Origin of the sequence: Bradyrhizobium sp. Ghvi (assembly GCF_900115265.1) — a bacterium.
Taxonomy (GTDB): Bacteria; Pseudomonadota; Alphaproteobacteria; order Rhizobiales; family Xanthobacteraceae; genus Bradyrhizobium.
This window is the reverse complement of the sequence record NZ_FOVU01000004.1, coordinates 740,997-798,667: the sequence shown is the minus strand read 5'-3', so window position 1 is coordinate 798,667 and position 57,671 is coordinate 740,997. Positions and strand designations below refer to the sequence as shown.

Annotated in this window: 43 protein-coding genes (1 of these 43 only partly in view); 26 read left to right on the top strand and 17 right to left on the bottom strand. The window is 63.9% G+C overall.

Annotation, left to right across the window (positions count from 1 at the left end; all coding sequences use genetic code 11):
* Positions 1–3,739, bottom strand: the 5' portion of a protein-coding gene (locus tag BM374_RS19375) for a YhdP family protein (RefSeq protein WP_177248413.1). 68 nt of this gene lie to the left of the window's left edge; 3,739 of the gene's 3,807 nt are visible here — the first part of the coding sequence; its start codon is at positions 3,737–3,739; its stop codon lies beyond the left edge, outside the window.
* A 195-nt stretch (positions 3,740–3,934) separates the two neighbouring features.
* Here BM374_RS19375 and BM374_RS19370 point away from each other — a divergent pair, with 195 nt between their 5' ends.
* A complete protein-coding gene (locus BM374_RS19370) occupies positions 3,935–4,636 on the top strand; it encodes a peroxiredoxin (RefSeq protein WP_092294886.1) in 702 nt (233 codons plus the stop codon).
* A gap of 111 nt (positions 4,637–4,747) precedes the next feature.
* A complete protein-coding gene (locus BM374_RS19365) occupies positions 4,748–6,106 on the top strand; it encodes a M23 family metallopeptidase (protein ID WP_177248400.1) in 1,359 nt (452 codons plus the stop codon).
* Positions 6,107–6,113: 7 nt separating this feature from the next.
* On the opposite strand, the gene BM374_RS19360 is transcribed toward BM374_RS19365, so the two are convergent.
* From BM374_RS19360 to BM374_RS19335, 6 genes are all read right to left on the bottom strand, one after another.
* On the bottom strand, positions 6,114–7,349 hold the full coding sequence (locus BM374_RS19360) for an ABC transporter substrate-binding protein (protein WP_092294882.1): 1,236 nt from the start codon (positions 7,347–7,349) through the stop codon (positions 6,114–6,116).
* A 115-nt stretch (positions 7,350–7,464) separates the two neighbouring features.
* Positions 7,465–8,334, bottom strand: coding sequence for a DMT family transporter (locus BM374_RS19355; protein ID WP_092294879.1), 870 nt, complete (start codon positions 8,332–8,334; stop codon positions 7,465–7,467).
* Between the two features lie 14 nt (positions 8,335–8,348).
* Complete coding sequence (locus tag BM374_RS19350) at positions 8,349–9,230, bottom strand: NAD(P)-dependent oxidoreductase (protein ID WP_092294877.1); 882 nt, start codon at positions 9,228–9,230, stop codon at positions 8,349–8,351.
* A gap of 1 nt (position 9,231) precedes the next feature.
* Positions 9,232–10,363 (bottom strand): peptide chain release factor 2 gene (gene prfB / locus BM374_RS19345; protein WP_143270217.1). Its coding sequence is split into 2 segments (ribosomal slippage): positions 9,232–10,293 and positions 10,295–10,363, totalling 1,131 coding nucleotides; the frame shifts between segments, so codons are not numbered across the junction.
* 111 nt (positions 10,364–10,474) lie between these two features.
* Entirely contained in the window at positions 10,475–12,982 is a 2,508-nt protein-coding gene (locus tag BM374_RS19340; protein WP_092294873.1) for a penicillin-binding protein 1A, read from the bottom strand.
* A gap of 227 nt (positions 12,983–13,209) precedes the next feature.
* Positions 13,210–14,505 carry an N-acetylmuramoyl-L-alanine amidase gene (locus BM374_RS19335; RefSeq protein WP_092294871.1) on the bottom strand — a complete coding sequence of 432 codons (1,296 nt, stop codon included), beginning with the start codon at positions 14,503–14,505 and terminating at the stop codon, positions 13,210–13,212.
* Positions 14,506–15,206: 701 nt separating this feature from the next.
* Between BM374_RS19335 and BM374_RS19330 the strand changes: the two genes are divergently transcribed.
* Positions 15,207–18,317, top strand: a complete 3,111-nt coding sequence (locus tag BM374_RS19330; RefSeq protein ID WP_092294869.1) for an Rne/Rng family ribonuclease — start codon at positions 15,207–15,209, stop codon at positions 18,315–18,317.
* A gap of 66 nt (positions 18,318–18,383) precedes the next feature.
* Here BM374_RS19330 and BM374_RS19325 read toward each other — a convergent pair whose 3' ends face one another.
* Complete coding sequence (locus BM374_RS19325; RefSeq protein ID WP_092294867.1) at positions 18,384–19,064, bottom strand: helix-turn-helix domain-containing protein; 681 nt, start codon at positions 19,062–19,064, stop codon at positions 18,384–18,386.
* A 210-nt stretch (positions 19,065–19,274) separates the two neighbouring features.
* Here BM374_RS19325 and BM374_RS19320 point away from each other — a divergent pair, with 210 nt between their 5' ends.
* From BM374_RS19320 to BM374_RS19310, 3 genes are read left to right on the top strand one after another with little or no spacing between them, the layout of a single operon-like run.
* The gene (locus tag BM374_RS19320; RefSeq protein ID WP_092294865.1) at positions 19,275–20,771 is read left to right on the top strand and encodes an amidase; all 1,497 of its coding nucleotides are present in this window, start codon (positions 19,275–19,277) and stop codon (positions 20,769–20,771) included.
* Between the two features lie 59 nt (positions 20,772–20,830).
* On the top strand, positions 20,831–22,045 hold the full coding sequence (locus BM374_RS19315; RefSeq protein ID WP_092294863.1) for an MFS transporter: 1,215 nt from the start codon (positions 20,831–20,833) through the stop codon (positions 22,043–22,045).
* A 15-nt stretch (positions 22,046–22,060) separates the two neighbouring features.
* On the top strand, positions 22,061–23,293 hold the full coding sequence (locus BM374_RS19310; RefSeq protein ID WP_092294861.1) for an NAD(P)/FAD-dependent oxidoreductase: 1,233 nt from the start codon (positions 22,061–22,063) through the stop codon (positions 23,291–23,293).
* Here the strand turns inward: BM374_RS19310 and BM374_RS19305 are convergent, their stop codons facing one another.
* Entirely contained in the window at positions 23,294–24,130 is an 837-nt protein-coding gene (locus tag BM374_RS19305) for a helix-turn-helix transcriptional regulator (RefSeq protein ID WP_092294859.1), read from the bottom strand.
* A 91-nt stretch (positions 24,131–24,221) separates the two neighbouring features.
* Between BM374_RS19305 and BM374_RS19300 the strand changes: the two genes are divergently transcribed.
* The gene (locus BM374_RS19300) at positions 24,222–25,106 is read left to right on the top strand and encodes an SDR family oxidoreductase (RefSeq protein ID WP_092294857.1); all 885 of its coding nucleotides are present in this window, start codon (positions 24,222–24,224) and stop codon (positions 25,104–25,106) included.
* Between the two features lie 26 nt (positions 25,107–25,132).
* Here the strand turns inward: BM374_RS19300 and BM374_RS19295 are convergent, their stop codons facing one another.
* From BM374_RS19295 to BM374_RS19285, 3 genes are all read right to left on the bottom strand, one after another.
* Positions 25,133–26,467 (bottom strand): dicarboxylate/amino acid:cation symporter, encoded by a 1,335-nt coding sequence (locus BM374_RS19295; RefSeq protein WP_092294855.1) that lies wholly within the window; start codon positions 26,465–26,467, stop codon positions 25,133–25,135.
* Between the two features lie 83 nt (positions 26,468–26,550).
* Positions 26,551–27,108, bottom strand: coding sequence for a biotin transporter BioY (locus BM374_RS19290; RefSeq protein ID WP_092294853.1), 558 nt, complete (start codon positions 27,106–27,108; stop codon positions 26,551–26,553).
* Positions 27,109–27,198: 90 nt separating this feature from the next.
* Positions 27,199–28,386, bottom strand: coding sequence for a pyridoxal phosphate-dependent aminotransferase (locus BM374_RS19285; protein WP_092294851.1), 1,188 nt, complete (start codon positions 28,384–28,386; stop codon positions 27,199–27,201).
* 174 nt (positions 28,387–28,560) lie between these two features.
* Between BM374_RS19285 and BM374_RS19280 the strand changes: the two genes are divergently transcribed.
* From BM374_RS19280 to aat, 10 genes are all read left to right on the top strand, one after another.
* Positions 28,561–29,964, top strand: a complete 1,404-nt coding sequence (locus BM374_RS19280; protein ID WP_092294849.1) for a M48 family metalloprotease — start codon at positions 28,561–28,563, stop codon at positions 29,962–29,964.
* 89 nt (positions 29,965–30,053) lie between these two features.
* The gene (locus tag BM374_RS19275) at positions 30,054–30,821 is read left to right on the top strand and encodes a DsbA family protein (RefSeq protein WP_092294847.1); all 768 of its coding nucleotides are present in this window, start codon (positions 30,054–30,056) and stop codon (positions 30,819–30,821) included.
* A 223-nt stretch (positions 30,822–31,044) separates the two neighbouring features.
* Positions 31,045–31,899 (top strand): DUF1236 domain-containing protein, encoded by an 855-nt coding sequence (locus BM374_RS19270; RefSeq protein ID WP_092294845.1) that lies wholly within the window; start codon positions 31,045–31,047, stop codon positions 31,897–31,899.
* Positions 31,900–32,123: 224 nt separating this feature from the next.
* On the top strand, positions 32,124–32,579 hold the full coding sequence (aroQ, locus tag BM374_RS19265) for a type II 3-dehydroquinate dehydratase (RefSeq protein ID WP_092294843.1): 456 nt from the start codon (positions 32,124–32,126) through the stop codon (positions 32,577–32,579).
* 37 nt (positions 32,580–32,616) lie between these two features.
* Positions 32,617–33,108, top strand: a complete 492-nt coding sequence (gene accB, locus BM374_RS19260; RefSeq protein ID WP_092294841.1) for an acetyl-CoA carboxylase biotin carboxyl carrier protein — start codon at positions 32,617–32,619, stop codon at positions 33,106–33,108.
* Between the two features lie 31 nt (positions 33,109–33,139).
* A complete protein-coding gene (accC, locus tag BM374_RS19255; RefSeq protein ID WP_092294839.1) occupies positions 33,140–34,498 on the top strand; it encodes an acetyl-CoA carboxylase biotin carboxylase subunit in 1,359 nt (452 codons plus the stop codon).
* A 105-nt stretch (positions 34,499–34,603) separates the two neighbouring features.
* Entirely contained in the window at positions 34,604–36,130 is a 1,527-nt protein-coding gene (locus BM374_RS19250) for a sensor histidine kinase (RefSeq protein ID WP_092294837.1), read from the top strand.
* Positions 36,127–36,567, top strand: a complete 441-nt coding sequence (locus tag BM374_RS19245; RefSeq protein ID WP_092294835.1) for a response regulator — start codon at positions 36,127–36,129, stop codon at positions 36,565–36,567. The genes BM374_RS19250 and BM374_RS19245 overlap by 4 nt, the downstream gene beginning before the upstream one ends.
* Positions 36,564–37,667 carry a sensor histidine kinase gene (locus BM374_RS19240; RefSeq protein ID WP_092294833.1) on the top strand — a complete coding sequence of 368 codons (1,104 nt, stop codon included), beginning with the start codon at positions 36,564–36,566 and terminating at the stop codon, positions 37,665–37,667. The genes BM374_RS19245 and BM374_RS19240 overlap by 4 nt, the downstream gene beginning before the upstream one ends.
* Positions 37,668–37,727: 60 nt before the next feature.
* Positions 37,728–38,408, top strand: a complete 681-nt coding sequence (aat, locus tag BM374_RS19235; RefSeq protein WP_092294831.1) for a leucyl/phenylalanyl-tRNA--protein transferase — start codon at positions 37,728–37,730, stop codon at positions 38,406–38,408.
* A gap of 37 nt (positions 38,409–38,445) precedes the next feature.
* Here aat and BM374_RS19230 read toward each other — a convergent pair whose 3' ends face one another.
* Complete coding sequence (locus BM374_RS19230; RefSeq protein WP_177248399.1) at positions 38,446–39,483, bottom strand: DUF2155 domain-containing protein; 1,038 nt, start codon at positions 39,481–39,483, stop codon at positions 38,446–38,448.
* Positions 39,484–39,684: 201 nt separating this feature from the next.
* Between BM374_RS19230 and BM374_RS19225 the strand changes: the two genes are divergently transcribed.
* The gene (locus BM374_RS19225; protein WP_092294827.1) at positions 39,685–40,698 is read left to right on the top strand and encodes a Na+-dependent transporter; all 1,014 of its coding nucleotides are present in this window, start codon (positions 39,685–39,687) and stop codon (positions 40,696–40,698) included.
* Between the two features lie 42 nt (positions 40,699–40,740).
* On the opposite strand, the gene BM374_RS19220 is transcribed toward BM374_RS19225, so the two are convergent.
* A complete protein-coding gene (locus BM374_RS19220; RefSeq protein ID WP_092294825.1) occupies positions 40,741–41,643 on the bottom strand; it encodes a LysR family transcriptional regulator in 903 nt (300 codons plus the stop codon).
* A gap of 100 nt (positions 41,644–41,743) precedes the next feature.
* On the opposite strand from BM374_RS19220, the gene bla reads away from it, so the two are divergent.
* Positions 41,744–42,628 carry a class A beta-lactamase gene (gene bla, locus BM374_RS19215; protein ID WP_092294823.1) on the top strand — a complete coding sequence of 295 codons (885 nt, stop codon included), beginning with the start codon at positions 41,744–41,746 and terminating at the stop codon, positions 42,626–42,628.
* A 15-nt stretch (positions 42,629–42,643) separates the two neighbouring features.
* Here the strand turns inward: bla and BM374_RS19210 are convergent, their stop codons facing one another.
* Complete coding sequence (locus BM374_RS19210) at positions 42,644–43,582, bottom strand: GlxA family transcriptional regulator (protein ID WP_092295064.1); 939 nt, start codon at positions 43,580–43,582, stop codon at positions 42,644–42,646.
* Between the two features lie 91 nt (positions 43,583–43,673).
* Here BM374_RS19210 and BM374_RS19205 point away from each other — a divergent pair, with 91 nt between their 5' ends.
* Positions 43,674–44,360 (top strand): DJ-1/PfpI family protein, encoded by a 687-nt coding sequence (locus tag BM374_RS19205; RefSeq protein ID WP_092294821.1) that lies wholly within the window; start codon positions 43,674–43,676, stop codon positions 44,358–44,360.
* A 331-nt stretch (positions 44,361–44,691) separates the two neighbouring features.
* Here the strand turns inward: BM374_RS19205 and BM374_RS19200 are convergent, their stop codons facing one another.
* Positions 44,692–45,099, bottom strand: a complete 408-nt coding sequence (locus BM374_RS19200; protein WP_092229143.1) for an NADH:ubiquinone oxidoreductase subunit NDUFA12 — start codon at positions 45,097–45,099, stop codon at positions 44,692–44,694.
* A gap of 212 nt (positions 45,100–45,311) precedes the next feature.
* Here BM374_RS19200 and BM374_RS19195 point away from each other — a divergent pair, with 212 nt between their 5' ends.
* From BM374_RS19195 to BM374_RS19185, 3 genes are all read left to right on the top strand, one after another.
* A complete protein-coding gene (locus BM374_RS19195) occupies positions 45,312–45,968 on the top strand; it encodes a BA14K family protein (protein ID WP_092294819.1) in 657 nt (218 codons plus the stop codon).
* 369 nt (positions 45,969–46,337) lie between these two features.
* Complete coding sequence (locus tag BM374_RS19190) at positions 46,338–46,757, top strand: response regulator (RefSeq protein WP_092294817.1); 420 nt, start codon at positions 46,338–46,340, stop codon at positions 46,755–46,757.
* Positions 46,754–49,030 (top strand): CHASE3 domain-containing protein, encoded by a 2,277-nt coding sequence (locus BM374_RS19185; RefSeq protein WP_092294815.1) that lies wholly within the window; start codon positions 46,754–46,756, stop codon positions 49,028–49,030. The genes BM374_RS19190 and BM374_RS19185 overlap by 4 nt, the downstream gene beginning before the upstream one ends.
* Here the strand turns inward: BM374_RS19185 and BM374_RS19180 are convergent.
* Positions 48,996–49,892: a DMT family transporter gene (locus BM374_RS19180; protein WP_092294813.1), complete on the bottom strand. Its 897-nt coding sequence runs from the start codon at positions 49,890–49,892 to the stop codon at positions 48,996–48,998. The two genes, BM374_RS19185 and BM374_RS19180, sit on opposite strands and share 35 nt — an antisense overlap.
* A 764-nt stretch (positions 49,893–50,656) precedes the next feature.
* On the opposite strand from BM374_RS19180, the gene BM374_RS19175 reads away from it, so the two are divergent.
* From BM374_RS19175 to BM374_RS19165, 3 genes are all read left to right on the top strand, one after another.
* Entirely contained in the window at positions 50,657–54,427 is a 3,771-nt protein-coding gene (locus BM374_RS19175) for a vitamin B12-dependent ribonucleotide reductase (protein WP_092294811.1), read from the top strand.
* Positions 54,428–55,156: 729 nt separating this feature from the next.
* The gene (locus BM374_RS19170; RefSeq protein WP_092294809.1) at positions 55,157–56,512 is read left to right on the top strand and encodes a reverse transcriptase domain-containing protein; all 1,356 of its coding nucleotides are present in this window, start codon (positions 55,157–55,159) and stop codon (positions 56,510–56,512) included.
* 74 nt (positions 56,513–56,586) lie between these two features.
* Positions 56,587–57,645 carry a PIN domain-containing protein gene (locus BM374_RS19165; RefSeq protein ID WP_092294807.1) on the top strand — a complete coding sequence of 353 codons (1,059 nt, stop codon included), beginning with the start codon at positions 56,587–56,589 and terminating at the stop codon, positions 57,643–57,645.
* Positions 57,646–57,671: the final 26 nt, after the last annotated feature.

The window sequence follows — 57,671 nt, the reverse complement described above, 5'->3', positions numbered from 1 at the left end:
GCGAGGACGGCAGCTCATCGATCGGCGTATTCTGTTTGCCGGTGTTGAACTCCATGATCTTCCGGGTCACACCGGGAAATATCGCCGAGATCGGATTGACGCGCATCACGGGCGCGGCCGGTGTGCCGACGACCTCGTAGGTCACGCCGATCAGTCCCTCCTTGTCGCCAGCCCCCAGGAACAACCCGAGCACCGGAATCTGTCCGAACATGTTGTTCAACCCGTACATCGGCACAAAGGTACCGCTCATGCACACCTGATTGCCGGGATAGTCGATCGAGCCCTCGATCGTGGCGCCGATCATTGGGCCCTTGACCACGCCATCGCGGACCGTCAGTGCGCCGTTCTGACGGATGAACTCGGCGCGGAGCGCGCTGAAGGCGACGCCATTCCCGGTACCGTTCGGAGCGCCCGCTGCAACGCGCTCGAGCTGGGCCTCGCCCTTCACCGTGAAATCGCGCACGTTGATGAGACCCTCGCGAGCCATGTTCGGCTCGGATGTCGGCGGCTCCATCGCCACTACCATCTGGCCGCCGACCGCCTTGGTATAGGTGTCGGTGAACTTCAGCAGCGATCCGGCATCATTGGTCTGGAGATAGATCACCTCGCGGCTGCCCTGCGCGCGTCCGCCGCGCAGATCGGCCGCCACCGGCGTATTCTGGCCGATCCTGCCGCTCAGCGTGAACGCCTTGATGGCGCCGCTTCGCTTCGACATCTTGGCGTCGACGCTGCGCATCGCCTCGCCGTTGAAACCCATGACCGTACCGAGCTTCACGTCGATGTCGAAATCGACGTTCTTCAGCTTGCTCTTGCTGTCGTCCTTGGAATTGCCTGAGATCGCCGACTTCAGGAAACCCCGGCCGTCGAACACGTCACCACGCATGATGCCACGGACCACGCCGTCCTGACCGCGCTCGACCTTCAACGACGTCTTGTCGCCGTCTGACGGCGCATAGGTCGGGAAGTTCGCGTTCATGAGGTCGCCGTTCGGATCGACTTCGAGCGAGCCCTTGATCGAGGCCCCGCCGCCCTCGATGACGATGTCCTCGAGCCGCGTCGATTGTGCTGTCGGCACCACCTTGAATGTCGCCTTGCTCGACTTGCCCGGTAGCTTGACCCAACCGGGAAGGATGTTGTCGAACTTGACCGATGTCAGGTCTGCCTCGATGCCGAGCTTCGTCGTCGCGTCAGGACCGCCGGCAATCTTGCCCGAAACCTTGATCGGGACCGATCCGCTGACGGCGGGGCCGAGATCGAAGCCAAGGCGCGCTCGGCTGGCATCATCCAGCGTCGCCTGAAGCTTGACGTCCGCATCGCCATCGGTGGCCTTACGGTAGTCGAGCGAGGCCGCCTGCCCGTTGATCTTCACGTCGCCCTTGACTTGGTAACCCTGGTTGTTGGCAACGATCTTGAGGTTGTTGGACTCGAGCTTCTGGTTCATCACCAGCTTGTCGGCGGCAAAGCCGTTGAGGTCGGCGGTCACGGCGTAGACGGTGTCCGCCTTGGTCAGCTCGCCCTTGACCGGCAGGCCGAGCTGGATGTTGGCCGTGAACGTGCCCTTGCTGGTGTTGGGATCGACCACGGTCGACGACAGATCGCTCAACCGATCATTGGACAGCATTTCGGCCGCCGCAGGCACCGGACCTTCGACATGGAATCGAGTCCGCGACGGTGACGGCTTGGGCGCCATATCAGGCACCTCGAAGGTGAAGTCCGAGATCGTGATCTTGCGACCCGCCGGCGTGTCGGCAATGCCTTGGGCGATATTCACCGTGGCCGTTCGTCCGGTCACGTGCGCCTTGAGGTCAGCGTCGTGCACGACAGGCATGCCGTCCACGGGGCGGACCGCGACGCCGCTCGCTACGATGTTGACCGACAGGCCGTCATCGGGAATCGGCGGCCCCTTGCGCGGCAGGTTACGGGTCGGCGAGTTGATGCCGACCTCAATGCGCTGGAGCGTGCCGCGCTCGATCCGCTCGATCACCCATTGACGCAATTCCGGCACGACCAGTGTCGGCCACATCCGCTTCAGCGCGGAGGCCGACATCGGCGTCCCCGCAAAGCCGAGCGTCAGGCGCGGCTCGCCGGAATAGTCGATTGCGCCCGTGCCAGCGACGCCGATCTCGCCATTGCTGATATCCGCCTGCGTCAACAGCAGGCGCTTGTGATCGGTGTCGAAGCGGAAGCCAATCGCGATGCGGTTGAACACCAGCGGCGGCTCGTTGTCGATGCCGCCGAGCAGGATCGAACCGCCGCTGAAGCCAAGCTGCCAGTCATTGATGGTGCCGTTCGGCGGCTCGAGATGAGCCAGCAGCGTCAGGCGATTGGCGCCCGAGAGGATCTTGAATGGTGCGACCAGTACCCGCCGTCCCGCATCCCATTCGACATTGATTTCGGCCGAGTCGATCGCCATCGGATAATCGGGCGTATCGGTGTCGATGATGTTGCCCGCGCCGACCGTGATCTTGCCGCGGAAGAACGTTGGCACGCCGTCGCGGCCGAGTTCGCCCTTGAGTTCGCCGGTCAGGGGCAGGTCAGCAGTATAGGTCAGGTCCTTCACCCGCATCGCCAAGAGGATGTTGGAGGTCGAGACCTTGTCGGCGCGGATATCGACCGAACGCACGCCATTCTCGGCAGGTCCGATCGTGGCGCGCAGCGACCACGGATGGGCGCCCTCCTCCCCGAGACTGAGCGTCACGCCACCATGGCTCGGCCGACGCAGGCCGAGCGTGATGTTCTCAAACGTCCATTTGCTGCCGCGCTGCTGGTCGTCGACGATCAGATTGCCGTTCTTGAGACCGATCTCGTTGAGGTTCTGGCCGTCGAGGCCGGTCATGCTCAGGCTGTCGAGCCAGTCGAGCCCCTGAAGGATTCCGCTCTGCGCGACGGGCTGAGGTACAGCCTGAGGCACGTCTGGGGTTGCAGGCGCCATGCCGAAAGGCGGCGGCGGCACGCCGTTACGCGGGAACGTCGGCGGCAGGCCCGCGTCCCTCTTGGATGCGACGCCGGTGGCGAGCGGCTTCGCCGTGTCACCGGCAGACACCGTGACGGTCCCGTCAGGTGCGATCCGGATCGCGAGCTCGGCATCGACGAGGTTGAGGCTTTCGGCGCGCAGATGCCCGGTGAGAAGTGCTACCCCCGACAGCCTCACCTCGGCCTTCGGCGCGCTGGCCACGATGGCATGGTCGTGATCGCGAACGATGATGTCACGGATGCGCACGGCAATTCGAATTCGTCCGGCGCGCTCGATCTGGGTACCGCCGACCTCCACGGTGTTGCCGTGGCCGATATTGTCCTCGATTGCGGCCGCGAGCCAGGGCGTTGCCATGTCGAGATTGATGGGACCGGCACCGAGCCGCCACCACAGCGCTCCAAAGCAACCGACGAAGATGACAATCAAGGCGCCGAGGACGATGGACATCCGCCGAAGCCAGCGTCCGCCCGGCAGCGCCCTCCGAAACGCCGAGAAGCCGTCACCGACGCGGAAGCGCGAATTGGAACGCGACAGCAGGCGGCGTGCACGATGGCCCGCCTCCTCCTGATCCTGATCCCAGTCGGCCTCATCCCAATCCGGCTGCTCGTGATGGCCGCCGTGCCGATCGAAATCCCTGATGTGATCCTGGGGGGACCTATTCCTTGCCATTGCCTCTCGATACAGGCGCCCGTCGTACGATTGAGCGCCGCCGGGACCGCAGCCGTCGACAGGGATCGACGCTCCCCGCCCCGGCGTTGCCGCCATACCTCTGATGTTCCTGCTGTTCGTCATTTCGCCCCGGGAGCGCGTTCAACGAGCAGTGGGGTGGTGCGTGGAATTCCTTGTAACCATACTCCGTCGCCGCCAAACTTGCCCAGCCGCGGGCACGAATCCGGCACACCGGATGAGAGCTGCAATACCGCTTCGGTTGACCCGCCGAAAGCGACGAAAGGAAGGCGTATGTCCAAGAAATCCCGAAAGAAATCGTCCAAAACGCCCTCCGGCAGTCCGGTCGCTCAAACGAAGCCCCTGAAAATACGGGCATCGACTCAAACCCGCATCGCGAAATCACAGCCGGCGTCGGCGGGCAAATCAGGCAAGCCGGACGCGCGGACAGCATTGCATAAGGCCGCACCGAAACGGTTAAAATCTTCTGAAAAGGCTACCAAGCCCGCCGTCTCGGCATCGGGCGCCAAACCCGCCTTGGCCGAGGGTCAGAAGGCCCCGGCTTTCCGCCTGCCCCGGGATGGCGGCCGTGTGGTCACCCTGTCGGATTATGCCGGCCAGAAGCTGGTCCTGTTCTTCTACCCCCGTGCCGACACGCCGGGCTGCACACGTGAGGCGATCGACTTCACCCGGCTCAAGGATGCGTTCGCCTCTGCCGGCACCGCCGTACTCGGCATCTCGGCCGACCCGCTAAAGGCCCAGGAAAAGTTCCGCGACAAGCATAGCCTCGGCATCCCCCTGATCTCGGATGAAGCCCATGAGATGCTGGAGGCGTATGGCGCCTGGGGCGAAAAATCCATGTATGGCAGGAGCTTCCTTGGGATTCTTCGCACGACGGTGCTGATTGGGAGCAACGGCAAAGTGGCCAAGGTCTGGCGCAATGTCCGGGTCGATGGCCATGCCGACGAGGTGCTGGAAGCTGCAAGAAGTCTTTAACCAGCCCGTTAAAATCGAGCGTTCCCGTTTCCTGAAAATTAACCATGACTGGCCCAGATTGCCGCGGCAATTAGGCCGCAAGGAACCGTTCCGACCGGCGCGGGAGTGCCGATGTCGAAAAGTTCTGCCCAACATTCGCAGTACCCCCAGCATCACTCCCACGACCGCGGACGCGTTTTCCATCACCGTCCGGCTGCAGCGGCATCGGCGATTCCACTCCCCGATAGCGACCACGCCTACACCATCCAACATCACGGCAAGCAGGTTCGCCTCGGGCCGGTGGTGTTCTGGATCGTGGTTGGCACCGTCGTTCTGCTCGGCCTGTGGTCGGCGGCGACGGCCACCTATTTCGCTTTCCGCGACGACGTCCTGACCCGGCTGATCGCGCGCCAGGCCGAGATGCAGTACGCCTATGAGGACCGCATCGCCGAGCTGCGCGCCAAGGTCGACCGCGCAACGAGCCGGCAGTTGCTCGACCAGGAGCAGTTCGACCAGAAGCTCGACCAGATCATGAAGCGCCAGACGGCGCTGGAGTCCCGGGCGACGGCGCTCGGCGCCATGCCTGATATCACCGGGTCAATTCCCCGCGCCGCGCCGCAGCGGAGCGATGCAGGTCAGGCGACGCAGAACACGCCCAAACCGTCGCCGATCAGCGACACCGTGATTTTCGTGGCGCCGCCCGATCGCGAAGCGCGGCTCGAATCGCGTGCGCCGGCTGTGATGACCCCACCGGTCAATCAATTCGCCAAGAACCAGGGTTTTGACAATGTCCTGGTCCGGCTGACGAACTCGCTCGATCAGGTTGAGCGCCGCCAGGTTGCGGCGCTCAATGCCGTCGAGGAAGGCATGGATTCGCGGATGCGGCGGATGCGCAGCGTGGTCAGCGACCTCGGCCTGAACCTCGCCAGTCTCGAAGCCGCCGTGCCGCGCGGCGGGATGGGCGGTCCGTTCGTGCCGGTGAAGCTCACCGCGAATGCGGGGCCGTTCGAGAAGCAGCTCTATCGCATCAATGTCACCCGCGCCGAGATGGACCGGCTCAACCGCACGCTGGCGCAGGTGCCCTATCGCAAACCTGTCGTCGGCGAGGTCGAGTTCACTTCGGGGTTCGGCGTTCGCAGCGATCCCTTCCTCGGCCGGCCGGCGATGCATACCGGTCTCGACTTCCGCGCCGCGACCGGCGATCCCGCACGCGTCACGGCCAACGGCAAGGTGGTCTCGGCCGGCTGGTCCGGTGGCTATGGCCGCATGGTCGAGGTCGATCACGGCAACGGATTGTCGACGCGCTACGGCCATCTCTCCGAAATCAACGTCAAGGTCGGCGAGATCGTGAAGATCGGCCAGGTGATCGGCCTCGTCGGCTCGACCGGCCGCTCGACCGGCCCCCATCTGCATTACGAAACCCGCATCGATGGCGAAGCCGTCGACCCGCAGAAGTTCTTGCGCGCCGGCGTGCGTCTGAGCGCAGGCTGAGCCTGCACTACTGGCTGCGTTCGTGGCCGACCTCGCCGGTGATCACGTCGCCGAACAGCTCCCAGGCCTGTCCGTTGAAGCGCATCAGCTGCATCTGCTCGATTGGAAAATAATCGTCCGGCGAGGTGTTGACCATGATGCCGGGCAGCATCAGGTCGGTGTGGAAGTTCTTCAGGTTAGCGGCCTGTTTCATGACGTTGTCGCGCGTGAGATTATCGCCGCACTGCTTCAAGACCTGCGCCATCGCTTCGGCTTGCACATAGCCATAGAGATTGTTGGCATTGGCCTTGTCCCCATCGGGATAGTATTTGTCCATAAAGGCGCGCCATGCGATCACCGCCGGATCCTTGTCCCAGGTCGGATCGGTCGGGTCCTTCAGATACGCGGTCGAGATGATACCCTTGGAATAGTCGAGCCCAGCCGGCTTGAGCACCGACGCAATGGACGTCGCGGTGTTGGCCAGGAAGAATTTCGGCTTCCAGCCGAGCTCACCCACTTTGCGGATCGCCTGTGCCGAGCCCTTCGGCGCAGCCCATGAGAAGAAGATGTCGGCTCCGGAATCGTGCAAAGCGACGATCTGCGAGTCGATCGAGGGATCGCTGACCTCATAGGACTTGTCGGCGATGATCATGCCCGCCTTGTCGCCGAGGCCGTCCCTCAGGCCCTTGAACTGGTCCTTCCCGGCATCGTCGTTCTGCCAGAACACCGCGATCTTGCCGTCAGGGAAATTGTCGCGAATGTACTTTGCGTAGATCCGCCCCTCGCTCTGGTAATTCGGCTGGAAACCCATGGTCCAGGGAAAGTTCTTGGGATCGCCGAACTTGGTGCCGCCGGAGGCGACGAAGAGCTGAGGCACTTTCTTGGCGTTCATGTATTTCATGATCGCCGAGTTCGAGGGCGTGCCGAGCGACTGGAAGATCAACAGCACCTCGTCGCTCTCGACCAGCTTGCGCGCCTGCTCGATCGCCTTCGGCGGCGAATAGGCATCGTCATAGCTGACGAAGTTGATCTTGCGGCCGTTGATGCCGCCCTGGTCGTTGATCATCTTGAAGAATGCGGCCTCGGTTTTGCCGATCACGCCGTAGGACGACGCCGGCCCGCTATAGGGCATGATGTTGCCGATCTTGATTTCGCTGTCGCTGGCGCCGGGGTCGTACTTCTTCTGCGCCAGAACCGGTGTCGTGACGAGCACGCCGGCGGCGAGCATGGCGAGGGCAGCAAGTTTCTTGCGACGACCCGGCATTGGTCTCTCCCTATGTTTGTCGTTCTTATTTTGACGAGAGTGTCGCGCGGCCGCCGGTCGCTGGCAAGCGGCAGGATTTTCCGCGAAGTGAAACAGAACCGACGCAGGCTTAAGATCACCCGCGCGACTTGGCTTCTCCGACGATGTCGGCAATCACTGCCCCGATCACCAGAGCAGCGCCAATCAGCGCATGCACGGCCGGCACCTCGCCGAATCCCACCCAAATCCAGAACGCCATCAGCGGGGTCTCCAGCGTCGCGATCAGCGAGGCTTGCCCTGAGGGCAAGAGGCGCGAGCCGAGCATGTAGAAAGTCAGGCCGAGCGCGACCTGGAGGCAGCCGAACATCGCGAGGATCGCGAGGTCGTGGCCGCCGACATGGGCGACGTCGTGGGCGAGCGGCAGGCTGACGAGGCTTCCGATGAAGTTTGAGAGCGCCGCCGCCGCCACCATCGACGTTGCTCTGTGGCGCCGGACCACGACCGTCATGGCCGAGATCGCGAGCACCATGAGGCAGCTCAGCGCGACACCACTGATATCGGCTCCGGCCCTAATACCGCCGACGGTGATGACGACACCGGCAAGCGCGACGAGGCTCGCGATCAGCGTGCGCCGTGTCGCGGCTTCACCGAGCCACAACCAAGCCAGCGCTGCCGCGACGAACGGCTGCGTCGCAATCAGCACCGCGACATTCATCACCTTGGTCATCTGCAGCGCGGGGATGAACGAGATCATGCCGATGGCTGACAATGATGCGACGAGCAGGCCGCCGCGTCCGGGCACCGCCAATTGCCGCAGCGCGCCCGGCCCCTGCATCAGGACGAGAAGCACCGAGATCGAGCTACCGCCGAACAGGCCGCGCCAGAACAGGATGGTCCAGGGATCGAATGGCAGAAGCCTGGTAAAGAACGGCGCCGTGCTCCAGGCAATCGCCGCCGCGGCAACGAGGGCTATGCCGAGACCGCGTTCCGATCGAGGCTGCCCCATGTCGAACTTCCCCGCTAGGACGGCTTCTTCGGCCGCGACACCAGCTCGATCATCCGGCCTTCGTCCTCGTCGGGCATCGCGGCCTTGGCCTGCGCGTAAGCATCGACGGCGGCGCGCGAGACCAGCGGCTTCTCCGCCAGCAGGCTCTCCGCGAGCCTCACGGCATAGGCAGCATCCTTGTGCCGGAGCGCGGCGGTGAAGGTCGCGCCGCTGAAATCGCGGGCGACCATGCGCTTGGAGTGCCGCAGCACCTGCGGACTTGCGGCAACGCCGGTCTGGATGGACTCCAGCACCAGCTTCATGTCGAGCCCGGCCTGCTCCGCGATGGCGAGGCCCTCGGCGAGACCTGCAATCTGGATTGCGCCCAAAAGGTTGTTGATGAGCTTGTAGACCGTGCCGGAGCCGACCGCGCCGAAATGGCGGATGGTCGAGCCGATCGGTTCGAGGAACGGCCGTGCGCGTTCGAGGTCGGCCGCATCCGCGCCAGCGAGCAGCGTCAGCTTCCCGGCGGCGGCTGCATCCGGCAATCCCGTGACGGGGCAATCGATGTAGATCAGGCCGCGTGCATTGAGCTCGCGGCCCATCTCGCGGGCATGTTCATAGGAGACGGTCGAGCATTCGATCGCAATCGTGCCTGATTTCGCCGTCTTGGCCGCTCCTTTGAGACCGAGCCAGACCGCGCGCGAAGCCTCGTCATCGGCGACCATGGTCACGACGGCGTCGGCATCGATCGCGGCATCCTCAGGCGACGTCGCCCATGTCGCGCCGCGCGCGATCAGGTCTTCCGCTTTCGCCTTGCTGCGATTCCACAGCGTCACCGTAAAGCCGGCATCGAGATATCGGCCAGCCATGCCATGGCCCATCCGCCCCAATCCGATGAAGGCGACGCGGGGCATGCTACTCCACGTCCTCGACGTCACCGGCGGTGGTGCCGAAGGCGCGCTGCGCCAGGGTCGCCGCCATGAACTCGTCGAGCTCGCCATTGAGCACCCCCGATGTGTCGGAGGTCTGCACGCCCGTGCGCAGGTCCTTCACCATCTGGTAGGGCTGCAGCACGTAGGAGCGGATCTGGTGGCCCCAGCCGATATCGGTCTTGGCGGCCTGGTCGGCGGCAGCCTTTTCCTCGCGCTTTTTCAGTTCGATCTCGTACAGGCGCGCGCGCAGCATGTCCCAGGCCTGCGCCCGGTTCTTGTGCTGGGAGCGGCCGGCCTGGCAGACAACAGCGACGCCGGTCGGGATGTGCGTCAGGCGCACCGCGGATTCGGTCTTGTTGACGTGCTGACCACCGGCACCGCCCGACCGCATGGTGTCGGTGCGGACGTCGGATTCCTTGATGTCGATCTTGATGCTGTCGTCGATAACCGGGAAGACCTGCACGCTGGAGAACGAGGTGTGGCGCCGGGCGTTGGAATCGAACGGCGAGATGCGCACGAGGCGGTGCACACCCGCTTCGGTCTTCAGCCAGCCATAGGCGTTATGGCCGGAGACCTGGATGGTCGCAGACTTGATGCCGGCTTCTTCGCCTTCGGACTCTTCGAGGAATTCGACCTTGAAACCGTGCGTTTCCGCCCAGCGCGTGTACATGCGGAGCAGCATCTGCGCCCAGTCCTGGCTCTCGGTGCCGCCGGCGCCGGCATGGACCTCGAGATAGGAATCGAAGCGGTCGGCTTCGCCCGATAGCAATGCCTCGAGCTCGCGCCGCGCCACTTCCTTCTTCAGGTTCTTCAGCGCAGCTTCAGCCTCGGCCACGACACCAGTATCGCCCTCGGCCTCGCCGAGCTCGATCATGCCGATGTCGTCTTCGAGCTCCTGCTCGACCTTCCCGATGCCCGACAGCGAATCCTCCAGCGAGGTCCGCTCCTGCATCAGCTTCTGGGCCTTCTGGGGATCGTTCCAGAGGTTGGGATCTTCTGCGAGCTTGTTCAACTCAGCGAGGCGCGCCGTCGATTTCTCGACGTCAAAGATGCCTCCTCAGCAGCCCGACTGACTGCTTGATCTCTTCTACCAACCGTTCGATTTCGGCGCGCATGTCGTTCTCTGATCTCGCGGAATCCCGCATTCGATTGAGAGTGGGGATGTAGCGGCGGCGGCTTCAAAGCGCAACCGCCGGAACTTCAAGCCAGTGCTGTTATCCCAGAGCCTAGTACAGCCCGCCGGTGCCCGGCCGCATGAAGAAGCCGGAATCCGGCGCCTGCGTCGGCGGCGGCATGCCGCCTCGTCCGTCGGCGTCGGCAACGCCGATGACCGAGTAATTATCCGGCGGCGCCGTGCCCGGCTTGAAGGCTTCGAGGATCGTTCCACCGGTCTCGCCCGGCCCGGCCCGCATGCCAGTTTTGGCGACGACGCGGATCAGCTTGATGCCGGCCGGCACCTTGAACGGAACAGCGGGCTTGTCGGCGAGTGCGAGCTTGAGGAAATCGCGCGCGATGGGCGCCGCCAGATGGCCGCCGGTCGCAGCATTGCCTCTGCCGAGCGGACGGGGCTTGTCGTAGCCCATATATATGGCGACGGCGATGTCAGGCGAGAAGCCGACGAACCAGGCGTCCTTGGCTTCGTTGGTGGTCCCGGTTTTGCCGGCGATCGGCTTGCCGACTTCCCTCACCACGGTCGCGGTACCGGCCTGGACCACGCCTTCCATCAGCTCGGTGATCTGATAGGCGGTCATGGAATCCAACACCTGCTCGCGGCGGTCGATCAGTTGCGGCTCGGGCTGGTTCTTCCAGCCGCCCGGCGCGTCGCAGCCGCGGCATTCGCGCTGGTCGTGCTTGAAGATGGTGTGGCCGTAGCGGTCCTGGATACGGTCGATCAAGGTCGGCTTCACCCGGCGCCCGCCATTGGCGAGCATCGAATAGGCCGTGACCATGCGCATCGCCGTGGTTTCGCCGGCGCCAAGTGCGTAGGAGAGATAGTTCGGCAGCTCGTCATAGACGCCGAAGCGGCGCGCATATTCGCCGATCAGCGGCATGCCGATGTCCTGCGCGAGGCGCACCGTCACCGTGTTGAGCGACTGCCGGAGCGCGTTCCGCAGCGTCACCGGGCCCTGATATTTGTTCGCCGAGAAGTTCTCGGGCCGCCACACGCCCGCGCCCTGGCCCTGATCGATTTCGATCGGCGCATCGAGCACGACGGTCGACGGCGTATAGCCGTTGTCGAGCGCGGCCGAATAGACGATCGGCTTGAACGACGAGCCGGGCTGCCGGTAAGCCTGCGTGGCGCGGTTGAACTGGCTCTGGTCGAACGAGAAGCCACCGACCATCGCGAGCACGCGGCCGGTCCAGGGGTCCATCACCACCATCGCGCCCGACACCTCGGGAATCTGGCGCAGCCGGTACTGACCTTCGACCGGTTGTCCCTCCTTGGTGTAGAGCGGGTCGGCATAGATCACGTCGCCGGGCTGCAGCACCTGTGCCACCGATGTCGGCGTCTTGCCCTTGGCATTGCCTTGGGCCGCCCTTGCCCAGCGTACGCCGTCGAGCGTGACGAGACCGGTCTCGCGCTGCTTACTGACGGCGCCGCCGAGCTCGCGGTTCGGCTGGAAGCCAATGCGCGCCGACTGGTCGCTGGTCTCCAACACCACCGCCATGCGCCAGGGCGAGATGTCGGAAAGCGACTTGATCTCGGCCAGCTTCACGCCCCAGTCGCCCGAAATATCGAGCTTGCTGATGGCCCCGCGATAACCCTGCTGCTCGTCATAGTTCACGAGGCCCGCGACCATGGTCTTACGCGCCATGACCTGGATCTTCGGATCGAGCGTGGTCCGGACCGAGAGACCGCCCTCATACAGCTTCTTCTCGCCATAGCGTTCGAAGATGTCGCGGCGCACTTCCTCCGCGAAATATTCGCCGGCGAAGGTATGAGCACCATTGGAACGGTTGGTAACGACCAGCGGCTCCTTGCGCGCCTTGTCGGCATCGGCCTGCTTGATCCAGCCGTTCTCCTGGAGGCGATCGATCACATAGTTGCGGCGCTCGACGGCGCGATCGCGGTTGCGCACCGGATGCAGCGTTGCCGGCATCTTCGGCAGTGCCGCCAGATAGGCGGCCTCCGCCACGGTGAGCTCGTTCACCGACTTGTCGAAATAGACCAGCGAGGCGGCGGCGATGCCGTAGGCGCCGAGGCCGAGATAGATCTCGTTCAGATACAGCTCGAGAATCTTGTCCTTCGAATAGGTCTTCTCAATGCGCATCGCGAGCAAGGCTTCCTTGATCTTGCGCGCGAACGAGACCTCGTTGGTCAGGAGGAAGTTCTTGGCCACCTGCTGGGTGATCGTGGACGCACCCTGCGGACGGCGGTTGGAGCCGTAGTTCTGCAAGTAGAGCAGGCCCGCGCGGGCCATGCCGGTGTAGTCGATGCCGCCATGCTCGTAGAAATTCTTGTCTTCGGCGGCGAGGAACGCATTGATCACGAGCTTGGGCACTGCCTGGATCGGCAAATACAGCCGCCGCTCCTTGGCGTATTCGCCGAGCAGCGAGCCGTCGACCGCGTGCACGCGGGTCATCACCGGCGGTTCGTAATCCTGAAGCTGAGAGTAATCGGGCAAGTCCTTGGAGAAATGCCAGATCAGGCCTGCCACGGCGCCGACACCGACAAGGAACACCACCGTTCCCGCGGCGAACAGGAAGCCCATGAACCGCACAAGCAAGCGCATTATGTATTTATCCGTTCAATCCCAGGATCAGCCCAAGGCGCCCAAACCAGAAAAAGAGGCGCCGTCCTCACGTCGCGAATTCACCGGCCTACCCAATACCATCAAAGCCGGACCGAAAGACGCTTGCCGAACGGGATTCTCGTCGATTCCGGAACCCCCTGCGCCGTTTTTATAAGGCGCCCGCTGTGGCCAAACTAGGGCTTAGCAGCTGATACGGCATTCCCTACTCAATTCCCAGGTCCCGCCGTCGCCATTCGCTTGGCCAGGAACGTGTCGATTGCCTGGGCCATCGAGCCCACAGCCTTGGACCGCCAGCCCTCTGAGACGAGGTGCTCGAGATCACCCTTGTTGGAGACGTAGCCGATCTCGACGAGGACTGAGGGCACGTCGGGGGCCTTCAGCACCCTGAACCCGGCCGACTTCAGGGGATGCTTGTGCATCCGCACGGTCGACTTCATTTCGCCCATCAGCAGATGAGCAAAACGGTTTGAAAAGGTGCGGGTTTCCCGTTGCGTCAGGTCGATCAAGATGTCGGCCACATCGGTCGGCTCCTCCGACAGATTAAAGCCGGCAATGGCGTCGGCGCGGTTTTCGGCGTCGGCCAGGCGCTGGGCCTCAGCGTCGGAGGCCTTGTCCGAGAGCGTATAGATGGTAGCGCCCTGCGCGTCGCCCTCGGCCTTCGGCAGCGCGTCGGCATGGATGGAGATGAACAGCGCGGCGTTCAGATTGCGGGCGACCTTGGCGCGGTCGTTGAGCGGAATGAAGGTATCGTCGTCCCGGGTCATGACCACCCGGTATTTGCCGGCCTTTTCCAGCCGGTCGCGCAGCGCGAGCCCAAAGGCCAAAACCAGGTTCTTCTCGCTCTCTCCGCTCGACTGGGTACCGTTGTCTATACCACCATGGCCGGGATCGATCACGACGACCGGACGGCCGTCGGACGGGGCCCCCGCCTTTGACCCCGGTTCAGGCGGAACAGGAATCGTTGCCGGCGGCACTGCCGCAATCGTCGGGCGCAATTCGGGGCGTTTCTCCGGCGCGGGCGTCTGCGCGAAGGCCGCGCGATCGACCTCCTCCAGCTCAAGCACCAGCCGGGCCGGCTGACCGTTCGCCGCCTCGAGCACATAGGAATTCGTGATCTTGGCCGGCCCGGTGAGATCGAACACGATTCGGGAACCACCGGGCATCACCAGCCCATAGCGAAAGGCTTTGACCAGCCCTCGCCCGGCTCCGGTGCCGGGTGCCAGTTGAAAATTCACCTGGGGAACGTCGACCACGACCCGATAGGGATCGGCGAGGGTTGCGGTGCGGAAGCTGATGGATTGGTCGAGGTCGAGAATGAAGCGGGTCTGCTTGCCGTCACCGGCCAGGCGCGCGGCCGTGGCAACCGGAAAATTCGCCGTCGCAACAGAGGGCTGTGAGGGACTCTCGGCCGCGTTCAGACGCGAGGAATCGGCACACGGCAGTGCCGTGGCGCATAGAAGCGCAAATCCCAGCAGAACCCGTTGATTTGTGCGGCTCGCCACCGAATCCGTGCCTCCGAGCAGCCTCTTTAACGCAATAGAACCACAGGGTTAATCGATCCTTAATGACGGACGCGCGAAACTCTCCGACTGTGACCGGCGTGCGACGCTCCCTTGCACCGATGGCCCATTCCTCGTATGTACGGAATGCTGACGGCCAATGATTTCCGGTTGTGTCGCATTCAGCCTCCCGGTGCAGCGCCGGAGCTCCCAAGGTTTGGGAATTCCAGCGTTTTTCTGTTCCCCCACGGCCAGCGCGGTGCGCGGCAGCAAGGCGGAACGGAGCAAGCGCCGGCGGCGGACGGTTTCCGGTTACCACACTGTTTCCGGGACGGTTTTGACAGCGACGCGGCCAGTTACCCACCCTCTTAATCCCAAGGGGGCGGTTTTCGATCCAGGGCGAGCGCACACGCGCCATGCCTGGCCAGCAGCAACTGATTAGGGGCGGCCCCGCCGTCCATTGTTTCATACGGGCCGACGCTTGATGCGCCAGACTGCGCCGACGAATTCTGAAGGATCATTCGCGATGCTGCGGAGTGAACATCCCGCACGCCGCTTTGGCCCTGAAGCTTCCGGTCCGGCAAGGCGCGAGAGACGGCGTTTCGGCCTTCCCCTCACCCCCGAATCAGGTGGACCGTCGCGTCACCCGGTAGCGCTCTTCGCGCCCACGGTCGATCGTGCCCGCCGCCGCCAAGAGTTAAGACATGCCCAACAAGATGTTGATCGATGCCACCCACCCGGAAGAGACCCGGGTCGTCGTGGTCCGCGGCAATCGCGTCGAAGAGTTTGACTTCGAGACCGCACAACGCAAGCAACTACGCGGGAACATCTACCTCGCCAAGGTCACCAGGGTCGAACCCTCGCTCCAAGCCGCCTTCGTTGAATATGGCGGCAACCGCCACGGCTTCCTCGCCTTCAGCGAAATCCATCCCGACTACTACCAGATCCCGGTCGCCGACCGGCAGGCGCTGATCGAGGCCGAGGAACAGGCCCATCGCGAAGCCGAGGAAGAGAGCGAGAACCGATCCCATGGTCGCCGCCGTTCGCGCCATCGCAACGCCCGCCGCCGCGGCCCTGGCGAGCGCGTACGCAGCGACATCGTCGAGGGTCTGGACGCGGGCGCCGATCCGGCCGCCCAGCCGGTCGAGGATCACCTCCTGCCCGAGAACGCCGAGGGCGTGCCGCACGAGGGCGAGCATCCGCGCGCCGACGCGGAGCATGACGGCGACCACCATCACGACCACGATGACCATGACCACGACGATCACGGGCATGACGATCATGAGCACGATGATCATGAGCACGATGATCATCCTCACGCCCGCGACGACGAGCATGCGCACGATCATGATGACCATGGTCACGAGCACGATCATCACGACCATGATCATGCCGACGAGACGCCCGCGCCCGTCGCTGCGATCGGCGCCGAGCCCGCGGTTGCAGCCGAGACCATTGCAGAACCTCAGGAGTCCCCAGCGGTCGAGGCACACGGCGAGGCTTTTGCCGAGGTCGTGACATCAGTCGCCGAGCCCGCCGACGCGGTTTATGCCGCCGGCGAAGCGGTCGAAGCGCCGCATGGCGAGACTGCGGACACTGCCGGCGAAGACGAGGATGACGAGGACGGCGAGGAAGCCGAAGAGGAAGTCGTCGAATCCGTCGGCGGTGACGACGTGTTGGAGGAAGTGCCGGAGCGCACCTTCCGGCCGCGCCGCCAGTACAAGATCCAGGAAGTCATCAAGCGCCGCCAGGTGATGCTGGTGCAGGTGGTCAAGGAAGAGCGGGGCAACAAGGGCGCTGCGCTGACGACCTATCTGTCGCTCGCCGGCCGCTACGCCGTGTTGATGCCGAACACCGCACGCGGCGGTGGCATCAGCCGCAAGATCACCTCGGCCCAGGATCGCTCGCGCCTGAAGGAAGTGGTGCAGGATCTCGACGTGCCCGAGGGCATGGGCATCATCCTGCGCACCGCGGGTGCCGCCCGCACCAAGCCGGAGATCAAGCGCGATTTCGAGTACCTGATCCGGATGTGGGAGACGGTGCGCGACCTCACGCTGAAGTCGCAAGCGCCGACGCTGGTCTACGAGGAGGGCTCGTTGATCAAGCGTTCGCTGCGCGACCTCTACAACAAGGAGATCGACGAGATCCAGGTCGCCGGCGAAGCCGGCTACCGCGAGGCACGCGATTTCATGAAGATGCTGATGCCCGCCAACGTGAGCGCGGTGAAGCAGTATCGCGACGGCCAGCCGCTGTTCTCGCGCATGGGCGTCGAGAGCCAGCTCGACGCGATGTTCTCGCCGACCGTGCAGTTGCGCTCGGGCGGTTATATCGTGATCAACCAGACCGAGGCGCTGGTCTCGATCGACGTCAACTCGGGACGGTCGACCCGCGAGCACCATATCGAGGACACCGCGCTCAAAACCAATCTGGAAGCGGCCGAAGAGGTCGCCCGCCAGCTCCGCCTGCGCGACCTCGCCGGCCTGATCGTCATCGACTTCATCGACATGGACGAGAAGCGCAACAACCGTGCGGTCGAGCGCAAGCTGTCCGATTGCCTCAGGCAGGATCGCGCGCGCATCCAGGTCGGCCGCATCTCGCATTTCGGCCTGCTCGAGATGTCGCGCCAGCGCATCCGCGCCAGCGTGCTGGAATCTTCGACCGATCCCTGTCCGCATTGCGGCGGCACCGGCCATGTCCGCTCGGTGTCCTCGGTGGCACTCCAGCTGCTGCGCGGCCTCGAAGAGATCCTGATGAAGGGCGCGACCCACAATCTCGTGGTCCGCACCCGCACCGACGTCGCGCTCTATGTGCTGAACCACAAGCGCGGCCATTTGCGCGACCTCGAGAACGGTTTCAAGGTCACACTCTCGGTCATCGCCGATCAATCCATCAGCGGCCCGCAAGCCTACGTCATCGATCGCGGCGAGCAGGTTCACACGCTGGAAGCCGCCAAGGCGCTGCTCGCAGCGCAAGCTGCCGCAAGCCCGCCGCCGCTGCCCGAAGAGGCCTATGACGACGAGGACGGTTTCGACCTTGAGACCGAATCCGAAGTCGAGACCGACGAGACTGAAGGTCTCGGCGAGGAGCAGGCGTCGGGCGAAGCCGCGTCCGAAGGGGACGGACAGCGCCGCAAGCGCCGCCGTCGTCGGCGCGGCCGCGGCGGTCAACGCGACGGCGAGCTTCGTGAGGACAGCGCGCCGACGCTGCCGGAGGCGGCCATGGTCGCTGGCGAAGGCGACGAGGATGCCGAGTCCGAGCAGGACGGCGAGGAAGGCGAGGAACAGGCCGCTCGTGGCGAGCAGCAGGGCGGCGAGCGCCGGCGCCGGCGTGGTCGCAGGGGTGGGCGTCGTCGGCGCGGTGGCAGTGAAGAAGGCCTCGCCGGATCCATCGGTGATGAGCTCGGCGGCAGCAACCCACCGTCGGAAGCAACCGACGCAGTGGCCGACTTCGACGGCTCGTCTGGCAGCGAATCCGTTCCGTCGATTGCGCATTCGGAGCACGCGCCCCCGGTTGAAACGCCTCAGCCCGAGCCTCAGGCACCCATTCAAACGCCGGTCCAGCCTGTGCCCGTTGCTGTCGCGGAAGAAGAGCCCGCGGCCGATGAAAAGGCCACACGCCGTCGTTCGACCGTTCGTGAGAAGGTGAGCTTCCTGACGAGCAGCCCGAGCGAGCCGGCGCCCCCGGTTGCAGCTGCGCCTGAACCCGTTGCACCGCCCGCGCCTACGCCTGAACCCGCGCCGGAAGCGGCAGCCGAGACGCCGGCAGCGCCGCGTCGCGCCGGCTGGTGGTCGCGCCGGTTCGGCGGCGGCGAATAAGGCAAACGCCCAAATGAAAACGCCCGGCAAAAGCCGGGCGTTTTTCGTTTCATGCCTCGCCGGATCCTACGGCGGCATCTCGTCGTCACCGAGCGGCGCCACGTCGCGGGATGCGATCTGGCGAAGCTGGTCGTAGAGATCGGGCGCCTCGCTGGTGCAGAGACAGACACCCTTGGCGGATGCTGCCTCGCCGGCGTTGAGATAGGCGTGGCCCATGGTGCTGTCGAGATAGATGCCGTCGCCCTCGCCGAGGATCTCCGGCGCGTAAAATTCGGTGTGAACCGCGACGCGCCCGCTCGTCACAAGGAAGTACTCTTCGCCGGCGTGGCGCAGCAGCGGCCCAAATTCATCCAGCGAGCGCGCGCGGACCTCGGCCACGATCGGCACCATGCGTTTGCCGATCAGATCGGTGCACTGATAGGTGTAGGTGTAGAATTTCGTATTGATCAGCTGGCCCTGCCCGGCCCGGCTGATGCTCCGCCGCGCGGTGACCGGCCGGCCCTGCGCGGGCGCCGCGACCGCTGGATTGAACAGCTCCGCGATTTCCATCTTCAGACCCGAAGTGAGCTGAAGCAGCTTGTCGTATGTAAGCGACATCAGGCCGTTCTCGACCTTCGAGAGGGTCGACAGCGCCATGCCCGTGCGCTCCGCGACCTGCTTGAGCGTCAGGCCACGCGCCTGGCGCGCGGCCTTGAGACATTGGCCAAGCTGGGAGTTGGCTCCTTCGGGCGTAGTTGCTTCGCTCATGCAGCAATCCTACCATGATCTCTGAAAAATTGTTGATGTATCCACCTCGTCTTTTCGGCAAAGACTGCTCGCAAGCACCTCTTGGAAAGAGCTTTTCGGAGTTCGAGAGCCAAGATTTGTGCAAGAAACGCCTCGTTTGACGAATATTTGGTGCGGCAGCTTCACTTTCCGATATGCTAAATCGTTTTCATAATCTGAAAGGGACTGGCGTTGTCCGAGCTTTGTGACACCGATGCCGTTGAGCTGCGCCGCCTGCTGGACGCGCGGGCGATCTCGCCTGTCGAACTGCTCGATGCCTGCCTGTCACGCATCACCGCCACCAATGCCGCCGTCAACGCCGTCGTGACACTCGACGAGCCCGGAGCACGCGCTGCCGCGAAGGAGGCGGAAGCCGCGATTCTGCGCGGAGGGGACCATGGCGCGCTGCACGGGCTCCCCGTCCTGATCAAGGATACGCAGGATACCGCCGGCTTGCGCTCCACCTACGGCAGCCCCCTGTTGCGCGACAATGTACCGGCCGCCGACCAGGGCTCGGTCGCCCGGTTGCGCGCGGCCGGAGCCATCATCTTCGGCAAGACGAACACGCCGGAATGGGCCGCGGGCGGTAACACCCGCAATCCCGTATTCGGCGCGACCGGCAATCCGTTCGATCCCATGCGATCGGCGGCCGGGTCGTCCGGTGGCTCGGCGGCCGCGCTCGCTTGCGGCATGGCTCCGCTTGCCTCGGGCTCGGACACCGGAGGATCTCTGCGCAATCCCGCGGGCTATGCCGGCATCGTCGGCATGCGTCCCTCCTATGGCCTCATTGCGAGCGAGAAGCGCGCCTTCGGCTGGTCCAACCTGTCGACCGACGGACCGATGGCACGCAACGTCGCCGATACCGCATTGATGCTGTCGGTGATGGCGAGCGACGATGCCCGCGATCCGCTCGCCTACACGCTGCCAAGCGAGCCCTTGCGCGGACGCGCCGAGCGCTGGGCCGCACCGCGCCCCGCGGTGCTCGGCAAGCTCCGTCTCGCTTTCACCGAGGACTTCGGCTTTGCGCCGACCGAGCAGGCCATTCGCCGCGTCTTTCGCGATCGCGTAGCGAGGCTCGCGCCACTGTTCGCCGAATGCCGCGAGGCGACGCCCGACTGTAGTGGCGCCGATGATGCCTTCGCCGTGCTGCGCGCCGGCCTGTTCCTGGCGATGCACGGCAGGAACTACAAAGAACGGCCCGAGATGCTCGGCCCCAATGTCCGCGCCAATGTCGAGGAAGGCCTCAGCTACACGCTCGAAGACCACGCCCGCGCCGCGGCGACGCAGACGCGGATCTATCGCGCCTACCAGAGCTTCTTCGCGAACCACGACGTGCTGATCAGCCCGACAATCACGCTCAGCCCGCGGCCGTGGTCGGAACTCTATCCCGCCGAGATCGACGGCGTGCCAACAAAATCTTACTTCCACTGGCTTGCCCTCGCCTACGCCGTGACGCTGCCAGGGCATCCCGCGATCAGCATTCCGTTCGGCCGCGACGAAGCCGGCCTGCCCTTTGGCCTCCAGATCGTCGGACCGCGCGGCGGCGACGCGATCGTGCTCTCGGTCGCGGCGAGTCTCGAGGCAGCATTCGCGGACGATGCACAGATGTGCCGGCCTGTGCCCGACCTCGCGCGGCTTGCCGCAGCGCAGCCGCTGTCATCGGCACCCGGCTTCCTCACCTGGGAATAGAACCTCGAAATAAACCAAGCAGGCATGACCGCCGGCTCGCCGGCATCTCGGAGATCAGCATGGCCGAATTGTCGAACCGAAAGACCGGAATCATCGCCTTCGTCCTGCTTTATGTCGCCTACTGCATCTCCTACATCGACCGCGCGGCGATCTCGCTGGCGCTGGCGCAGATCGGCAAGGATTTCAATCTCCAGGCCGCGGACCTCGGCATTGTCATCAGCGCCTTCTTTCTCGGCTACGCCGCAATGCAGGTGCCGGGCGGATGGCTGTCCGATCGCTTCGGTTCGAAATATGTGGTGATCGTCACGATCGTGATGTGGTCGATTTTCACGGCGTTCACGAGCCTTGCATGGTCGCTGACCTCGCTGGTCGCGATCCGCTTCATCTTCGGCGTCGCCGAGGGCGGATTTCCGCCGGCGAGCATCCGCGCCATCGCGGAGTTGTTCAAGAAGGACAGCCGGCCAAAAATGTCGGCGCTGCTGCTGTCGTCCAACTATGCCGGCAGCATGATCGCGCCGCTGATCATGGCGCCGCTGATCCTCTGGCTGGGCTGGCGCCATGCCTTCAATACCATCGGCATCGCCGGCATCGTGTTCGCGGTGGTTTATTTCGTCTTCGTTCCACATCTCGCGCGTATCGGCGTCGGCCCCGTGACGGCGAAGCCCCGTGCGCCGATGCGCGAACTGGTCAAGAATCCGCTGCTGTGGCAGTTGATGGTGGTTTGGTTCGGCCTGAGCTGCGTCAACAAGGGTCTGGATTCCTGGATGCCGCTCTATCTACTTCAGCAGCGCGGACTGGATCTGAAGACCGTTGGCATCGTGGCGCCGATCCCGTTCGTGATGGCGACGATCGCGACCGCGATCGGCGGCTGGGTCATGACCACGTTCTTTGCCGAGCGCGAAAAATATCTGCTGATCGGCAGCTCCGCGTTAACAGGCATCTTCCTCTACGCCATGTACAAGGCCGAGACGATCACCACACTGATCATCTATCAATCCGTGGTCTACTTCTTCAAATCCTTCGTGCTGGCCTCGGTGATTGCCCTGCCGACGAAGCTGCTGCGCGACGACCAGATCGGATCGGGCATCGGCATGGTCAATCTCGGCGGCCAGAGCGCGGGCTTCGTCGCACCCGCCGTCATGGGCTTCATTGTGACCGGAACCGGATCATTTGACGCCGCCTTCGGCTTCCTGGTCGCGATGACCGCGATGTCGGTCATCGTCGCCACGACCATTAACACGGCGCAGCGCAGGCTCACGCTAGAGCCCGCCTGACAGGAGAATAGTCCGATGAAAAGCGCAATCATTCTCGGCGGCGGCATGGTAGGCGTCAGCGCTGCCTTGCATCTGCGGCAGCGCGGCTGGACCGTTGCGCTGGTCGACCGCAGGGAGCCGGGCCGCGAGACCAGCTACGGCAACGCCGGGATGATCCAGGCGGAAGCGGTACGGCCCTTTCCGATGCCGCGCGATCTCCCCTCGCTCCTGAACATCGCGACCGGCCGCACCAACGACGTGCGCTACAACCTTTCGTCGCTGCATCGCCACGTCGAGCCCCTGCTCCGCTATTGGTGGCACTCGGCGCCGAAGCGGCATCGCGAGGCGATCGAGGCCTGGGCCCGTCTGATCGCCTACGCGACGCCCGAGCACGACATCCTCATCCGCGAGGCCCATGCCGACAATCTGATTCGCCGCGCCGGCTATCGGGTGCTGCATCGTGATGCCGCCTCCTTCGACCAGGCGATCAAGACGGCAGAGGAAGATCGCCGCGAGTTCGGCGTGAATTTTCGCGTGCTCTCCGGCAGCGAGCTGACCAAGGTCGAGCCCATCCTGCGCGACGACCTTCCCGGCGCGATCCACTGGCTCGACACCTGGACCGTGTCCGACCCCGGCGCCCTCGTCACCGCCTATGCCGATCTGTTCGAACGATCGGGCGGCAGCATCGTGCTCGGCGATGCTCAATCGCTGCAGCAGACCTCGACCGGATGGTCGGTCAAAACGGACAATGGCCGTATCGACGCCGCCAACGCCGTCGTTACGCTCGGACCATGGTCGCCGGATCTGTTGCACAAGTTCGGCTACCGGATTCCGCTGGTGCGCAAGCGTGGCTATCACATGCATTACAGCGGCGGCGCCTCGCTCGATCTGCCGCTGGTCGACAGGGGCGGCGGCTACGCCATGGGTCCGATGGCCAAGGGCATCCGCATCACCACAGGCGCCGAGCTGACGGGACCGGATGCGCTGGCAACGCCGGTGCAGCTCGCCAACGCCGAAGCCTCCGCGCGCGAGCTGATCGATCTCGGCAAACGCGCCGAACCGGAGCCGTGGTTCGGCACCCGTCCCTGCACGCCCGACATGGTGCCGGTGCTGGGCCGTGCCCCGCATCACCCCGGCCTCTGGATGAATTTCGGCCACGGCCACCAGGGCTTCACGCTCGGCCCTGCTACCGGACGATTGCTCGCGGAGATGATGAACGGCGAAACGCCGTCGATCGATCCGACGCCGTACCGGCCGGAGCGGTTCTAGCTAGCGCTCAGCTTTTGCGGCGAGGACAGCTCTGATGCGCCGGGCGTCCTCCGGCGTCGCCGGATTGTAGACCACCATGCCAAGATCGGGCCGGCCGTCGACCGCGAAGGCCGAATATTCGAATGCGATCGGGCCGAGCACGGGATGGCGCAGATGCTTGACGCCCTCGCCATGGGAGCGGACGTCGTTGTCGGCCCACAGCTTCGCGAACTCTGGACTGAGGCGACAAAGCTCGTCGACCAATTCGGCGACATGCGAGACCGCGCCGGCGCGCGCCGCGTCCGCCCGAAAGGCCGCAACGACGAAGCGGGCCACGCTGTTCCAATCATATTGCGCGGCCCGCACACGCGGCTCGCAGAAGATCAGCCGCAGGATATTGCGCCGCTCCGGCGGCAGTTTCGAATAGTCGGTCAGCACGATCGTGGCGGCACGATTCCACGCGACGACATCCCACGTCATGGTCCTGATGATGGCAGGGCTGGTCTCGAGCGCGTCGAGCACGCGCTGGAGTCGCGGCGAGACGCCTTCGCTCACCTGGTAACGGACCTCGGGCGGACGGCCGAGACCGATCAGAAACAGATGCTCGCGCTCCACGTCAGTCAGCATCAGCGCGTGGGCGATCCGGTCGAGCACGTCGGCCGAGGGCGCGCCGCCCCGCCCCTGCTCCAGCCAAGTGTACCAGGTCGGGCTGATATTGGCCCGCTGCGCCACCTCCTCGCGCCGGAGTCCCGGCGTGCGCCTGCGGCTGCCGCCAAAGCCGAACGCGGCTGCGTCAAGCCGCGTTCTGCGGTCCTTCAAATAGGTCCCGAGCAGGTTCTCGCTGACGGTCGCACCCATCCTGTTAGCCGTTATACCCTGATAAGCTCACTACTTTACCTGGATAATTCTAGCGCAGATGGTCGTCTCCACCAACTCTGGAGAATTGCCCATGCGTGTCTTCGTCACTGGCGCCACCGGCTTCGTCGGCTCTGCCGTCGTTCGGGAGCTGATCGCGGCCGGCCACCGCGTGCTCGGACTTGCCCGTTCCGAAGCAGGCGCTGCATCACTCGCTGCCATGGGGGCCGAGGTTCATCGCGGCTCGCTCGAGGACCATGCTTCCTTGCGCAGCGGCGCGGCCGCTTCCGATGGCGTGCTGCATCTCGGCTTCAATCACGACTTCTCGAAATTCCTGGACAATTGCGAGCTCGACCGCCGCGCCATTCTCGCGCTTGGCGAGGAGCTGAAAGGCTCCGACCGTCCGTTGATCGTCACAGGCGGCGTCGCGCTGCTCGCGCCCGGACGCCTTGCGACCGAGGATGACCCGTCCGCGCGCCGCTTTCCGCGCGTATCTGAAGCCGTCGCAGAGGACCTGGCTGCGCAGGGCCTGCGCACGGCGGTGGTGCGTTTGCCGCCTTCCACCCACGGTGAAGGCGACCATGGCTTCGTCCCCATCCTGATCAACATCGCGCGCGAGAAAGGCGTGTCGGCCTACGTCGGCGACGGGATGAACCGCTGGCCTGCCGGACACCGCTTCGATGCCGCGCGGGTCTATCGGCTGGCGCTCGAGCAAGGCGCAACTGCCCCGCGCTATCATGCCATCGCCGAGGAAGGGGTGCCGTTCAAGGCCATTGCCGAGGTGCTCGGCAGAAGGCTCGGCGTGCCCGTGGTCTCGAAATCACCGGAGGAAGCGGCCGATCATTTCGGCTGGTTCACGCAATTTACCGGCATCGACGTGCCGACATCGAGCGCGAAGACCCGCGCCCTGCTCGGCTGGACGCCGAAAGAAATCGGGCTGATCGAGGATCTCGACCAGCCCTATTACTTCAAGGTCTAGGGCGCATCACGCCGTCAGCTGGCAGATCAGTCCGTCGTGATTGCCGTTTCCATGTCCGTCGGATCGATCTGTCGGCTCAGCCGCGCGTTGAGCTTGTCACGATCGAGCTCGCCCTCCCACCATGCGACGATCACGCAGGCAACGCCGTTGCCGCAGAGGTTGGTCAGGGCGCGGCACTCGCTCATGAACTTGTCGATGCCGAGCACGATCGCCATGCCCGGCACGAGCCGCGGATCGACCACGGCAAGCGTTGCCGCCAGCGTGATGAAGCCTGCGCCGGTGATGCCGGAGGCGCCCTTCGAGGTCAGCATTGCCACGACCAGGATGGTGAGCTGCTGGCCGAAAGTGAGATCGAAACCAAGCGCCTGGGCGATGAAGAGCGTCGCCAGCGTCATGTAGATATTGGTGCCGTCGAGGTTGAACGAATAGCCCGTGGGCACCACGAGGCCGACCACCGATTTGGAGCAGCCGAGCCGCTCCAGCTTCTCCATCAAGGACGGCAGCGCACTTTCGGAGGACGAGGTGCCGAGCACGATCAGCAGCTCATCCTTGATGTAGGCCAGGAACTTGAAGATCGAGAAACCGGCGAGGCGCGCGATGATGCCGAGCACCACGAGCACGAACAGCGCCGCGGTGAGGTAGAACGTCGCGATCAGGCCGATCAAATTGAGGATCGCACCGGTGCCGAACTTGCCGATGGTGAAGGCCATCGCGCCGAAGGCGCCGAGGGGCGCCGCGCGCATCACGATCGAGATCACGCCGAACACGGCGTGCGCGGCATCATCGATGAAGCTGCGGATGGTGTGGCCGCGCTCGCCGAGTCCCATGATGGCGAATCCGAACAGCACCGAGAACAGCAGCACCTGAAGGATCTCGCCTTGTGCGAATGCTCCGACGACGGTGTCCGGAATGATGTGCAGGATGAAGTCGACGCTCTTCTGGCCTTCGGCTTGCTTGGCATAGTTGGCGACAGCCTGCGCATTGGCCGCCGCACTGCCGAAGCCCGCGCCGGGCTTCACGACATTGCCGATGATGAGGCCGATGACGAGCGCGAAGGTGGATACGATCTCGAAATAGACCAGCGCCTTGACGCCGATGCGTCCGACCTTCTTGGCATCCTGGATGTGGGCGATGCCGGAGACCACGGTGCAGAAGATGATCGGGGCGATCACCATCTTGATCAGCTTGATGAAGCCGTCGCCGAGCGCCTTGATCCAGTCGTTGGTGGCAACGGACGGCCAGAACGAGCCGACGATCGCACCGAGCACGATGGCGATCAGCACCTGGACGTAGAGAATTTTATACCATGGCTTGGCCGCAGCGGGTGCGGCGGCCGCCCCGGCCATCGTTGTCGTTGTCATTGTTTCACTCCCCCTCAAAACTCAGAGCCAGCCAAGATCAACTTGGCCGGCTCTGTCAATTGGAACATTCCGTGCGGTGAAATCTAGCCGCGGCGGCCAACGATCCGGCGCATCGCCGGCATCAGGGCGGCGCCGAGCGCGTTCTTGATGACGGAGGCCGCGATGAACGGTGCGACGCCAACCGCCCAGGCCTTGGTTCCACCAAGGCCGATGCCGTAGGCCAGCCAGCCGAAGCCGGCGATGAAAATGACGACATGGCCGCCCGCCATGGCCGTGAACAGCAGCACGACGTTGCGATCCCAACCGCGCTCGGCCAGCCAGCCGGTGATGAAAGCAGCCGCCACGAAGCCGTAGAGATAGCCAGCGGTCGGGCCGACCAGCGGTGCAATTCCACCGACAGGTCCGGCAAAGACCGGCAGCCCCATCGCGCCCTCGGCGAGGTAGGCGATCATGGTTGCGCTGCCAAGACGCCAGCCATAGGCCGCGCCGATCGTCAGCACGACCAGCGTCTGCAACGTCATGGGCACATAAGGCAGCGGCAGGTTCACCTTGGCTGATAGCGCCATCAATGCGGAGCCGAGCGCGATCAGCACGAACGCGCGCAACGCGCCGACGGCTTCCCCCGGCCGGGTCGGCCACATCACTGCAGCAAGAGGAGAACGCGATGTGGCGGCAGACTGGACGATTGGGTCAGACAAGATGCACTCCGGAAGGCTGGCGAAAACTGGCGGCTATTTAAGCCAGTGAGCGATCCGGTCAACTGCCTCCCGCATCTCCGCGGCCGATCGCGCATAGGAGAATCGGATGAACGAGCGGCCATGGATCGGGTCGAAATCGACACCCGGCGTTGCCGCAACCTGGGCCTTCTCCAGCATCTGTTTGGCGAAATCGAAACTGTCGGCGGTGAAATCCGAGACATCGGCATAGAGATAAAATGCACCGTCCGCAGGCAGGAACTTGTTGAGGCCTGCCTTCGGCAACCCCTCGATCAGAATGCGCCGGTTCTCCTGATAGCCGTGCTTGATCTCCTCCATCTCGGCCGCACCTTCGAAGGCGGCCTCTGCCGCGATCTGCGACAGCGACGGCACGGAGATGGAGAGGTTCTGTTGCAGCCGTTCGATCGGCCGCACCAGGATCTCAGGCACCACCATCCATCCGACGCGCCAGCCCGTCATGCAAAAATACTTCGAGAAGGAGTTGATCACGAGGGCGTGCTCGGACAGCGCCGCCGCCGTCACAGCCGGAAACGCGTAGTCGAGCCCGTGATAGATCTCGTCGGAGATGAAACGAATGCCCGCATCTTCCGCAGCTGTGATGAGGCCGGCGAGCGCTTCGCGGGACATCATCGTTCCCGTCGGATTGGCCGGGCTGCCGACCAGCACGCCCTTCAGCGGCGCCTTGCGGTGGGCGGCGAGCAGCGCTTCGCCGGTCAGCGCGTGGCGCGTCTCATTGGTGGTCTCGATCAGCACCGGCTCGCAGCCGAGCGCGGTGAGGATGTGACGGTATGGCGGATAGCCCGGCACCGTGACAGCGACGCGATCGCCCGGCTCGAACATCGACAGGAACGCCAGGATGAAACCGCCAGAGGAGCCCGTGGTCACCACGATCCTGTCAGGGCTGACGCTGCAGCCATAGGCATCGCGATAATGCCGCGCGATGCGCTCGCGCAAGGAGGGAATGCCGAGCGCCGAGGTGTAGTCGATCCGGCTCACAGCAAGCGCCGCCTGCGCCGCCGCAATGGCGGTCTTCGGTGCCCCGGTTGCGGGTTGGCCGACCTCCATGTGAATGACATGGCCGCCGGCCGCCTCGATTCGGGCCGCAGCCGCCATCACGTCCATCACCATGAACGGGGGAACATCACTGCGGCGGGAGGGCTCGAGCCACTGCCCAACCCGGTTCCTCAATGTCGCATCGTGCATCGATTTCTGCTATTTCGCTGGCGGACCGGTCCGTACGGTCCGGAAAACAGGGCGCTTGCGCCCCAGACTGGCCGCATTATACGGCTCATAAGGGCATATCGCTTATCCGGTCCGCCGCCAATCGCCAAAACCAATCACAACACTGCTCCAAGCCCGTTTGACCCAGACCGTTCGATGTCGCTCCAGATCGCATTGCGCAAGAAGGCCTCCGCGCTGACCACCCTCGTCACCGCAGCGGCGATGGTGCTGTCACCTTTCTCCACGGCGCGGGCGCAGGAAGGCAAAGGGCCGCCGATCCTGCGCGACACCGAAACCGAGCAGCTCTTGCGCGAATATACGCGCCCGATCTTGCGCGTGGCCGGCCTGGAGAAGCAGAACATCCAGATGGTCATCATCAACGACAGCTCGTTCAACGCGTTCGTCGCCGATGGCCGCCGCATCTTCGTCAATTACGGCGCGATCCTCCAATCGGAGACGCCGAACCAGTTGATCGGTGTGCTCGCGCACGAGACCGGGCATCTGGCCGGTGGCCACCTATCCAAGCTGCGCGAGCAACTCGCTAATGCCCAGACCCAGATGATCATCGCCATGCTGCTTGGCGCAGGCGCGATCGCGGCGGGTGCCAGCCGCGGCTCAGGCAGCGGCAATAACGGGCTGGCCAATGCCGGCGCGGCGGCGATCGCCGGTCCCCAGGAGATGATCCGCCGTTCGCTGCTCTCCTACCAGCGCCAGCAGGAGGAGAACGCCGACCGTGCCGGCGTGAAATTCCTGACCGCGACCCAGCAATCGCCGAAGGGCATGTACGAAACCTTCAAGCGCTTCACCAGCGAAAGCCTGTTCGCGTCGCGCGGCGCCGATCCCTATCTCCAATCGCACCCGATGCCCGCCGAGCGCGTCGCCGCGCTCCAGCAATTCGCCAGCACCAGTCCGTATTGGGACAAGAAGGACGATCCCGCGCTCCAGCTCCGCCACGACATGGTGCGCGCCAAGATCTCCGCCTTCATGGAGCGGCCGGAGACGGTGTATCGCCGTTATCCTCTCACCAACGACAGTCTGCCGGCGCGCTATGCCCGCGCCATCAGCACCTATCTGCACGGCGATTTGCGCAGCGCGCTGACTCAGATCGACGCCCTGATCGCGGTGCAGCCCAACAATCCGTATTTCTACGAGGTTCGCGGCCAGGCTCTGCTCGAGAGCGGCAAGCCGGCCGAGGCGATCGCCCCCTTGCGCAAGGCGGTCGCACTCTCGAACAATGCGGCCCTCATCGAGATGTTACTTGGGCAGGCTCTGGTTGGAACCGATAATAAGGCCTACACGGACGACGCCATCAGGATTCTTCGTGCCGCGGTGGCGCGCGAGCCCGAGGCGCCGATCGGCTACACCCAGCTCGCCATGGCCTATGGCCGGAAGGGAGACTATGCCGAGGCGGATCTCGCCTCCGCCCAGGCCGCGTATCTGCGCGGCGACAACAAGACCGCTCGCGAGCTCGCCACGCGCGCGAAAACCCGATTCGCCGTCGGCACGCCCGGATGGGTCAAGGCCGACGACATCGTGGCGTCGAAACCGCCGCGCAACTAGATCACGACATTCGCCGCTTTGACGTCACGACACCTGCTTAAGTCCGCCGCGACGTTTTTTGAAACTTGCTCTGGATAGAGGATTTGCCAATGCCTTCGCTGCGCCTGTTCGCCCCCGCGCTGTTTGCGCTCGCCATCTTCGGCGCAACGGGACCGGCTTCGGCCGAGAGCTTCTCGGATGCCCAGCGCACCGACATCGAGGCGATCATCAAGAACTACCTCGTCACCCATCCCGAGGTGCTCGAGGAAGCCATGACCGAGCTCAGCAAGCGTCAGGCTGATGCGGAAGCGAAGAAGCACGAAGACAGCGTCGCGCAGAACTCGGATGCGATCTTCAACTCGCCGCGACAGGTCGTGCTCGGCAACAAGGACGGCGACGTTACCTTCGTCGAGTTCTTCGATTACAATTGCGGCTACTGCAAGCGCGCGATGAGCGACATGCTCGACCTCTTGAAGTCCGATCCCAAGCTGAAGGTCGTGCTGAAGGAGTTTCCGGTGCTCAGCCAGGGCTCGGTCGAGGCCGCCCAGGTCGCAGTCGCCGTGCGCATGCAGGATCCCTCCGGCAAGAAATATCTCGACTTCCACCAGAGGCTGCTCGGCGGCCGTGGCGCGGCCGACAAGGCGCGCGCGCTCCAGGCGGCCAAGGAAGCCGGGCTCGACGTCGCCAAGATCGAGAAGGATATCGCGAGCCCCGAGGTCCGCGCCACCATCGAGGAAAACTTCAAGCTCGCCGAAGCGATGGGCATGAACGGCACGCCAAGCTACGTGATCGGCAAGCAAATCGTGGTCGGCGCGGTCGGCCTCGACGGCCTGAAGGAAAAGATCGGCGTTGCGCGCTGCGGCAAAGCGACCTGTTAAGAAGGCGTCCTGCTGATCGCGCGTTTTGCAACTCACGCTCGCAACGAGGCCGGCTGAAAAGCCGGCCTTTTTCGTTGGCCAAAACTGGCGCGAATCCGGCGCGCGCGTTCACCGCGCGTTTAAGAAACAAATGCCGGGGAACAGCAGATGTTCCGGAACAACTCAAATCTCCTTTCGTTGGTGGCGCGGGCAATGACGCAAAGAAACACGTGAGGAGAATACGATGTTGAACCGCTTTATGATCTCGGTTGCCGCACTCGCGCTCGTGGCGGGCACAGGTCTGGCGAACGCGCAAGGCACGATGAAGAACGAGAGCGGCGGCGCCGGCGCGCAGCCGATGCAGCACTCGCAGTCCTCGGGCGGCGCCGCCGAGCGCGGCGGCTCGATGGGCAAGGAATCCACCCATGAGAAGGGCACCGTGGGTCAGGCCGGCGGCTCCAGCACCATGAAGTCCGGAACTTCGGCCGAGGAGAAGTCGGGCGCGATGAAGGACGAGCGTTCCGGCCGCGAGATGAACAAGAACGCGGCCGAGGAGAAGTCCGGCGCCACCAAGGGCCAGCGCACCGATGAACGCGCGCAGGGTCAGCAGGACAAGTCCAAGAGCATGAGCCAGGACACCAGCAAGTCCGGCGCCAAGGACCAGAAGGACATGAAGGCTGAGGGCAGCAAGAGCGGCGCCCCGACCAACAATGCCGAAAACCAGAAGGGCACCGAGACGCGCACCAACCAGAATGCGCAGGGCCAAGCCGGAACCAGCACCAACCAGAGTGCGCAGGGTCAGACCAACACGAACACGACCGTCGGTCAGGCCGGCGCCGGCGCCAAGCTCTCGACTGAGCAACGCACCCAGATCACCTCGGTGATCCGCGAGGAGCACGTGCGTCCGGTGACCAACGTGAACTTCTCGATCTCGGTCGGTACCCGTATTCCGCGCGAGGGCATCGAGCTGCACGCCTTGCCATCCCGGGTCGTGACGATCTATCCGGAATGGCGGACCTACAAGTACGTCCTGGTCAAGGACGAGATCGTGATCATCAATCCGGACACATACGAGATTGTTGCGGTCCTAAACGTCTAAGGCCGACAACGGTCACCTCAGGGGCGGGCAGCGATGCCCGCCCCTTTGCGTTGGGCCGGCAGCCATGATTTGGACTGGTTAACAAGCAATTTCCGTAGCTTCCGCACAGGTTTTTGCACACCGGATGAGGTACCTGAAGCCTTCCCGGAGGCCCTTCAAGGCTTCCCCTCACGCGCTTTGTTACCTATAACTCCGCCACGCCGAAACACCTTTCCGGGACAGGAATGGCCGAACCCGAAACGATCCTCGTTTTAAACGGACCGAACCTCAACATGCTGGGGACGCGCGAGCCCGAGAAGTATGGCCATGCGACGCTGGCTGACGTCGAGGCGCTGTGCCGGGACACGGCGGCGACTTTCGCCCTCAAGGCCGACTGCCGGCAGTCCAACCGTGAAGGTGAGCTGATCGATTTCATCCACGAGGCTCACGCCCGCAAGATGAAGGGCATCATCATCAACGCCGGCAGCTATTCGCACACCTCGATCGCCCTGCACGACGCGCTGCTCGCCGCGCAGATCCCGACGGTCGAAGTGCACGTGACCAACATCCACGCCCGCGAGAGCTTCCGTCATCACTCCTACACCGCGCGCGCGGCGTTCGCCTCGCTCTGCGGTTTCGGCATCGAGGGCTACCGCCTCGCCATCCTGGGCCTTGCCGCCAAGCTCAAGCCCAAAGCCTGACGCTCTCTCTTCACCCAGAACATTCGGATCAAAGAACATGGCGCGCCAGCCAGACGACAAAGCAGCCGCAAAGTTTTCCAGCGACGATTCCGCGCTCGTCCGCGAGCTCGCTCTGCTGCTCGACGAGACCAGCCTCACCGAGATCGAGATCGAGCGTGCCGGCCTACGCCTGCGCGTTGCCCGCAACGTCAGCGTCGCCGCGACCATGCCGATGCCGGTTGCAACCTCAGCTCCCGCGCTCGTTGCAGCGCCCGCCGCAGCAGCCGCCGCGACCACCGCAGACGTCTCCAAGCATCCGGGCGCGGTGACCTCGCCGATGGTCGGCACCGCCTATTGGGCGCCGGAGCCTGGCGCCAAGCCGTTCATCGACGTCGGCGCGAAGGTCTCGGTCGGCCAGACCCTCCTGATCATCGAAGCGATGAAGACCATGAACCAAATCCCCTCGCCGCGCGCAGGAACGGTAACGCAGATCCTGGTCGAAGACGGCCAGCCGGTCGAGTTCGGCGAGCCGCTGGTCATCATTGAATAAGCGAGTGGCGAATTTCGCCCGCTGAGGCAACATGTTCGACAAGATCCTCATAGCCAATCGCGGCGAGATCGCCCTTCGCATCCTGCGCGCCTGCAAGGAGCTCGGCATCGCGACCGTCGCCGTGCACTCCACCGCCGACGCCGACGCCATGCACGTGCGCCTGTCGGACGAGAGCGTCTGCATCGGACCGCCGCCGTCCAAGGACAGCTATCTCAACATTCCGGCGCTGCTCGCGGCCTGCGAGATCACCGGCGCCGATGCCGTGCATCCCGGCTACGGCTTCCTGTCGGAGAACGCACGCTTCGCCGAGATCCTCAGCGAGCACAATCTGCAATTCATCGGCCCCAAGGCCGAGCACATCCGCCTGATGGGCGACAAGATCGAGGCCAAGAAGACCGCCAAGCGGCTCGGCATCCCCGTGGTGCCCGGCTCGGACGGCGCGGTCGGCCCCAATGACGACGCGATGGCGATCGCGAAGAAGATCGGCTTCCCCGTGCTGGTAAAGGCGGCTGCCGGCGGCGGCGGCCGCGGCATGAAAGTCGCCCAAAGCGAGGCGGATCTCCAGCTGGCGCTATCGACGGCGGCCAACGAGGCGAAGTCGGCCTTCGGCGACGCCTCCGTCTATCTGGAAAAATACCTCCAGAAGCCGCGCCATATCGAGATCCAGATCCTCGGCGACGGCCGCGGCGGCGCAATCCATCTCGGCGAGCGCGACTGCTCGCTTCAGCGCCGCCACCAGAAGGTCTGGGAGGAAGGCCCCTCGCCCGTGCTGGCCGCCGCTGCGCGCGCCAAGATCGGCGAGACCTGCGCGAACGCGATGCGCGAGATGAAATATCTCGGCGTCGGCACCATCGAATTCCTCTACGAGGATGGCGAGTTCTATTTCATCGAGATGAACACGCGCATCCAGGTCGAGCATCCCGTCACCGAGAGCATCACCGACATCGACCTCGTGCTGGAGCAGATCCGCATCGCTGCCGGTGGCGAATTGCCGGCGAAGCAGAACGAGGTTCAGATCATCGGGCACGCGATCGAGTGCCGCATCAATGCGGAGAACCCGCAGACCTTCCGTCCCTCGCCCGGCCGCATCCAGCAATATCACCCGCCCGGCGGCCTCGGCGTGCGCATCGATTCGGCGGTCTATCAGGGCTACCAGATCCCACCCTATTACGATTCCCTGGTGGGTAAGCTGATCGTCCACGGCAAGACCCGCGCCGAGTGCTTGATGCGGCTGCGCCGGGCACTGGACGAGATGGTGGTCGAGGGCATCGAGACCACGCTGCCGCTGTTTCGCGATCTGGTGCGCCAGGACGATATCATCGACGGCGATTACCACATCCACTGGCTGGAGCAGTATCTGGCCGGCAAGGCGGAACCGGCCTCGAAATAATCGCCTCGCCAGCGGAACTCCTTGGCCCCAATCGCGTTTTGCACGGTGGGGACAGTTCCAAGGGGGCATTTTGAACTCCACTCAGCCTGACAGCGCGAGCCCGTCGTGACGGCCGAGTTGCAGCCGCGGCGTATATTTTGGCAGATCCTGCTGCTTTCAGCGGGCCTGCTGGTGCTGACGGTGATCAGCGCGGGCTCGGTATACCTTGTCAACAAGGCGCGGGACGACAGTAAATGGGTTGTCCATACAATCGAGACGGAAAACCAGATCAATGCGCTCCTTCTGGAAATCCGACGGGCCGAAAGCAGCGCCCGGGGCTTTCTCCTGACGGGGGGACCGGATTTCCAATCGGATCACGAGAAGGCGGTCGCGGCGATCGTCCCGGCGCTCGACAAGCTTACGCGCCAGATCGGCGACAATCCGGCGCAACGCGAGAACATCGAGAAACTGAGCGCGGCGATCGAGACTCGGCTTGACCAGTTCTCGCGCGAGATGAATTTCATCAAGCAAAACGAACCCGACCAGGCCAAGGCACTCGTCCGCGAGGCCGCCGCCGGTGATACCACGACCACGATCAGCAACCTGGCCAACGCGATGATCCGCGAGGAGGAGCGGCTGTTCCGGATCCGCTCCGAGAACTCCGACCGCAGCCAGACGCTGTCCGCGTCGATGACCGGCATCGGCTCGGGCTTCGTCGTGCTGCTGGCCCTGATCTCGATCTGGCTGGTGCGGCGCTCATCCCTCGCTCGCGACGAGGCTGAAGCTCGCCTGCGCGATACCAACGTCAACTTGGAGGCCGTGGTCGACGAACGTACGGCAGACCTGCGCGAAGCCAACGACGAGATCCAGCGCTTTGCCTATATCGTAAGCCACGATCTGCGCTCGCCGCTCGTCAACATCATGGGCTTCACCAGCGAACTCGAAGAGCTCGGCGGCGACATCTTCCGCCGCATCGGCAGCCTCACCCACGTATCGGCCGACGGGCCCTCCCTGGTGCCCGGCGCCCCCGGCGAGATCGCGCTGGAAGATGCCGACCAGCAATTGTCGGCGGATTTTTCCGAGGCGCTCGGCTTCATCAAGTCTTCGATCGCGAAGATGGACCGCTTGATCTCAGCGATCCTCAACCTCACCCGCGAAGGCCGACGCGAATTTCAGCCGGAGAAGATCAAGACCCGCGCCTTCGTCGAAGCCATCGTGTCGACGGTGGCGCACCAAGCCGTCGAGGCCCAGGCCGAGATCCATGTCGAGGCGCTGCCTGATATCGTCAGCGATCGGCTTGCGCTGGAGCAGATCTTCTCCAATCTGATCGATAACGCGATCAAGTATCTCAAGAGCGGGGTAGCCGGCGAAATCAGAATTCGCGGGCGCACCAAGCTCGGCTACGCTATCTTCGAAATCAGCGATAACGGCCGCGGCATCGATCCGAAGGACCATCAGCGGATTTTCGAGCTGTTCCGCCGTGCGGGAACCCAGGACAAACCTGGCCAGGGCATCGGTCTTGCCCATGTGCGTGCACTCGTGCGCCGCCTTGGCGGCACGATGTCGGTATCGTCGGAACTGAACGCGGGCAGCACCTTCACGATCACGCTGCCCATCACCTGGAATGCCAGCAACCGGAACGCCGACAAATGACCCAACCTGTCAGCATCATCATGATCGAGGACGACGAGGGACACGCGCGGCTGATCGAGCGCAACATCCGCAGGTCCGGCGTCAACAACGAGATCATTTCGTTCGCCAACGGCACCGATGCGATGAAGCACCTGTTCGGCGCCGACGGCAGTGGAATCGCCCAGAAGGGCAACGCGCTCCTGATCCTGCTCGACCTCAACCTGCCCGACATGAGCGGGATCGATATCCTGAAGCAGATCAAGGAGAACAAATACCTGAAGGCCTCGCCGGTGGTGGTGCTGACCACGACCGACGACAGCCAGGAAATCAAGCGTTGCTACGAGCTCGGTTGCAACGTCTACATTACCAAGCCAGTCAACTACGAGAACTTCGCCAACGCCATCCGGCAGCTCGGTCTGTTCTTCTCGGTCATTCAGGTCCCGCCCGCCGCCCCATGACACAGCACACGCCGACATTGCTCTATATCGATGATGACGAGGCGCTGGCGCGTCTGGTCGAGCGCGGCCTGACGCGGCGCGGCTACAAGGTTATTCACGCCGCGAGCGGCGAAGAAGGCCTCGAGCGCATCCGCAATTCCGGCAGCAAGGGCTGCATCGATGTTGTGGCGCTCGATCAGTACATGCCGGGTCTCGACGGGCTCGAGACGCTCGAGCAGATCATGGCGATCCCGGACGCCCCGCCGGTGGTCTTCGTCACGGCCTCGCAGGATTCCACCATCGCCGTCACCGCCCTGAAGGCAGGTGCGGCGGACTACCTGGTCAAGGACGTCAAGGGCGACTTCATCCCGCTACTGCACGTCGCGGCCGAAGGCGCGCTGCGCCAGGCTGAATTGCAGCGGGCGCGCGAGGAAGCCGAGGCCGAGATTCATGCCTCGCGCGACCGCTACGCCGCGCTTGCCGCCGAACGCGAGCTGCTGCTGCGCGAGGTCAATCACCGCGTCGGCAATTCGCTGCAGATCATCGCCTCGCTCCTGCATTTGCAGGCGAGTTCCGCCGCGCAGGACGAGGTCAAGGCCGCACTGACCAACGCGATGGGCCGCGTCGCGGCCGTCGCCCAGGTGCACCGCCGCCTCTACACCTCGCAGGATCTGAAGAGCGTCGTGCTCAACCAATATCTGGACTCGCTGCTCGAGGATCTGCGCCGCTCCGCCGAAGGTAACCGGATGTCGCGCCTGACGGTGAAGGCCGAGCCGATCGAGATCGACCCGGACCGGGCCGTTGCCGTTGGCATCATCGTCAACGAGCTGGTGATGAACGCGGTGAAATACGCCTATCCCGACGGTGCCGGCCCCATTCACGTCGAGCTGATCTCGAAAGGAGACGATCTCCTGCTCTCGATCACCGACGACGGCGTCGGCGACAACGTCAAGGCCGATCCGCGCTCGACAGGCATGGGCCAGCGTATCGTCGCGGCCATGGCTTCCAAGCTCGAAGCCACGGTCGAGCGCGATCCCGAGCATTCCGGAACTCGCATCATCCTGCGGTTCCCCTGCACTCCCGCCGCCCCGGGCAAGACGAACAGCGCGGCGGCAGGTTGATCCCGCATCCGGAATTGCCCCCATCGCACGCGCATTGCGATGCTGCTATGATCGGATGCCATGACTTCGCGCGACTCTGCCTCATCTGAAATCACGCCGGCCGTGCTGCTGCGCGCTTATGCCTGCGGCATCTTTCCGATGGCCGAGAGCGCCGACGACCCGACCCTATTCTGGGTCGAGCCGGAAATGCGCGGCGTGATCCCGCTCGATGGTTTTCGCGTCGCTTCGCGGCTGGCGCGCACTGTGCGCTCGGACGTGTTTCGCGTGACCGTCAACACCGCGTTCAAGGCGACGATCGCCGGCTGTGCGGCGCCGCATCCAGGACGCGAGGACACCTGGATCAACAAGCGCATCCGCGACCTCTATGGCGGCCTCCACGAACTCGGCCATTGCCACAGCGTCGAGGCGTGGCAGGGCGACGACCTCGTCGGCGGCCTCTATGGCGTCAGCCTGGGGCGTGCCTTCTTCGGCGAGAGCATGTTTCACACCGCGCGCGACGCTTCCAAGGTGGCGCTGGTGCATCTGGTCGCGCGGTTGATCCATGGCGGTTTCGAGCTGCTCGACACACAATATGTCACCGAGCATCTGAAGAGCTTTGGTGCGGCCGAGATCTCGCGGCGGCGCTACACCGCGCTGCTCGACAAAGCGCTCGCCGGCGAGCCCGGCGATTTCCTGCGGCTGTCCAATGGAGAAGCGATCCCCGGCGCACGCGCGCTCGAGATCATCGCGTCACGACGATAGCCAGGTTTACCGGCTGCCAAGCCCCGCCGGATTTGGCCTAGCGGCCAAACCCGGGGATACCGAACAGACCTGGCCGCTGCTCCGGCGGCGGAGGTGGTGGCGGGGCCGCCTGCGGCTGCTGCGGCGGTGGCAGAGGCTGCGGCGGACGCTGCTGCACCTGCTTGGGGGCGGCCCTCTTTTGCGCCGGAGGCGGCGGTGGCGGCGCGGGCTTGGTCGCGGGATCCGGAGCTGCCGTCGCAATGGTCTGCTGCGGCTCTTTGCAGTCGGTGAGCCAAATGTCGTAAATCGGGTGCTCGACGCCGTGCAGGCCGGGGCTTGCCGCAAACATCCAGCCGGAGAAGATCCGCTTCACCTCGCCCTGCAGCGTAATCTCGTCGACCTCAACGAAGGCATCGGTGTTGGCGGCTTCCGTCGCGGGCCGCGTGTAGCAGGCATCGGTCTTCACCCGCAGCGCGCCGAACTGCACGGTCTCACCGATATCCTCGTCGAAATTGATGATGCGCCCGGTGATCTTGTCGAGGCCGGAGAAGGTCGCCTTCTTGTTCACGATCTTCTGGGCCGGCGGCTCGGTGACGACCTCGTCACCAGGCTGGAGGCTCGCGGGGGCCTGCGGCACGGCGCCCTGCTGCGGGGCGCCCTTCTGCTGCGGTTGGCGCTGGCCCGGTTGAGCAGGCGCGCCCGGCGGCGCGACCGCGACGGCCGGCGGCTGGTTCTGCGGCGCGATCGTGGTGCCCGGCGGCGGCGCCAGCGGCTGGCTCTCGACCGGCCCAGGCATGACATTCCCTTGACGACCCGGCGGCGGCATCGGACGTGACGGCAGCACGCGGCCCTGCGGCGGCAGCTCGGGCACCTCTTCGTCGTCGTCCGGGGTCGGCTGGGGCATCGGCTGCCCGCCACGGGGAATGGTCCCCGGCGGCCGCAGCGGCGGCGGATCGGAGAAAATCGTCCCGATCTGCGCCTGCGCGGGCGTCGCGACCGTCAGCGCGGTGGCGGCCAGCAGCGCCGCAAGGCCTGTCAGGGTAATGGTTTTGAACATCTCGCGCGGCTTCAACAGCGAATCGGGCTTGTTGGACATTTTACAGGGGATACCGCCGCTCGCAGGACCTCCGGTTAACACGCCGAATACGGCGGGGAAAGGGCGGCATTCCTGCCCTGCCCGGCGCCGGCTGGCCAGACCGGGCCACGGATGGAATAGTCTTGGGGTTCTTCTCCCTCCCAAGGCGTTCCAGGACGCCGGCCGCCCCGCCTAGCGTCGGGCTGACAACGCCCTATCCCAATGCCGCGCGCTCTCCGAACCATCGTCGCCCTTCCTCTCCGCGGCCTGACCTGGCTCGGCGCCCAAGGCACGCGTGCAGTGGCATCCGTGGTTTTCATCGCTGCCGCCGTGCCGCCGCTCGGCGCGCTGTTGCGGCCCTATGTCACCGAGGCGATCCTCGTTCTGCTCTGCATCTCCTTCATGCGGGTGGATCTCGTGGCGCTATACGGTCATCTGCGCCGGCCGGCGCTGGTGGCGACGGCCACGGCCTGGACCACGATCGGCGTGCCAGTCATCGTTGGACTGATCGCGCACGCGACCGGGCTCACCGACCGGGCGCCCGGCCTGATGCTGGCGCTGATGCTCCAGAGCATGGCTTCGCCGATGATGGCCTCGCCCGCGCTCGCGGCCCTGATGGGGCTCGATGCAACGCTGGTGCTGGTCACGCTGGTGACCGCAACCGCGATCGTGCCCTTCACCGCATCGCTGTTCGCGAGCCTTTTTCTCGGCGGCATGCTCAGCATCTCACCGCTCACGCTCGGCCTGAAGCTGCTCGGCATCCTCGCGGCATCGCTGCTGGCCGCGACCTTCATTCGCTGGCTGTTCGGCGCGGATGCGATCCAGCGCCACAAGCAGCCGATCGACGGCTTCAACATCGTCATCCTCTTCGTCTTTGCGTCGGCCATCATGGGCGACGTCGTGAGCGATCTGATGGCGCAGCCGGTCTTCACCATCAGCCTCGCGGCCCTCGCCTTCGCGATCTATTTCACCCTGCTCGCCGTCACCACCCTACTGTTCCGGCGCATCGGTACCGAGCGCGCGCTGGCGCTCGGGCTGATGGTGTCACAGCGCAATCTCGGGCTGATGCTGGCCGCGACATCCGGCGCGCTGCCACCCACGACCTGGCTGTATTTCGCGATGACGCAGTTTCCGATCCACCTGTCGCCCTACATACTGACGCCGATCGCGCGGCGGCTGACGGCGCGGGCCGAAACCTCCGCCAAAACGGCCGAAGGCAGGGCGAGTTCAGGCTAGCCGCGTGGGCCTCGCCAGCCCCGTCCGCGAGGAGGCGAAGGTCTACGCATTGCGCGATCTCTTTTTCTTGCACTCTGCCAGGATCCAGTCGCGAAAGGCCTTCATCGCATGTGAGAACCTTTTCGATTTCAGGGACGTGAGCCAATAGGATCCCAGAAAGACCTGACCATCATAGGGGCAAACCAGCCGCTTGCGCGACAGATCGTCGGAGAACAGGGCGACGGGCAGCAGGGCGACGCCGGCGCCTTGAGCTGCCGCATGCGCCATGGAGACTGAAGAGTCGAAGATCGGGCCCGTCATCCGTGGTTGCCTGCATTTTGCCGCCTCGAACCAGTGCGCCCATTCGCCCGGCCGATACGAGCGCAACAGCACCTCCTTATGGAGATCGGCTGGATGTTTGAGCCGCTTGGCGACATCGGGCGCGCACATCGGTGTGAAATGCGCATCGACCAGACGCTCGGCGTTGGTTCCGTGCCACGCGCCGTCGCCAAATCGAATGGCAAAGTCCAATCCTTCGCCACCAAGATCCACACGGTTGTTGTTCGCGTAAATCCTGACGTCGATATGCGGATGGCTCGAGGTGAAGCTGCCGAGGCGCGGAAGCAGCCAGCCGGATGCGAACGTTCCGACCACGCCGATCGCCAGACTCTCGCGCATGCGGCCGTTCTCGAATCGGTCGAGCACCTGATTGATCTGGCTGAAAGCGCTCGAGATGACGGGCTGCAGCGCCTCGCCTTCTTCGGTGAGTGCAAGCCCGCGGGTCAGTCGCTTGAAAAGCTTGACGCGCAGACTCTCTTCCAGGGTTCGCACCTGCTGGCTCACGGCGGCCTGGGACACCCGAAGCTCGAGACCGGCCTTGGTGAAGCTCAGGTGGCGCGCTGCCGCCTCGAATGAGCGAAGTGCGTTCAGAGGCAGACTGGAAATACTGGCGGAACGGCGGGCCATTTCTGATCCAAGTTTTACTTATGGATGGCCTTACGAAGCATCGTTTGTCAATTGCCGGAGCTCGACGCAAAAACCTTCTCGCAATTCACGGGAGTGCTCCATGCTCACACGACGTCAATTCGGTTCATCTACACTTGCGGTCGCCGGAAGTCTCTTCCTGCCGAATGTTTTGCGTGCTGCCCCAAGCGGAACTGCGCCGCTGATCGATGCCATTAAACAGTTGGAGCTGAAGAGTGGCGGCCGACTCGGGGTCTCCGTACTCGACACGAATACGGGCGTTCCGATCCATCACAGGGGCGACGAACGCTTTCCCATGTGCAGCACGTTCAAGGTGCTGGCTTCGGCGGCAGTCCTCAAAGCCGCGGGCAGCAAGCTGGAAGGCCTTGAACGACGGGTTCGTATCGAACAGGCCGATCTCGTCGAATACTCGCCCGTCACCGGCAAGCATGTCGGCGGCGAAGGAATGTCGCTTCGCGAACTTTGCGAGGCTGCCATTACCATGAGCGACAACACGGCCGGCAACGCGCTTCTCAAAAATATCGGCGATCCGGCCGGCTTGACCAGCTTCGCGCGCAGCCTCGGCGACGACATCACGAGATTGGACCGGATTGAAACCGAGCTGAACGAGGCCACGCCGGGCGATCCGCGCGACACGACGACGCCGAATGCGATGGCCGCAAATTATCGGCGCTTGCTGCTCGGTGACGTCTTGCTCCCGGAAGGTCGCGATCAACTCGGCAAATGGCTCATCGCCAACAAGACCGGAGATACGCGTTTACGCGCCGGCCTGCCGCATGGCTGGCGTGTGGGCGACAAGACCGGCGCGGGTGAACATGGCACCACCAACGACGTCGCCATCGTGTGGCCGCCCGAGCGTTCGCCGCTCATCATCGCGGTCTACCTCACCGGCGCATCGCTCGACCCCAATGGAAGAAATGATGTGATCGCATCGGTCGGTCGCGAGGTCGGCAAGGCTTTCGGCTGACGATTTGTGCTCGCCTTAGCCGGCCCTCGCCGCGCGTCGCAGTGCCTGCGGCGGCTGACCGAAGGCGCGGATGAAGGCGCGCCGCATGCGCTCGGGATCGCGGAAGCCGGTCGCCTCCGCGACGAGCTCGATGGCCTCGCGCGAGGACTGCACGCGCTCGCGGGCAACCTCGATCCGTAAGCGCTCGATCGCCTTTGACGGCGTCGTGCCGGTCTCGGCGGCGAACGCGCGGGCAAAGTGCCGCGCGCTCATGCCGGCGCGATCGGCGAGGTCCTCCACCGTCAGCCGCGCGTCGAGATTCTCGCGCGCCCATGACAGCAGCGCACCGAAGCGGCCGTTCGGCGTCTTCAGCTCCAACAGCGACGAGAACTGCGACTGGCCGCCGCTGCGGCGATGGTAGAGCACGAGCTGGCGCGCGGCGGCCTGCGCGATCTCCTCGCCATGGTCCTCCGTAACCATCGCCAGCGCGAGGTCGATGCCGGCGCTGATGCCCGCCGACGTCCAGACATTGCCGTCGTGGGTGAAGATCTGGTCCGGCTCGAACTTGATCTTCGGATAGCGCGCGACGAAATCGCGCGTCCGGCCCCAATGCGTGGTGGCGCGGCGGCCGTCGAGCAGGCCGGCCTCCGCCAGCACATAGGCGCCGGAGCAGACACTGGCGATCCGTACGCCGCGCCTCGCCAACCGCTGCACGAAAGCGATGGTTGCGGGACAGCGCGACGGCGCCGATACACCCGCGCCGCCCGCCACGATCAGCGTCGTGATCGCATTCGCGGATTTGAAATCGCGCGCCATCATCTCGACGCCGGACGACGAGCGCACGGCGCCTGCGTTCAGCGCCAGCACCCGCAGCGCGAGCGGCTTACCGCTCGCGCGTGCCGCGATCTCGAACACCGAGATCGGACCGGCTGCATCGAGCAGTTGAAAATCCGGGAAGATCAGGACGCCGATCATGCTCATGTCCGAAAGCGAGGGAAATATGCCATTTTGGACAGGAGAGCACCATGCCATCCTGCGCCAGTCAAGCACTTCATGGGAGGCTCTCATGCCGGCATCGCTCCAGATCGGACTTTTGGTGTTTCCGCACGTCACCCAGCTCGATTTCACCGGTCCCTTGCAGGTGTTTTCCTCCGTCCCCGGCGCGAAAGTGCACCTGATCTGGAAGACGCTGGATGCGGTGCCGAGCGATTCCGTGCTGATGCTGACGCCATCAGTGACCTTCGCCGACTGCCCGCAGCTGGATGTGATCTGCATTCCCGGTGGCTTCGGCACCGACGCACTCCTCAACGACGAGGAAACCCTCGATTTCGTGCGCAAGCAGGCTGCGAGCGCCAAATTCGTCACGTCGGTCTGCACGGGATCGCTTGTGCTGGGCGCGGCCGGGCTCTTGAAGGGCTACAATGCCGCCACGCACTGGAGCGCGATGGAGATGCTGCCGCTATTCGGCGCAACGCCGACGAAGACGCGCGTCTGCATCGATCGCAACCGGGTGACCGGCGGCGGCGTCACCGCAGGAATCGATTTCGCCTTGAAGCTGGTGTCTCTGCTGGTCGATCGCACCACCGCAGAGGCCATTCAGCTCCGCCTCGAATACAATCCCGCGCCGCCCTTCAATGCCGGCTCGCCGGAGACTGCGCCGGCCGAGGTGCTCGCACTCATGAAGGAGCGGGTCGCGCCATGGCAGGCGCGGCGCCTCGATGCCGCCAAGCGCGCCGCCGAGCGGTTGGCCTAGAGAGACCCAACAGAAAAAGGCCGCTCGGTTTCCCAAGCGGCCTTTCCTGTCTCACGGCGGCGCACATTCTCATCGGGCGATTTCGGAGCTCCAGACCGGGGGCCTATCTCCCGATCGAGTCCTTCCTCGGCAGCCGCTGCATCTCGGGACAGTTCGCGAACTGTTGCCCGAACCGAACGCGATGGTTTCCCATCTCCATAAGATGGGTTCATTGAGCCGCATCGCTCGGTCAGGCGCAACGCCCGCGCAGCCGGCATCCCCGCTGTTCCCGTTGTCCACAGCGAAGCGATACGGATGCGCGTGCATCCAAACCAGGAATTGAAGAGCGCGATTAACCCGGCGTCCAGGGCTGGTAGTCGCCGGTCGCCTTCGGCCTCCTGCCGCTGGCGAGCGTCGAGCCGGACGGCCGGTAGGCCTTCGCCGTGCCGGTGAGATTGGGCTGGTGCGGCTTCTCCCACTCGCGTGGCTGGTAATTGAGCTCGGTCGGAGGCACGTCGACGACGTGGTGGATCCAGCCGTGCCAGGCCGGCGGAATGCGGCTGGCTTCAGCATAGCCGTTGTAGATCACCCAGCGCCGCTCGAAACCGAGCGTCGGGTCGATCTTGCCGCCGGCAGTGCGGTAGTAGCGGTTGCCCTGCTCGTCCTGGCCAACCAGCTCCCCGAACCTGGAGGTCCAGAGTTGGGTGCCAAAGGTCTGGCCGTTCCACCAGGTGAAGAGTTTCAGGAAGAATTGTTTCATGCGGCAAGGGCCCTGCTTCGTGGGGTCCTGATGCCATCCGGCCGGCCAAATGTCCAGTTCGGCGGGCGCGACCGTACCCTACTCCAAACGCAGCGACGCAAAGCACAGCTCGGCTGCTACAAGGTGGAAATCCGCCCCACCAGCGCAAACCGTCGTGATCCAGGAACTGCAGCCCCTTCAAGGGATTTGCTTCCGGGAAAAGGAGTTTGCACATGAACAGTCTCAGAGTTTTGAGTGCGGCCGCAGCGCTAGCACTTGTCCTTCCGATCGCCACCCCGAGCTTCGCGCAGGTCCATGGCGGGCGTGCCGGCGGCTTTGGCGCCGGGGGTGGCCACTTTAGCGGAGGCGGTGCGCACTTCGGCGGCGGTAGCTTCGGGGGTCCGCGCATCGGTGGTGGCGGCGGCAATTTCACAGCCAACGCGGCCATGCGCCCCAGTGGTGGCCCTGCACCAACATTTAGCGGCACCCGCACGTTTAGCAGCAGCTCGCCCACCGTTAGCCGCAGCTCGCCCACGTTCGGCGCCGGCACCCGCAGCTTCGCGACCGCCTCAACCGGCACCTGGAACGGCGGCAATTGGAACGGCGGCACTTGGAATGGCGGCTGGCACCACCGACATCATGGCGGCTTCTGGCCGGGCTTCGCGGCCGGCGCCGCGATCGGTGGGCTCAGCTCGTACGCTTATTACGGCGGCCCGTATTACGACGATTCCTACTACGACGATGGCTATTATGACGACGGCGCGTCTGTCGCCGTGGTGCCCGACGTCGGCGGCGACTCGTCGGCCTATTGTGCCCAGCGCTATCGGTCCTACGACCCGGCGTCCGGTACCTATCTCGGCTATGATGGCCTCCGCCATCCCTGTCCGTAACGCGGCGTGAAGTCCGTCTTCTCGGGCGGCGCCCAACCAAGGGTGCCGCCTTTCGTTTAGCGGCCTCGGGTTTGCCGCAGGTGCCGGCAATCACGCCCACGTCAACGAGAGACTTGGGTGATCTTCCTCGCCCGGGTCGCGCACGCTTGTAATGGTTTTCCAGGCCGCACGGTTTTGTCTCAACCTGTCATTGAAATCCGAGGAACTTCATCTGTCCGCCGCTCCGTGAATGCAGCTGATGTCCGGAACTCGATAATCGCTATGCATTGCGCCGTGCATATCAATTCCAACCTAATCCAAAATTGACCCTGCACACGATTCGCCTATATCAGCAGATACTGTGGGGACTTCGATTTACTGGGAAATGTCATGCCGCGCATCCTCGTGGTAGACGACGATCCGATGGTCGGCGCGACTATCGAGGTCCTCCTCCAGCGTCAGGGCTTCGACGTCACATTGACCGATGGCGGCGAAGCGGGGCTTGCTGCGCTCGAAGCGCAGACATTTGATGTGATGCTGGTTGATATCTTCATGCCGCATATGCGCGGCTTCGAATCCATCCGCATCTTCCATGAGCGCGCGCCGACAATTCCGCTGATCGCCATGTCGGGCTATGCTTTCGCCTCGTCCGCCTCGCCCTCCCCGGACTTCCTCCGCATGGCGCTCGAGCTCGGTGCGACGCGCTGCCTACGCAAGCCGTTCACGCCGGAGGCGCTGTTGACGACGATCCGGGAATGCCTCGCCGGTTCCGGCGACAGCGCAGAGAAGGACAAGAAAGAAGCCCCTTGATCCCCTCACAGCGCGTCATTCTCGGTGCTGGACTTGCAATCCTCCTGATCATCACCGCTGCTTCGATCGGCCTCGACGTCAAATCGAGGTCGGATACGGTATGGGTCAATCACACGGTCGAGGTGCTGCAGAAGATCTCGAACCTGCGCGTTCTGATGCGCCGGTCCGAAAGCGCGGCACGCGGCTTCGAGCTCTACCGCAGCTCGGCTTTCGCCGCCGAGTTCCAGGCGGCGCGCGGCGAACTCGCGCCCGCGCTGGCCGAGCTCAAACGGGCCGTCCGCGACAATCCCGACCAGGTCGCGCTGCTGGAGGGGACCGAACCGTTGGCGCTGCGACGGCTCGAAATCGCCGCCGAGGCGATGCGTATGCGCGCGGCCAACGACGAGGCCGGCATTGCCGCGCTCAACGGCAAGGCCGAAGGCCGCGGCCTGATGGAGACGGTGATCGGCAACCTCGACCGTCTGAGCGCCGGAGAAGAACGGTTGCTCAGCGCGCGTTCGCAGGATTCGCGCCGTACCGGCATCGTGCTGCTCGGCATCGACGTCGCCGGCGCCCTCGTCATCCTGCTGCTGGTCATCATGGTAATACGCGAGAGCCAGCGTACCACAGTGCAGCTTCAGAGTTCGCTCGAACAAACCCAAGCTGCCAAGACAGCTCTTGAGGCTGCCGTGGCCGAACGCACCGAGCACCTCGTCACCGCCCATGACGAATTGCGCCTGTCGGTCAACGTGCTCCAGAGCACGTTCCGCAGCATGGCGGAGGCAGTGCTGGTGATCGACAAGGAAGGCACCGTGCTGTTGTCCAATCCGGCTGCGGAGCGGATGCTGTTGCACCGCGCCGGCATGAACCTGCGCAATCTGCGCGCGCTGTCCGACGTCTTTCACGGCGACGGCGTCACGCCGCTCAAATCCGACGAGCTGCCGTCCGTGCGCGTGCTGCGCGGCGACGAGTTCGAAGAGCTGGAGATGATCGTCCGCCCGCACGGCGGCAAGAATGTGCGCCATTTGATGGTCAGCGGCAGGCCGATGCGCGACGGGCAAGGCAACATCTCCGGCGCCGTGCTGGTCTATCACGACGCGACCGCCTCACGCGAGACCGAGCGGCAGCTGCAGCAGTCGCAGAAGCTCGATGCTATCGGCAAGCTGACCGGCGGCGTCGCCCATGACTTCAACAACATGCTCACCGTGATCTCGGGCAACACCGAGACGCTGGTGGCGAGCCTGAAGGAGCAGCCCGAGTTGCAGCGTACGGCGCGCCTGATCGACGACGCCGCCGAGCGCTGCGCGGAACTGATTCAGCACCTCCTCGCCTTCGCGCGAAAACAGCCGCTGCAGCCGCACGACGTCGAGATCAACGCCGCCATCGCCGACATCGCAAAGCTCCTGCGCCCAACCCTCGGCGAGCAGATCCAGATCGAGACGGTCCTGGAACAAGGATCGATGACCGCGCATATCGATCCATCGCGCCTCGCCAATGCCGTGCTCAACATGGCGATCAACGCCCGCGATGCGATGCCGAATGGCGGCAAGCTGCTGCTCGAGACCCACCGGGTCGTGCTGGATGAGGCCTACGCACAAGCCAATGTCGACGTGCGGCCCGGCCCTTACGTGATGCTCGCCGTCAGCGATACCGGCACGGGCATGGAGCAGAGCGTCCAAGAGAAGGCGTTCGAGCCGTTCTTCACCACCAAGGAGGTCGGCAAGGGCTCGGGTCTCGGCCTTTCCATGGTCTACGGCTTCGTCAAGCAGTCGGGAGGCCACATCAAGATCTACAGCGAGGAAGGCCACGGCACCACGATCAAGCTCTATCTGCCGCCGGGCGAAGGCACCGGCGTAGCCACGGCCATCGCGGCGCCCCAGGCCGAAGGCGGCGCCGAGACCATCTTCATCGTCGAGGACGATGCACTGGTGCGCAACTTCGTCACCGCGCAGCTCCAGAGTCTCGGCTACAACACGGTCGCCGCCGCCGACAGCAAGGCCGCACTCGAATTGATCGACGCCGGCCAGGCCTTCGACCTGCTCTTCACCGACATCGTCATTCCTGGCGGCATGAGCGGGCGCGAGCTCGCCGACGAAATCGCCAAACGCCGGCCGGGCGTCAAGGTGCTCTACACCTCCGGCTACACCGACAACGCCATCGTCCATCACGGCAAGCTCGACGATGGCGTACTGCTGCTGACCAAGCCCTATCGCAGAAACCAGCTCGCCGAGATGATCAGGAAGGCGCTCGGCGGCGGGACTACCGCGTCGCCAGCACCACCGCCGCGAGCGTGAAGATCAGCGCGGCGATCTGGCCCGGCCCTAGCGGCTCGTGCAGCGCGATCGCGGACGCCACGACGCCGATCACAGGCACCGCCATGGTGCCGATCGCCGCGACCGAGGCCGGCAGGCGGGCGAGCGCGGCGAACCAGCTGACATAGGCGATGCAGAACTGCACCACGGTGGAATAGACCAGCAGCCACCAGCCTGTTGGCGTCACCCTATCCAGATGCGAGGTCTCGATCACGAGGCCGATGATCGAGATCGGCAGGCAGCCGATGCCGATCTGCCAGGCCGCGGCCGTGATCGGCGGCAGATGGATCGGGTACTTCTTGGAGAATACGGTGCCAACGGCAAAGCCGAGCGCGCCGCACAGCGCCATGATGATCCCGGGCGCTTTCTCGGCGCTGGCGGCGATGCCGTTGCCGCCCATGATCGAGGCGAGCCCGGCAAAGGCCATCACCAGACCCAGCGTGCGCAGCACCGTCGGCCGCTCTCCCAGCACCGGCCAGGCGATCAGCGAGGCCCAGACCGGCATGGTGTAGGCGATCAGCGCCGCCTCGCTCGCCGGCAGCCAGAGCAGCGCCAGCCCCATCAGCACCATCCAGCCGGTGACGTTAAGCACGGCTGCGGCGATCAGCCGCGGCCAGATCGCGCCAGCGACCTTCAGGCTGTCGCCGCGCAGCAGCGCCAGCGCGGCCAGCAGCACCGCGCCGAGCACGCCGGTGACGCCGCGCAGGGTCAACGGCGGCAGCTCACCGAGGAGGAATTTCGTGACCGGCCAATTGAAGCCCCAGCCGATCGAGGTGATCGCGAGGAACATCAGGCCGGCCGGGGCGATGCGCGGGCGTTGCACCGGCCTGGTCGAATCAAGCATGTGGGGTATCCGGCAAGTCAGAGGTCAACTTGGCGCGGATTCGCCTGGCGGACCACCACCTCGGCGGGCATGCCTGCCCTCAGCTTCCGTACCATTACGTGAGTCTGGCTGACGCAATCCCATCGCCCAAAAATATACCTGCCCTGTGAACAGCGGGATGAAGGGTTGTGATCATCGCGGAATGCAAATTTTTTCGGTTGGGAATCCCTGAGGACTCACTGATACTTGCCTCCACAACAGGCGTGGGCTTGCCCCCTGTTATCCCCCGCAATCCACCATATTTAGTATTTGATTCAGGAACTCGCACTAGTTCTTGACGGGCGCAGCGGAGAGTCCTAGCTTTCGGTCCGTTCGGCGCGAGTGAGTTTGCGTCCCGCCGGCACTCCCCCAAAGGGTCTCGCAAATCGACACTCCGCCAAGCCAGCAAAGGCCGCGGAATGAGGGCTTGTCTGCCTGATGAGCGGGACTTTTCGGGCGCCAGAACGGGCCGGCAACAGGCTCGGATGGCATCGGTAGACGTTGTGACAGTGGGGCGTTGAACGCATGTCGCACACATCCCCTTGGGGGCGGATGGGTGTGGATATGCCGGCGGGACGGATCGATGCACGCATCGGACAATCGCGTCGGGAAAAAAACAGGGCCGGATCCACCGGCTGAACTGCGGTGCCTTGCGGCCGACGGCCAAAGCGGCGCCGCGAAATGAAATGACGACCCGGATGCCTGAACGGAGGCAGTCCGGTCAAAGATAAGGACGGGGCAAGACCATGCGGATTGAGCGGCGCCACACCACTTCGGGACAGTCACCTTATGCGGGAATCGAATTCCGCCTGACCACGTCGGAGATCAGGAATCCCGACGGCTCGGTTGTGTTCAAAATGGACGGCGTCGAGGTCCCGGCCGAATGGTCGCAGGTCGCCTCCGACGTGCTCGCCCAGAAGTACTTCCGCAAGGCTGGCGTTGCCGCGCGCCTGAAGAAGGTCGAGGAGGAATCCGTCCCCTCCTTCCTGTGGCGCTCCGTGCCCGATACCGAGGCGCTTAGCCAGCTCCCCGAGAAGGAGCGCTATGTCAGCGAGCTCTCCTCCAAGCAGGTGTTCGATCGCCTCGCCGGCTGCTGGACCTATTGGGGCTGGAAGGGCGGCTATTTCTCGACCGACGAAGACGCGCAGGCCTTTTACGACGAGCTCCGCTACATGCTCGCCATGCAGATGGTCGCGCCGAACTCGCCGCAATGGTTCAACACCGGCCTGCACTGGGCCTATGGCATCGACGGTCCCGGCCAGGGCCACTATTACGTCGACCCCTTCACCGGCAAGCTGACCAAGTCCAAATCGGCTTACGAGCATCCGCAGCCGCACGCCTGCTTCATCCAGGGCGTCGGTGACGACCTCGTCAACGAAGGCGGCATCATGGACCTCTGGGTTCGCGAAGCCCGCCTGTTCAAATACGGCTCCGGCACCGGCTCCAACTTCTCGCGCCTGCGCGGCGAAGGTGAGAAGCTGTCCGGCGGCGGCCGCTCGTCCGGTCTGATGAGCTTCCTCAAGATCGGCGACCGTGCCGCGGGCGCCATCAAGAGCGGGGGCACCACCCGGCGCGCCGCCAAGATGGTCGTCGTCGACGTCGATCACCCCGACATCGAGACCTATATCGAGTGGAAGGTGAAGGAGGAGCAGAAGGTCGCAGCGCTCGTCACCGGCTCGAAGATCAACCAGAAGCACCTCAAGGCGGTGCTGAAGGCCTGCGTGAACTGCGAAGGCTCGGGCGATGACTGCTTCGACCCCGAGAAGAACCCTGCCCTGCGCCGCGAGATCAAGCTGGCGCGCCGCAGCCTCGTGCCTGACAACTACATCAAGCGCGTCATCCAGTTCGCCAAGCAAGGCTACAAGGACATCCAGTTCGACACCTATGATACCGACTGGGACAGCGAAGCCTATCTCACCGTCTCGGGCCAGAACTCCAACAACTCGGTCTCGCTGAAGGACGACTTCCTGCGCGCGGTCGAGACTGATGGCGACTGGAATCTGAACGCCCGCACCTCCAAGAAGGTGACGAAGACGCTGAAGGCGCGCGACCTCTGGGAAAAGATCGGCTACGCCGCCTGGGCCTCGGCCGACCCGGGCCTGCACTTCAACACCACCATGAACGACTGGCACACCTGCAAGGCGTCCGGCGACATCCGCGCCTCCAATCCGTGCTCGGAATACATGTTCCTGGATGACACGGCGTGCAACCTCGCCTCCGCCAACCTGCTGACGTTCTACAACACCGAGACCAAGCAGTTCGACGTCAAGGGCTATGAGCATCTCTGCCAGCTCTGGACCATCGTGCTCGAAATCTCCGTGATGATGGCGCAGTTCCCGTCGAAGGCGATCGCCGAGCTCTCCTACGAGTTCCGCACGCTAGGCCTCGGCTACGCCAATATCGGCGGCCTGCTGATGACCATGGGCCTGTCCTATGACTCGAAGGAAGGCCGTGCGCTCTGCGGCGCGCTGACCGCCGTGATGACCGGCATCACCTACAAGACCTCGGCCGAGATCGCGGCCGAGCTCGGCACTTTCCCCGGCTACAAGAAGAACGCCGCGCACATGCTGCGCGTCATCCGCAACCACCGCCGCGCCGCGCATGGCGAAGCGAGCGGCTACGAGGCGCTCTCCGTCAACCCGGTGCCGCTCGACCACGCCTCGTGCCCGCAACAGGACCTCATCACCCATGCCAAGGCGGCCTGGGATGCGGCGCTCGAGCTTGGCGAAAAGCACGGCTATCGCAACGCCCAGACGACCGTCATCGCGCCGACAGGCACGATCGGCCTCGTCATGGATTGCGACACGACAGGCATCGAGCCCGACTTCGCGCTGGTGAAGTTCAAGAAGCTCGCCGGCGGCGGCTACTTCAAAATCATCAACCGTGCGGTGCCCGCAGCGCTGCGCGCGCTCGGCTATCGCGAGAGCGAGATCGCGGAGATCGAGGCCTACGCCGTCGGCCACGGCTCGCTGGCGAATGCCCCCGGCATCAACGTCACCACGCTGAGGGCCAAGGGCTTCACGGACGACGCCATCGCCAAGGTCGAAAAGGCCCTGCCGACCGCCTTCGACATCAAGTTCGCCTTCAACAAGTGGACCTTTGGCGAAGACTTTATTCGGGACCAATTGGGAATCGGTGCCGAAGCGATCGCAGCCCCCGGCTTCGACCTGCTCCAGGCCGTCGGCTTCACCAAGCGCGAGATCGAGGCGGCCAACGTCCACATCTGCGGCGCGATGACGGTGGAAGGTGCTCCGCACCTGAAGGCCGAGCACTATCCGGTGTTCGACTGCGCCAATCCCTGCGGCAAGATCGGCAAGCGCTATCTGTCGGTCGAGAGCCACATCCGCATGATGGCGGCGGCGCAGCCCTTCATCTCGGGTGCGATCTCCAAGACCATCAACATGCCGAACGACGCCACGGTGGAGGACTGCAAGTCCGCCTACATGCTGTCGTGGAAGCTGGCGCTGAAGGCCAACGCGCTCTATCGCGACGGCTCCAAGCTCTCTCAGCCGCTCAACTCGCAGCTCATCAGCGACGATGAGGACGAGGACGATGCGGTCGAGACCCTCTACGAGAAGCCGATGGCCGCGCGCGCCGCCCAAGTCTCGGAGAAGATCGTCGAGAAGCTGGTCGAGCGCATCATCGTGATGCGCGAGCGCGAGAAGATGCCGGACCGCCGCAAGGGCTACACCCAGAAGGCGGTCGTCGGCGGCCATAAAGTCTATCTCCGCACCGGCGAATATGACGACGGCCGTCTCGGCGAGATCTTCATCGACATGCACAAGGAAGGCGCGGCGCTCCGCTCCTTCATCAACAACTTCGCCATCGCGGTGTCGCTCGGCCTGCAATACGGCGTGCCCTTGGACGAATATGTCGACGCTTTCACCTTCACCCGCTTCGAGCCGGCGGGTCCCGTGCAGGGCAACGACAGCATCAAGTATGCGACGTCGATCCTCGACTACGTCTTCCGCGAGCTGGCGGTGAGCTATCTCAGCCGCTTCGACCTCGCCCACGTCGATCCCAACGAGACGGGTTTTGATGCGCTCGGCAAGGGCGTCGAGGAAGGCAAGGAGCCGGACGACGAGCCGAGCCACCACGCGACCAAGCTGGTCTCGCGCGGCCTCACCCGCTCGCGCACCGACAACCTCGTGGTGATGCGCGGCGGCACGACTGCGGTTGCCCAGGGCAACGACAGCGCGCCATCAGGCGGCAGCAAGGTCACCGCCCTCGCCTCGCACGGCGCCAGCGCCCGCGTCGGCGACGCCCTCGAAGGCGCCGTCGCCCTGAAGCAGGAAGCCCAGCACGATCTGTCTCCGACGGAGAAGCTCGAAGCGCTCCAGTGGAGCAAGGCCGGCAGCGCAGCAACCGCCGCCCCCAGCAAGGCCGAGCGCCGCGCCGAAGCCAAGGCCAAGGGCTACGAGGGCGAGATGTGCTCGGAGTGCGGCAACTTCACGCTGGTGCGGAACGGGACCTGCATGAAGTGCGATACTTGTGGAAGCACGACTGGGTGTTCGTGAGGCAGTAGCTCACTCAAGACCGTCATGCCCCGGAGCTGAGCCCCGGGCATCCACGAAGGGCGGCCGAGAGGCCGCCCTTTTTGACTCCAAGACACAATATGTTGGGGACAACACTGATGGCCGACCGAATATATTGTAGCTCTTCTTCTGTTCGGATAGGCTTAGAGCGTTCGATTCGCCCGCTTCTGGCGGCTGGGCTCCTTGTGAGCGTCGGTATGGCTGGGGGCGTGGACCGCGAGGCTAGCGCTTCTGCGGATCAGGTAGCACCCGAAGGTCGCACCCTGCGCCTTCGGAGCCTTGGAGATCGGACTTCGCGCCCGGCAGAAAGTGAGCTGGCCGTAGCCCTCGCCATTTCGGGGACCTATCGGACGGTCGGTAGCTTTTCTTTCTCGTTGGCCGCGGAGGGTGGCTGGTCAACCTTGACGGGAAGCTCAAAAAGGCTACTCGGCGCACCAGGAGGACTAGATGACCCGCACATGCAAAAACGTGCCAATCGTCCGGCACGGCGCGCCGCATCACGGTTTGTTGCGGCAACGATCTTCCCGCTTCTGGCGGCTGGGCTCCTTGTGAGCGTCGGTATGGCTGGGGGCGTGGACCGCGAGGCTAGCGCTTCTGCGGATCAGGTAGCACCCGAAGGTCGCACCCTGCGCCTTCGGAGCCTTGGAGATCGGAGATAGTCCTTCGGCCGGGAGCAGGCTCACCGATAGGCTCCCACACCAACGAGATTACATGGGCGCCGATCTGTACAAAATGGTTCGCTCCCGTTCGGTGCTACACCCTGCGTGGGCAGTCGTGAGAGCAAGTGGCCTGGCCTCGCTCAGCCCGGAAACCTTTCGAAGAACAAAAAGCTTTGATGCCAATTGGCTCAGCAATGTCGAGCGACTTGCGCGGCAGTTGCGCAATCAGTCGTTTACGTTTGAAAACGAGATAGGCGTCGCGCTTCCAAAGGGCCGCGGTAAACTCGGGCGACGCCCTCTCGTCGTTGCTCCCATTGAAAATCGAATCGTTCGCCGCGCCATTCTAGATGTACTGCAGGGCGACAGCTCTTCAGATGTAGATGCACGAAGGCGTTGGACCGGAATACCAAGCGTCCGCGCCATCATGGAAACGCCGACCAGCGTTGGCGGCATCCAAAGCCGAGGTGTCCCTCTGGGGCTGTCGTTGATCGATAACGCCGTACGCAATGGATACCATTGGTTCATTCGATCTGACATCCGAGATTTCTTCACTCGTATTCCCATTGCCGACGTCGTCGACTTTGTTCGTAAAGCAACCAGTGATGACGCCTTCTGCAATCTATTTGCGCAGGCCCTTGCAACGAACCTAGCGAACAAACAGGAGCTTGAGGAGCGCAACCATTTCACTCTCTTCCCAAGCACTGAAGTAGGCGTTGCTCAAGGCTCCGCGCTCTCCGCGCTCGCGGGAAACATTGTGCTCCGGGAATTCGACACGGCAATGAATGGACGAGGACTCATCTGTGTCCGCTACATTGATGACTTCATTCTGCTGGGACGGACAGAAGCAAAAGTTGTCGCAGCGTTCAAATCAGCTCAAGACAGATTGCGAAAACTGGGAATGACTTGCTACGACCCGTCGGACCCGGCCGCGCTTCGGGACGGAAAGGTGGACCAAGGCAACATTCACGCCGGCACCGATGTACTCGGCTATAGAATCTCGGCAAGATCTCTCCAGCCTTCAAACAAGGCACAAGATGCTCTTCTTACAAAATTGGATGAGATCATTGGGCAAGCCAGAGCGGCAATGCAGGGCGCAGCCAAAGGAAAGGTTTCGTCTCAAGTGTATCTTTATCATCAAGCGATGGTCATGATGAACAGGGTTACGTGGGGGTGGTCTCAGTCCTTCAAGTACACCAATGCACAACACGTGCTTCAAAATTTGGACGATCGTATTGATGCAAAGATTGCAGAACTTCGCCGGATTGCTAACAGCTGGACGAATGGCGGCTCGCCACTAACCCGGCGGCGGGTTGCTGGCTTTCATCTCCTCCAAGACTGTTATGCATGCCCGCTTCCCGAGCTGCCGAATAACCATCGAGCGTCCGAATCGTTCGCTCTTGCTGGCTAATTACGCAAATCGCACTTGAGCCCGACTTCCTCGCCCTCTCTGTAGTCCACAGGCTTGATCACGGCGGATCCACGATGGCCGAACCCGTCGCTCAGTTAGAAACAGAATTCATTTTCCTCGACACTGAAGCATTCGTTCGAGAAAAGTACGATTGGCAATCGAGATCCTTCGCTCGTCTCAAAGAGCTGATCGCCTCAAGCCATGTCAGGATCCTGACGACAAATATTACTAGGCGCGAGGTTTCCCGGAAACTAATCGAGCATTATGGCAATGCTAACGCCGCTTTCAAAAAGTACGAAACTCTCGTTAATCAGTTGGATGGCAACGAGTGCTTGAACCGGCTGCTCGACCCGCAAGCAAGCGAGAGGCTAGATGCTCAATTCCGCGCATTCATGCACGAACTTCGCGCGATCGAGGTCCCCCTCGTTATCGATCTTAATTCCGTGTTTGATGACTATTTTTCTCGAAGGCCTCCCTTCAGCGACAGGAAGAAATCAGAATTTCCTGACGCGGTCGTCGTGCATGCCATTCGCCAATGGTGTGCCCAGAATTTTACTCGCGCCTATATTGTCTCAGGCGACCCCGATCTCAAGGCCTGTTGCGACGACGTCTTGATCCACGCGGAGACGCTCAACGAGATTATATCGAAGGCTACCGTCACTAAGCGTATACACAACTATCTACTCGAGTTTGTACGACAACATGGCCTACTAAAGCAGGAGTTGCTTCGAGTACTACGGGGCCGGAAGGTGCGCGTGTCCAGCCGTTTTGGACCCCTTTACCCCGACATCGACATATCAGGCGAAGTCTATGCGGCCAATGCCTTGGAGACATTCGAACTCAACGTCCTTCGAAGAACTGGCAATCAATTCAGCTGCGAAATTCAATTCGCTGTCGATTTGGGCATCGAATTCGCCCTCTCCTTCGAAAGCGGCGGCCTTGCCTATCGAGCCGGATATGAGGCGGGCAAGACATATTTCGAATCAGAAACGATCGAGTTTATCTTCGTTGTGAGTGTTCTGGTGAAATACGACCATGCAAACTCAGGCTTCATTGAGATTCTAGCCTTCGACTTCGATCCCGATATCGAGATTGACCTGCGCGACTTGGAGTTTTTTCCTTCACTCAGATAGGCAGCCCGGATGCAGTTCACACCCAA

Excerpts from the sequence above, each read along its gene's own strand:
- BM374_RS19370 (WP_092294886.1), top strand. The coding sequence starts at position 3,935 with ATGTCCAAGAAATCCCGAAAGAAATCGTCCAAAACGCCCTCCGGCAGT.
- BM374_RS19365 (WP_177248400.1), top strand. The coding sequence starts at position 4,748 with ATGTCGAAAAGTTCTGCCCAACATTCGCAGTACCCCCAGCATCACTCC.
- BM374_RS19360 (WP_092294882.1), bottom strand. The coding sequence starts at position 7,349 with ATGCCGGGTCGTCGCAAGAAACTTGCTGCCCTCGCCATGCTCGCCGCC.
- BM374_RS19355 (WP_092294879.1), bottom strand. The coding sequence starts at position 8,334 with ATGGGGCAGCCTCGATCGGAACGCGGTCTCGGCATAGCCCTCGTTGCC.
- BM374_RS19350 (WP_092294877.1), bottom strand. The coding sequence starts at position 9,230 with ATGCCCCGCGTCGCCTTCATCGGATTGGGGCGGATGGGCCATGGCATG.
- BM374_RS19340 (WP_092294873.1), bottom strand. The coding sequence starts at position 12,982 with ATGCGCTTGCTTGTGCGGTTCATGGGCTTCCTGTTCGCCGCGGGAACG.
- BM374_RS19330 (WP_092294869.1), top strand. The coding sequence starts at position 15,207 with ATGCCCAACAAGATGTTGATCGATGCCACCCACCCGGAAGAGACCCGG.
- BM374_RS19325 (WP_092294867.1), bottom strand. The coding sequence starts at position 19,064 with ATGAGCGAAGCAACTACGCCCGAAGGAGCCAACTCCCAGCTTGGCCAA.
- BM374_RS19315 (WP_092294863.1), top strand. The coding sequence starts at position 20,831 with ATGGCCGAATTGTCGAACCGAAAGACCGGAATCATCGCCTTCGTCCTG.
- BM374_RS19310 (WP_092294861.1), top strand. The coding sequence starts at position 22,061 with ATGAAAAGCGCAATCATTCTCGGCGGCGGCATGGTAGGCGTCAGCGCT.
- BM374_RS19305 (WP_092294859.1), bottom strand. The coding sequence starts at position 24,130 with ATGGGTGCGACCGTCAGCGAGAACCTGCTCGGGACCTATTTGAAGGAC.
- BM374_RS19300 (WP_092294857.1), top strand. The coding sequence starts at position 24,222 with ATGCGTGTCTTCGTCACTGGCGCCACCGGCTTCGTCGGCTCTGCCGTC.
- BM374_RS19295 (WP_092294855.1), bottom strand. The coding sequence starts at position 26,467 with ATGACAACGACAACGATGGCCGGGGCGGCCGCCGCACCCGCTGCGGCC.
- BM374_RS19290 (WP_092294853.1), bottom strand. The coding sequence starts at position 27,108 with ATGTGGCCGACCCGGCCGGGGGAAGCCGTCGGCGCGTTGCGCGCGTTC.
- BM374_RS19285 (WP_092294851.1), bottom strand. The coding sequence starts at position 28,386 with ATGCACGATGCGACATTGAGGAACCGGGTTGGGCAGTGGCTCGAGCCC.
- BM374_RS19280 (WP_092294849.1), top strand. The coding sequence starts at position 28,561 with ATGTCGCTCCAGATCGCATTGCGCAAGAAGGCCTCCGCGCTGACCACC.
- BM374_RS19275 (WP_092294847.1), top strand. The coding sequence starts at position 30,054 with ATGCCTTCGCTGCGCCTGTTCGCCCCCGCGCTGTTTGCGCTCGCCATC.
- BM374_RS19270 (WP_092294845.1), top strand. The coding sequence starts at position 31,045 with ATGTTGAACCGCTTTATGATCTCGGTTGCCGCACTCGCGCTCGTGGCG.
- aroQ (WP_092294843.1), top strand. The coding sequence starts at position 32,124 with ATGGCCGAACCCGAAACGATCCTCGTTTTAAACGGACCGAACCTCAAC.
- accB (WP_092294841.1), top strand. The coding sequence starts at position 32,617 with ATGGCGCGCCAGCCAGACGACAAAGCAGCCGCAAAGTTTTCCAGCGAC.
- accC (WP_092294839.1), top strand. The coding sequence starts at position 33,140 with ATGTTCGACAAGATCCTCATAGCCAATCGCGGCGAGATCGCCCTTCGC.
- BM374_RS19245 (WP_092294835.1), top strand. The coding sequence starts at position 36,127 with ATGACCCAACCTGTCAGCATCATCATGATCGAGGACGACGAGGGACAC.
- BM374_RS19240 (WP_092294833.1), top strand. The coding sequence starts at position 36,564 with ATGACACAGCACACGCCGACATTGCTCTATATCGATGATGACGAGGCG.
- aat (WP_092294831.1), top strand. The coding sequence starts at position 37,728 with ATGACTTCGCGCGACTCTGCCTCATCTGAAATCACGCCGGCCGTGCTG.
- BM374_RS19230 (WP_177248399.1), bottom strand. The coding sequence starts at position 39,483 with ATGTCCAACAAGCCCGATTCGCTGTTGAAGCCGCGCGAGATGTTCAAA.
- BM374_RS19225 (WP_092294827.1), top strand. The coding sequence starts at position 39,685 with ATGCCGCGCGCTCTCCGAACCATCGTCGCCCTTCCTCTCCGCGGCCTG.
- BM374_RS19220 (WP_092294825.1), bottom strand. The coding sequence starts at position 41,643 with ATGGCCCGCCGTTCCGCCAGTATTTCCAGTCTGCCTCTGAACGCACTT.
- bla (WP_092294823.1), top strand. The coding sequence starts at position 41,744 with ATGCTCACACGACGTCAATTCGGTTCATCTACACTTGCGGTCGCCGGA.
- BM374_RS19210 (WP_092295064.1), bottom strand. The coding sequence starts at position 43,582 with ATGATCGGCGTCCTGATCTTCCCGGATTTTCAACTGCTCGATGCAGCC.
- BM374_RS19205 (WP_092294821.1), top strand. The coding sequence starts at position 43,674 with ATGCCGGCATCGCTCCAGATCGGACTTTTGGTGTTTCCGCACGTCACC.
- BM374_RS19200 (WP_092229143.1), bottom strand. The coding sequence starts at position 45,099 with ATGAAACAATTCTTCCTGAAACTCTTCACCTGGTGGAACGGCCAGACC.
- BM374_RS19195 (WP_092294819.1), top strand. The coding sequence starts at position 45,312 with ATGAACAGTCTCAGAGTTTTGAGTGCGGCCGCAGCGCTAGCACTTGTC.
- BM374_RS19190 (WP_092294817.1), top strand. The coding sequence starts at position 46,338 with ATGCCGCGCATCCTCGTGGTAGACGACGATCCGATGGTCGGCGCGACT.
- BM374_RS19180 (WP_092294813.1), bottom strand. The coding sequence starts at position 49,892 with ATGCTTGATTCGACCAGGCCGGTGCAACGCCCGCGCATCGCCCCGGCC.
- BM374_RS19175 (WP_092294811.1), top strand. The coding sequence starts at position 50,657 with ATGCGGATTGAGCGGCGCCACACCACTTCGGGACAGTCACCTTATGCG.
- BM374_RS19170 (WP_092294809.1), top strand. The coding sequence starts at position 55,157 with ATGGGCGCCGATCTGTACAAAATGGTTCGCTCCCGTTCGGTGCTACAC.
- BM374_RS19165 (WP_092294807.1), top strand. The coding sequence starts at position 56,587 with ATGGCCGAACCCGTCGCTCAGTTAGAAACAGAATTCATTTTCCTCGAC.